The 54911-nt window shown below is 43.1% G+C and carries 60 protein-coding genes and 3 pseudogenes (1 of these 63 running past the window's edge); 37 read left to right on the top strand and 26 right to left on the bottom strand.

From position 1 onward, the window contains the following. The 4 genes in view from truA to rpmE are tightly spaced (at most 40 nt apart) and all read left to right on the top strand, a layout consistent with a single transcriptional unit that may run on beyond the window. Nucleotides 1-276, top strand: partial view of a tRNA pseudouridine(38-40) synthase TruA gene (gene truA, locus ACOCD9_RS05850; RefSeq protein ID WP_002735236.1) — the final stretch only. It extends 540 nt beyond the left edge of the window; 276 of the gene's 816 nt are visible here — the last part of the coding sequence; the start codon falls outside the window, past its left edge; its stop codon occupies nt 274-276. Nucleotides 277-316: 40 nt separating this feature from the next. Then, nucleotides 317-772, top strand: a complete 456-nt coding sequence (gene rplM, locus ACOCD9_RS05845) for a 50S ribosomal protein L13 (protein WP_002735375.1) — start codon at nt 317-319, stop codon at nt 770-772. Between the two features lie 4 nt (nt 773-776). Continuing rightward, nucleotides 777-1190, top strand: coding sequence for a 30S ribosomal protein S9 (gene rpsI / locus ACOCD9_RS05840; protein WP_002737094.1), 414 nt, complete (start codon nt 777-779; stop codon nt 1188-1190). Nucleotides 1191-1209: 19 nt separating this feature from the next. Then, nucleotides 1210-1443, top strand: coding sequence for a 50S ribosomal protein L31 (gene rpmE, locus ACOCD9_RS05835; RefSeq protein ID WP_002760058.1), 234 nt, complete (start codon nt 1210-1212; stop codon nt 1441-1443). Between the two features lie 444 nt (nt 1444-1887). Here the strand turns inward: rpmE and ACOCD9_RS05830 are convergent, their stop codons facing one another. Further along, nucleotides 1888-2055 carry a hypothetical protein gene (locus ACOCD9_RS05830; RefSeq protein WP_016514325.1) on the bottom strand — a complete coding sequence of 56 codons (168 nt, stop codon included), beginning with the start codon at nt 2053-2055 and terminating at the stop codon, nt 1888-1890. Between the two features lie 147 nt (nt 2056-2202). On the opposite strand from ACOCD9_RS05830, the gene ACOCD9_RS05825 reads away from it, so the two are divergent. Next, entirely contained in the window at nt 2203-3024 is an 822-nt protein-coding gene (locus ACOCD9_RS05825) for a sulfotransferase (protein WP_287703936.1), read from the top strand. Between the two features lie 96 nt (nt 3025-3120). Here the strand turns inward: ACOCD9_RS05825 and ACOCD9_RS05820 are convergent, their stop codons facing one another. Further along, nucleotides 3121-3321 (bottom strand): hypothetical protein, encoded by a 201-nt coding sequence (locus ACOCD9_RS05820; RefSeq protein ID WP_002735656.1) that lies wholly within the window; start codon nt 3319-3321, stop codon nt 3121-3123. A gap of 482 nt (nt 3322-3803) precedes the next feature. Between ACOCD9_RS05820 and ACOCD9_RS05815 the strand changes: the two genes are divergently transcribed. Continuing rightward, complete coding sequence (locus ACOCD9_RS05815; RefSeq protein WP_287703934.1) at nt 3804-4757, top strand: ABC transporter ATP-binding protein; 954 nt, start codon at nt 3804-3806, stop codon at nt 4755-4757. Nucleotides 4758-4773: 16 nt separating this feature from the next. Here the strand turns inward: ACOCD9_RS05815 and ACOCD9_RS05810 are convergent, their stop codons facing one another. After that, complete coding sequence (locus ACOCD9_RS05810) at nt 4774-5529, bottom strand: tetratricopeptide repeat protein (RefSeq protein WP_287703932.1); 756 nt, start codon at nt 5527-5529, stop codon at nt 4774-4776. Nucleotides 5530-5573: 44 nt separating this feature from the next. Here ACOCD9_RS05810 and nblB point away from each other — a divergent pair, with 44 nt between their 5' ends. The 4 genes from nblB (at nt 5574) to ACOCD9_RS05790 (ending at nt 8877) form a co-directional block, all read left to right on the top strand. Continuing rightward, nucleotides 5574-6239 (top strand): phycobilisome degradation protein NblB, encoded by a 666-nt coding sequence (gene nblB, locus ACOCD9_RS05805; RefSeq protein WP_287703930.1) that lies wholly within the window; start codon nt 5574-5576, stop codon nt 6237-6239. 73 nt (nt 6240-6312) lie between these two features. Further along, on the top strand, nt 6313-7404 hold the full coding sequence (locus tag ACOCD9_RS05800; protein WP_419546720.1) for a tetratricopeptide repeat protein: 1092 nt from the start codon (nt 6313-6315) through the stop codon (nt 7402-7404). Nucleotides 7405-8126: 722 nt separating this feature from the next. Continuing rightward, the gene (locus ACOCD9_RS05795) at nt 8127-8531 is read left to right on the top strand and encodes a retron system putative HNH endonuclease (RefSeq protein ID WP_419546718.1); all 405 of its coding nucleotides are present in this window, start codon (nt 8127-8129) and stop codon (nt 8529-8531) included. A gap of 196 nt (nt 8532-8727) precedes the next feature. After that, a complete protein-coding gene (locus ACOCD9_RS05790) occupies nt 8728-8877 on the top strand; it encodes a hypothetical protein (protein ID WP_004163638.1) in 150 nt (49 codons plus the stop codon). A gap of 79 nt (nt 8878-8956) precedes the next feature. Here the strand turns inward: ACOCD9_RS05790 and ACOCD9_RS05785 are convergent, their stop codons facing one another. After that, complete coding sequence (locus ACOCD9_RS05785) at nt 8957-9337, bottom strand: hypothetical protein (RefSeq protein ID WP_419546716.1); 381 nt, start codon at nt 9335-9337, stop codon at nt 8957-8959. 59 nt (nt 9338-9396) lie between these two features. Continuing rightward, the gene (locus ACOCD9_RS05780) at nt 9397-9762 is read right to left on the bottom strand and encodes a phasin family protein (RefSeq protein WP_287703922.1); all 366 of its coding nucleotides are present in this window, start codon (nt 9760-9762) and stop codon (nt 9397-9399) included. 431 nt (nt 9763-10193) lie between these two features. Between ACOCD9_RS05780 and hemB the strand changes: the two genes are divergently transcribed. After that, nucleotides 10194-11180, top strand: a complete 987-nt coding sequence (hemB, locus tag ACOCD9_RS05775; RefSeq protein WP_419546714.1) for a porphobilinogen synthase — start codon at nt 10194-10196, stop codon at nt 11178-11180. A gap of 323 nt (nt 11181-11503) precedes the next feature. Here hemB and ACOCD9_RS05770 read toward each other — a convergent pair whose 3' ends face one another. Next, complete coding sequence (locus ACOCD9_RS05770) at nt 11504-13621, bottom strand: recombinase family protein (RefSeq protein ID WP_287703918.1); 2118 nt, start codon at nt 13619-13621, stop codon at nt 11504-11506. 78 nt (nt 13622-13699) lie between these two features. Between ACOCD9_RS05770 and ACOCD9_RS05765 the strand changes: the two genes are divergently transcribed. The 3 genes from ACOCD9_RS05765 (at nt 13700) to ACOCD9_RS05755 (ending at nt 18145) form a co-directional block, all read left to right on the top strand. Beyond that, the gene (locus ACOCD9_RS05765; RefSeq protein WP_287703916.1) at nt 13700-15037 is read left to right on the top strand and encodes a proton extrusion protein PcxA; all 1338 of its coding nucleotides are present in this window, start codon (nt 13700-13702) and stop codon (nt 15035-15037) included. Between the two features lie 426 nt (nt 15038-15463). Beyond that, nucleotides 15464-17557: a protein kinase domain-containing protein gene (locus ACOCD9_RS05760; protein WP_419546712.1), complete on the top strand. Its 2094-nt coding sequence runs from the start codon at nt 15464-15466 to the stop codon at nt 17555-17557. 393 nt (nt 17558-17950) lie between these two features. Next, nucleotides 17951-18145 (top strand): type II toxin-antitoxin system VapB family antitoxin, encoded by a 195-nt coding sequence (locus tag ACOCD9_RS05755; RefSeq protein WP_419546710.1) that lies wholly within the window; start codon nt 17951-17953, stop codon nt 18143-18145. A gap of 110 nt (nt 18146-18255) precedes the next feature. Here ACOCD9_RS05755 and ACOCD9_RS05750 read toward each other — a convergent pair whose 3' ends face one another. From ACOCD9_RS05750 to ACOCD9_RS05720, 7 genes are all read right to left on the bottom strand, one after another. Next, complete coding sequence (locus ACOCD9_RS05750; protein WP_002752169.1) at nt 18256-18864, bottom strand: PIN domain-containing protein; 609 nt, start codon at nt 18862-18864, stop codon at nt 18256-18258. Next, nucleotides 18861-19340 (bottom strand): hypothetical protein, encoded by a 480-nt coding sequence (locus ACOCD9_RS05745; protein ID WP_008207308.1) that lies wholly within the window; start codon nt 19338-19340, stop codon nt 18861-18863. Before ACOCD9_RS05745 ends, ACOCD9_RS05750 begins: the two co-directional genes overlap by 4 nt. A 20-nt stretch (nt 19341-19360) precedes the next feature. Beyond that, nucleotides 19361-19714, bottom strand: coding sequence for a DUF5615 family PIN-like protein (locus ACOCD9_RS05740; RefSeq protein WP_287703911.1), 354 nt, complete (start codon nt 19712-19714; stop codon nt 19361-19363). Further along, nucleotides 19711-19947 carry a DUF433 domain-containing protein gene (locus ACOCD9_RS05735; protein ID WP_002752166.1) on the bottom strand — a complete coding sequence of 79 codons (237 nt, stop codon included), beginning with the start codon at nt 19945-19947 and terminating at the stop codon, nt 19711-19713. Before ACOCD9_RS05735 ends, ACOCD9_RS05740 begins: the two co-directional genes overlap by 4 nt. Nucleotides 19948-19954: 7 nt before the next feature. Further along, nucleotides 19955-20386 carry a type II toxin-antitoxin system VapC family toxin gene (locus tag ACOCD9_RS05730; protein ID WP_287703908.1) on the bottom strand — a complete coding sequence of 144 codons (432 nt, stop codon included), beginning with the start codon at nt 20384-20386 and terminating at the stop codon, nt 19955-19957. Between the two features lies 1 nt (nt 20387). Next, complete coding sequence (locus ACOCD9_RS05725) at nt 20388-20600, bottom strand: hypothetical protein (protein ID WP_287703906.1); 213 nt, start codon at nt 20598-20600, stop codon at nt 20388-20390. Nucleotides 20601-20941: 341 nt separating this feature from the next. Then, a complete protein-coding gene (locus tag ACOCD9_RS05720; RefSeq protein ID WP_419546707.1) occupies nt 20942-22207 on the bottom strand; it encodes an RNA-guided endonuclease InsQ/TnpB family protein in 1266 nt (421 codons plus the stop codon). 102 nt (nt 22208-22309) lie between these two features. Between ACOCD9_RS05720 and ACOCD9_RS05715 the strand changes: the two genes are divergently transcribed. Continuing rightward, nucleotides 22310-22450, top strand: a complete 141-nt coding sequence (locus ACOCD9_RS05715; RefSeq protein ID WP_071846437.1) for a DUF2191 domain-containing protein — start codon at nt 22310-22312, stop codon at nt 22448-22450. A 70-nt stretch (nt 22451-22520) separates the two neighbouring features. On the opposite strand, the gene dxs is transcribed toward ACOCD9_RS05715, so the two are convergent. From dxs to ACOCD9_RS05690, 5 genes are all read right to left on the bottom strand, one after another. Next, a complete protein-coding gene (gene dxs / locus ACOCD9_RS05710; RefSeq protein WP_287703904.1) occupies nt 22521-24431 on the bottom strand; it encodes a 1-deoxy-D-xylulose-5-phosphate synthase in 1911 nt (636 codons plus the stop codon). A gap of 73 nt (nt 24432-24504) precedes the next feature. After that, nucleotides 24505-25275: a nickel pincer cofactor biosynthesis protein LarB gene (larB, locus tag ACOCD9_RS05705; protein WP_104395804.1), complete on the bottom strand. Its 771-nt coding sequence runs from the start codon at nt 25273-25275 to the stop codon at nt 24505-24507. Between the two features lie 164 nt (nt 25276-25439). Further along, complete coding sequence (locus ACOCD9_RS05700; protein ID WP_419546704.1) at nt 25440-27188, bottom strand: ribonuclease J; 1749 nt, start codon at nt 27186-27188, stop codon at nt 25440-25442. Between the two features lie 242 nt (nt 27189-27430). Further along, nucleotides 27431-28321, bottom strand: a complete 891-nt coding sequence (gene dapA, locus ACOCD9_RS05695; RefSeq protein WP_419546702.1) for a 4-hydroxy-tetrahydrodipicolinate synthase — start codon at nt 28319-28321, stop codon at nt 27431-27433. Between the two features lie 260 nt (nt 28322-28581). Next, nucleotides 28582-29619 (bottom strand): aspartate-semialdehyde dehydrogenase, encoded by a 1038-nt coding sequence (locus ACOCD9_RS05690; RefSeq protein WP_419546700.1) that lies wholly within the window; start codon nt 29617-29619, stop codon nt 28582-28584. 324 nt (nt 29620-29943) lie between these two features. On the opposite strand from ACOCD9_RS05690, the gene tig reads away from it, so the two are divergent. The 10 genes from tig (at nt 29944) to ACOCD9_RS05640 (ending at nt 41457) form a co-directional block, all read left to right on the top strand. Beyond that, entirely contained in the window at nt 29944-31338 is a 1395-nt protein-coding gene (gene tig, locus ACOCD9_RS05685) for a trigger factor (RefSeq protein WP_419546698.1), read from the top strand. Nucleotides 31339-31743: 405 nt separating this feature from the next. Beyond that, nucleotides 31744-32445 carry an ATP-dependent Clp endopeptidase proteolytic subunit ClpP gene (gene clpP / locus ACOCD9_RS05680; RefSeq protein ID WP_002736918.1) on the top strand — a complete coding sequence of 234 codons (702 nt, stop codon included), beginning with the start codon at nt 31744-31746 and terminating at the stop codon, nt 32443-32445. Nucleotides 32446-32452: 7 nt separating this feature from the next. Then, nucleotides 32453-33787, top strand: a complete 1335-nt coding sequence (gene clpX, locus ACOCD9_RS05675; RefSeq protein ID WP_046661801.1) for an ATP-dependent protease ATP-binding subunit ClpX — start codon at nt 32453-32455, stop codon at nt 33785-33787. Nucleotides 33788-33808: 21 nt separating this feature from the next. Beyond that, complete coding sequence (locus tag ACOCD9_RS05670; RefSeq protein WP_419546695.1) at nt 33809-34018, top strand: hypothetical protein; 210 nt, start codon at nt 33809-33811, stop codon at nt 34016-34018. Further along, nucleotides 33996-34853, top strand: a complete 858-nt coding sequence (locus ACOCD9_RS05665; RefSeq protein ID WP_079206174.1) for an alpha/beta fold hydrolase — start codon at nt 33996-33998, stop codon at nt 34851-34853. The genes ACOCD9_RS05670 and ACOCD9_RS05665 overlap by 23 nt, the downstream gene beginning before the upstream one ends. 15 nt (nt 34854-34868) lie before the next feature. Next, a complete protein-coding gene (locus ACOCD9_RS05660; RefSeq protein ID WP_287703889.1) occupies nt 34869-35093 on the top strand; it encodes a peptidylprolyl isomerase in 225 nt (74 codons plus the stop codon). A 487-nt stretch (nt 35094-35580) separates the two neighbouring features. Next, nucleotides 35581-36159, top strand: a complete 579-nt coding sequence (locus ACOCD9_RS05655) for a helix-turn-helix domain-containing protein (RefSeq protein WP_002737810.1) — start codon at nt 35581-35583, stop codon at nt 36157-36159. A 57-nt stretch (nt 36160-36216) separates the two neighbouring features. Beyond that, nucleotides 36217-38931 (top strand): peptidase domain-containing ABC transporter, encoded by a 2715-nt coding sequence (locus ACOCD9_RS05650; protein WP_419546694.1) that lies wholly within the window; start codon nt 36217-36219, stop codon nt 38929-38931. A gap of 33 nt (nt 38932-38964) precedes the next feature. Next, complete coding sequence (locus tag ACOCD9_RS05645) at nt 38965-40659, top strand: HlyD family efflux transporter periplasmic adaptor subunit (RefSeq protein WP_069474254.1); 1695 nt, start codon at nt 38965-38967, stop codon at nt 40657-40659. 51 nt (nt 40660-40710) lie between these two features. Further along, nucleotides 40711-41457: a foldase protein PrsA gene (locus tag ACOCD9_RS05640; protein WP_419546692.1), complete on the top strand. Its 747-nt coding sequence runs from the start codon at nt 40711-40713 to the stop codon at nt 41455-41457. A gap of 112 nt (nt 41458-41569) precedes the next feature. On the opposite strand, the gene ACOCD9_RS05635 is transcribed toward ACOCD9_RS05640, so the two are convergent. Next, nucleotides 41570-41728 carry a hypothetical protein gene (locus ACOCD9_RS05635; protein ID WP_287703883.1) on the bottom strand — a complete coding sequence of 53 codons (159 nt, stop codon included), beginning with the start codon at nt 41726-41728 and terminating at the stop codon, nt 41570-41572. Between the two features lie 444 nt (nt 41729-42172). On the opposite strand from ACOCD9_RS05635, the gene ACOCD9_RS05630 reads away from it, so the two are divergent. After that, nucleotides 42173-42535, top strand: a complete 363-nt coding sequence (locus ACOCD9_RS05630) for a DUF6972 family protein (RefSeq protein ID WP_002738203.1) — start codon at nt 42173-42175, stop codon at nt 42533-42535. Beyond that, entirely contained in the window at nt 42495-42785 is a 291-nt protein-coding gene (locus ACOCD9_RS05625) for a hypothetical protein (protein ID WP_002737941.1), read from the top strand. Before ACOCD9_RS05630 ends, ACOCD9_RS05625 begins: the two co-directional genes overlap by 41 nt. Nucleotides 42786-42938: 153 nt before the next feature. On the opposite strand, the gene ACOCD9_RS05620 is transcribed toward ACOCD9_RS05625, so the two are convergent. Further along, entirely contained in the window at nt 42939-44042 is a 1104-nt protein-coding gene (locus ACOCD9_RS05620) for a T3SS effector HopA1 family protein (protein ID WP_419546689.1), read from the bottom strand. Between the two features lie 24 nt (nt 44043-44066). Then, nucleotides 44067-45236, bottom strand: coding sequence for a phosphotransferase (locus tag ACOCD9_RS05615; protein ID WP_287703879.1), 1170 nt, complete (start codon nt 45234-45236; stop codon nt 44067-44069). A 218-nt stretch (nt 45237-45454) separates the two neighbouring features. On the opposite strand from ACOCD9_RS05615, the pseudogene ACOCD9_RS05610 reads away from it, so the two are divergent. Continuing rightward, nucleotides 45455-45895, top strand: a pseudogene (locus ACOCD9_RS05610) (alpha/beta fold hydrolase); the annotation flags it as partial. Nucleotides 45896-45907: 12 nt separating this feature from the next. Here ACOCD9_RS05610 and ACOCD9_RS05605 read toward each other — a convergent pair. After that, nucleotides 45908-46858 (bottom strand): undecaprenyl-diphosphate phosphatase, encoded by a 951-nt coding sequence (locus ACOCD9_RS05605; RefSeq protein WP_287703877.1) that lies wholly within the window; start codon nt 46856-46858, stop codon nt 45908-45910. 213 nt (nt 46859-47071) lie between these two features. On the opposite strand from ACOCD9_RS05605, the gene ACOCD9_RS05600 reads away from it, so the two are divergent. From ACOCD9_RS05600 to dps, 5 genes and pseudogenes are all read left to right on the top strand, one after another. Then, a complete protein-coding gene (locus tag ACOCD9_RS05600; protein ID WP_288117793.1) occupies nt 47072-47803 on the top strand; it encodes a glutathione peroxidase in 732 nt (243 codons plus the stop codon). A gap of 208 nt (nt 47804-48011) precedes the next feature. Next, entirely contained in the window at nt 48012-48362 is a 351-nt protein-coding gene (locus ACOCD9_RS05595) for a hypothetical protein (protein ID WP_016514355.1), read from the top strand. Between the two features lie 93 nt (nt 48363-48455). Further along, nucleotides 48456-48662, top strand: coding sequence for a type II toxin-antitoxin system HicB family antitoxin (locus tag ACOCD9_RS05590; RefSeq protein ID WP_002739432.1), 207 nt, complete (start codon nt 48456-48458; stop codon nt 48660-48662). Between the two features lie 2 nt (nt 48663-48664). Beyond that, nucleotides 48665-48892 (top strand): annotated as a pseudogene (locus ACOCD9_RS05585) (type II toxin-antitoxin system HicA family toxin). Nucleotides 48893-49150: 258 nt separating this feature from the next. Beyond that, nucleotides 49151-49684, top strand: a complete 534-nt coding sequence (gene dps / locus ACOCD9_RS05580) for a DNA starvation/stationary phase protection protein Dps (RefSeq protein WP_419546686.1) — start codon at nt 49151-49153, stop codon at nt 49682-49684. Between the two features lie 188 nt (nt 49685-49872). On the opposite strand, the gene cobT is transcribed toward dps, so the two are convergent. Continuing rightward, nucleotides 49873-50946, bottom strand: coding sequence for a nicotinate mononucleotide-dependent phosphoribosyltransferase CobT (cobT, locus tag ACOCD9_RS05575; protein ID WP_419546684.1), 1074 nt, complete (start codon nt 50944-50946; stop codon nt 49873-49875). Between the two features lie 17 nt (nt 50947-50963). On the opposite strand from cobT, the gene ACOCD9_RS05570 reads away from it, so the two are divergent. The 4 genes and pseudogenes from ACOCD9_RS05570 to ACOCD9_RS05555 all read left to right on the top strand — a co-directional run. Next, entirely contained in the window at nt 50964-51842 is an 879-nt protein-coding gene (locus ACOCD9_RS05570) for an ABC transporter permease (protein WP_419546732.1), read from the top strand. A gap of 45 nt (nt 51843-51887) precedes the next feature. Next, a complete protein-coding gene (locus ACOCD9_RS05565; protein ID WP_419546682.1) occupies nt 51888-52250 on the top strand; it encodes a thioredoxin family protein in 363 nt (120 codons plus the stop codon). Nucleotides 52251-52266: 16 nt separating this feature from the next. Further along, nucleotides 52267-53445: an LL-diaminopimelate aminotransferase gene (locus ACOCD9_RS05560; protein WP_419546680.1), complete on the top strand. Its 1179-nt coding sequence runs from the start codon at nt 52267-52269 to the stop codon at nt 53443-53445. Between the two features lie 88 nt (nt 53446-53533). Beyond that, nucleotides 53534-53614 (top strand): annotated as a pseudogene (locus ACOCD9_RS05555) (PEP-CTERM sorting domain-containing protein); the annotation flags it as partial. Nucleotides 53615-53679: 65 nt separating this feature from the next. Here ACOCD9_RS05555 and ACOCD9_RS05550 read toward each other — a convergent pair. From ACOCD9_RS05550 to ACOCD9_RS05540, 3 genes are all read right to left on the bottom strand, one after another. Then, complete coding sequence (locus ACOCD9_RS05550) at nt 53680-53874, bottom strand: hypothetical protein (protein WP_419546678.1); 195 nt, start codon at nt 53872-53874, stop codon at nt 53680-53682. 22 nt (nt 53875-53896) lie between these two features. Then, nucleotides 53897-54100, bottom strand: a complete 204-nt coding sequence (locus ACOCD9_RS05545; protein ID WP_419546677.1) for a hypothetical protein — start codon at nt 54098-54100, stop codon at nt 53897-53899. A 22-nt stretch (nt 54101-54122) separates the two neighbouring features. Then, on the bottom strand, nt 54123-54911 hold a 789-nt coding region (locus ACOCD9_RS05540), incomplete at its 5' end, for an Rpn family recombination-promoting nuclease/putative transposase (protein WP_419546675.1).

Genomic DNA, 54911 nt, shown 5'->3' with positions numbered 1-54911 from the left:
TGCTACCGTCAAGGGCCATTTGTACAGATGGAAATCCAAGCCAATGGCTTTTTGTACGGGATGGTGCGCCTATTGGTGGGAATGTTGGTGGAGGTGGGAACTGGTGAGCGATCGCTAGAAAACTTTACCGACATCTGGGTTAATCAGCGCCGAGAATTGGTCAAATACGCCGCACCAGCTAAAGGACTATGTTTACTGCGGGTGGGTTACGCCGATTTTCCCTTTGCCGATAGCGTCTGGTTCGAGACTCAGCCTCTTTATTATTTCCGAGCATAGAGATTCAAAGTTTATTTTTGTAAACCAAGGCAAACTGACCATGAACAAAACACCTCTACCAAATTTAGAGACTCTAGAGCAGAAATGGTACGTCATCGATGCGGCCGATCAGCGTCTAGGTCGTCTGGCCACCGAAATCGCGATGATTCTACGGGGCAAAAATAAAGCCACCTTCACCCCCCATCTGGATACGGGGGATTTTGTCATTGTTATTAACGCCGAAAAAGTGACGGTAACGGGCAAAAAACGCCAACAGAAAGTTTATCGCCGCGACTCCGGCAGACCGGGTGGTATGAAGGTAGAAAGCTTCGATAAACTGCAAAAACGCATTCCCGAACGGATTATCGAACACGCTGTTAAGGGAATGCTCCCGAAAAATAGCTTAGGTCGGAAATTGTTCACGAAACTGAAAGTTTATGCCGGTGCGGAACATCCCCATCAGGCACAACAACCGGAAGTTTTAGCGATTAATACGATTCCCGCAGGAGGAAATTAAGTCAATGCAAGCCACGGACAGTAAAAATAAGGTAGTTTATTGGGGAACGGGACGACGCAAATCGGCGGTCGCTTCCGTGCGTCTCGTGCCGGGGACGGGGGCAATTACCGTTAACGGTCGCGATGGAGAAACCCATTTTAACCGCATTCCCACCTATATCCAGACGATCAAGGCTCCTCTGGAGACTTTGGGACTGGAAAACGAGTATGATATCATCGTTAAGGCCGAGGGCGGTGGTTTGACTGGCCAAGCGGACGCAGTGAAATTGGGGGTCGCTAGAGCTTTATGTCAATTAGCACCAGAAAATCGTCCTCCCCTCAAGAGTGAAGGTTATCTGACTCGGGATCCCCGGGCGAAGGAACGGAAAAAATACGGTCTTCACAAAGCGCGCAAAGCGCCTCAATACTCGAAACGTTAGGTTAATAGAGAGGTTTATTATGCCGAAAAAAATTCATCCTACTTGGTATCCGGAAGCCAAGGTGATCTGTAATGGTGAACTGGTGATGACGGTGGGTTCGACAAAACCAGAAATTCATGTGGAGGTTTGGTCGGGTAATCATCCTTTTTATACGGGAACCCAGAAGATGATCGATACGGAGGGCCGGGTTGATCGCTTCTTGCGTAAGTACAAAATGGGTGATAAGTCAAGCAAAAAGGCTGATCAGAAATAATTCTTTACTTTTGCCTTTTTGACCCGGTGGGGAGATTTTCCCGCCGGGTTTTTTGCTATCTTTAGGCTAGTAGAGTCATTATCGCTCTTCTGGAACTTTCGGAAATCCCTGACCGAATCCAGATTCTGAAACCCTTGCTTGACAACTGATCGCTAACTTTTTTTCTAATAAAAACTCTAATTTCGGGTTTCTGTTAGTTGGGACTTGCTGAAAATTACTGGAAGCCTTGCTAGAAAACGGTTTTGGGACTTTTTTCGCCCAAAAAGTGCCAGAAACAAACGTTGAGAAATCGATCCGAGGGACTCAAAACCCTTGCACTTTCCGGAGGCGATGGCAAAGGGTTCCGCTTCCAGACCTGCGAGGTCATTCTGTTATTCTGACTGTTATTCTGACTTCCCCGACCGAAGACCGACGACCGACTCCTAACCCCACCAATAAACTTTTTCAGCAAACCCTAACTAATTTTTCAGCACAGGCTCTTAATTCCTCCATTGTACCCAGTCCGGGGCGATTAACCTTTTCCCCGCTTAAAGGGGCCGTGTCAATAGCGAGTACCTTTTCCTGGAAGGGAAACTGACTCATTTTGACTAGATGGGGAATAGTGTTGATCATAAACCAGACATCGGTTCGCACTGTAAAAAACCAGAGCTAACAACTTGGTAATCCCATTTTGTATAAACCTCACTTTTGTTTGGGTCTTAAATGGGATACATTATAGGGGAATCTTAGCGACAAGTTGACATAATTCCTGATTAACCTATGACTATAGCCCTCGATCGCTTGCCCCAATCTTGGCAGGGTTTAACCCATCGTTTAACTTATAAGTATTTTCAGGCACGCATTGATATACCCAAAGACCCCTATAAAATTCTCTTTCGTCCCCAACCCTATCAGGTTTTATTTATTCTTAGCCATATGCGATCGGGTTCGTCTTTATTGACCCATATCCTCAATTCTAATCCTGAAATTATCGGTTTTGGCGAAACTCATCTGGTTTATGAGAGTGAACAGGATTTTAAAACTTTAATGTTTAAACTCTACTGGCGTTTGAAAGATTTAAACATGAATCATAAATATATTTTAGATAAAGTTCTTCACGATGAGAAGTTTTTATATCATAGTTTTTTGCAATCTGATGCGGTTAAGACCATATTTTTACTACGAGAACCGAAGCGCACTTTAGCTAGTATTCTAGATATTAAACCCCATCACAATGAGCAGCAAGCCCTGGGTTATTATACTGGTCGTTTAGCCACCTTAGAAAGTTATGCTCGATTAATTAACAGCAAAGAAAAGAGTTTATTTATCACCCACGATCAAGTATTAAACCAAAGTCAATTGGTGTTTAATAGTTTACAGAGTCATCTCGATACTAAAACGGGATTTTCTGAAGAATATCGAGTTTTAAACACTACTGGCAGCCGTGGTATAGGAGATTCTTCCGAGAATATCAAAGCGGGTAAAATTATCAAACAAGCCAGAAAATTAGATATAGAAATTTCCGACGATGTTTTAACCCAAGCCCAAAAAGCCTACGATCAATGCTACGAAACCCTTAGCCATTATTGTCATTGTATCTAAGCTGAATTGGGGATGAGCAATAGCCTTGATTCTCTCCTCCGAGTCCCAAGAAAACCCCCCTAATTCAACTCTAAGTTAATCATTTAAAAGGTCTGATTAGCCTTCAATATTAGCAATTGTAAAGCCCATCTGACACTCGTAGAGATTGGGCTGTTGGCTGCCCCCTTTGCCCAAGGAGTGACCACAGCCTAGTTTACCCTCTCGCCACCGGGGTTGCCCCTGCTGGTTGGCTAAAAGACAGCCCTGACACACAGAACCCGTATCGAGAATGTGTTCGTCGGTTAAAATCACTAACATGACGTTCACCCCCATTGATCTCCGATCACTTTTGTCTCTATTGTAAGAGGTTTTTTCTGAGATGTAGTGGCGCGCTATACATTCCGCTACTTTTTGGCTTTTTTTCGCCTAGACTCTTCTTATACAAGGTATTTACCGATCAATTATTAATGGTCAGAAGATGAGGCGGCTCTTCTAGGTTCTGTGTGAGGATGTTATAATATCAATACAGAATAGGAGGTGGGTTATGTGGATAAATTTTGATCAACTCCTCGATTTACCAAATGTAACAGTGGTCAATTATCAAAAAATTGATGAGACAATTTAAGCTGTTTGCTTGCTTTAATTGATCACAAAAAGTAACAAAGGCTCAAACAATTTGACCACAATTGACAACAACCGTGAAAACCCTGACGCGCATTACCTTTAATCTGGAAGTCATGGGAGATAAACTCTCTATTCGTGATTAGCGAGTCACCCTCAGAACCTAACTAAAAAACTTTATGAACCCACCAGAATTAGCCATTGCCACCGTTTGTTTAACCAAACAATTTGACCGCCATGGGGCTGTTAATCAAGTGGATTTACAGATTGAAGCGGGGGAAGTTTACGGGTTAATCGGTCCAAATGGAGCGGGAAAAACCACTTTAATTAGGATGTTAGCGGCAGCGGAAGAACCGACAACGGGAGAAATATATCTGCACGGAGAACGTCTTTTAAGAGATGAGATTAATCCCCGTCTGAAAAGAAATTTAGGTTATCTACCCGATAATTTTCCTCTCTACGATGACCTAAATGTCTGGAATTATCTGGATTATTTTGCCCGTCTTTATCATATCCCGCGCTCCCAACGTCATCGCCGCATTTATGAGGTTCTAGAACTGGTACAATTAACCAATAAAAGCCATAATTCGATCGCTACTTTGTCCAGGGGGATGAAACAACGTTTAAGTTTAGCACGAACGATTATCCATGAACCTTTAATTTTACTTCTCGATGAACCAGTTTCTGGATTAGACCCGATCGCTCGCCTACAATTTCGTGAGATTATTAAAGTCTTACAATCGGCGGGTATGACTATTTTAATTTCCTCCCATGTCCTTAGTGATTTAGCGGAACTTTGTAGTTCTGTGGGTATAATGGAATTAGGTTATCTAGTGGAAAGCACCTCTTTAGAGGAATTAAATCAACGTCTAGCCGGCCAATACTTGCAGATCACGACTCTAGGCAATTTAGAAGCCTTAGAAACCGCTCTTAAACAATGTGTTTTTGTGGAAAGTTGGCAAAGAATTATTAATACTAATACTCTCCGGGTTAAATTTACGGGAACCCTAGAAGATAGTGCTGAATTGTTGAAATCTTTAGTGGTTTCTGGTCTGAATTTAAGCGAATTCTATACTTGCCGCGAAGATTTAGAAACTATTTTCCTAAAACTGGGACATCGACAGGCATCTTGAGGGGAAATAATAATTTTTAAATCTCGGATAGTAACTTTTCGACTAATTTAATTTGCTCCTGACTAAAACCCGCTTCCTTCAGGTGTGCCAGAAACCATTTTTGTCGATAACGACCGTCTAGATACCTAGCCTTTTTATAGGTATCCCGAGCCTTTTTACTATCACCTTGGTCTAAATAAATCATTGCCAAAGCCACAAGAGGATGGGGATTATTCGGCTCTAGTTTAACTGCTTTTTCAGCGTTAGTAATAGCTGAATTAAAATCTTTTAAGCGATGATAGGCGAGGGATAAATTATAGTAGGCGATTTCATTATCGGGTTTTAAATTAGCGGCTTTAGTATGAGTGACTACGGCTTTTTCAAGATGACCACCGACAAGATAAACAATACCCAAAGCATTATAGGCAGCCACATGATCGGGAGCAATTTTAATCGTTTCTTCGAGGGTTGTTTGTGCCGCTAAAGGTTGTTTAGCTAGGTGTTGTGTCCATCCTAAAATTACTCTCCCGTCTAGATGATTGGGGTTTAACTGTAGCGATTTTTTTAAAGCCTCAATACTTTTGATAAAATCTCCCTGTTGACGATACTGTAATCCCAATTGACGATAACGATTAGCAGCTTTAATGTCTGATGGGGAAATAATCGGACTGGGAGAAGGAGAAACGATTATTTTAGCCGTCGGTTCTTTTTTAATAGGAGAGGGGGGACTACAGCCCCAAAAAACCGGGGAACTAAAGATGATCAAAATAGTCAGGAGTCGATAACTATTCATGGGACAATTAATACCAGTCCAATTGTTAAGGGTGTCATCAAATTATGAATTATTCCCCTGAATCCGTGCAACGGCTGCTCGATTCCGATGATTATGGCGATCGCTTATCGGGAGTTAATCAACTGCGTTATTTAGCCCCAGAAATCGCCTTCGAGATGTTACAGCCTGTAATTAACGATAGTAACGCTAGGGTGCGTTATTCGGCGGTAAGTCAGCTAGATATCCTGGGTCATCAGAATCCTGATCTGGCCTTAACTATTCTACGCGATCGCTTGTTGCATGATCCCGAAGCAGACGTGAAAGCGGCCGCGGCCGATGCGATCGGGGGGTTAAAATTAACGGCAGCCTACGATGATCTGGTGGCCGTCTATCAACAATCCAGCGACTGGTTAATTCAATTTAGCATTGTGGCCGCTTTGGGCGAATTGGGGGAACCCCGGGGCTTTGAACTGCTCGAAATCGCCCTAAACTCCGATAATGAATTGGTAAAAACGGCCGCTGTTAGTGCTTTCGGGGAACTAGGCGACCCTCGCGCCGTCTCTTTACTTGTTCCCTTGGCTAATGATGATGACTGGCAACTGCGCTATCGTCTTGCTCAAGCTTTAGGCCGCTTAGGGGGGGAAGAGGCGATCGCTGTTTTGACCCAGTTAACCAGCGATAAAAGCGCCCAAGTCGCCCAAGAGGCCCGCAATAATCTCGTCCAAGGGTGATGCAGAATAGTTGATTTTTGTCAATAGCATTTACAATAAACTTTAATTAAGAATCGTTAACAAAGGTAAAGCGATGAAACAATTTACCCGTTTAATCTTGCTCATCGGTCTCCTCGCGGGGGGCTGTTTCTCTCCCTCAATTGCGATCGCTGATAATCCGGCGGGGGCAATCGTGAGCAAGAATTCACAAGTTAACGAACTACTGCGTCAAGCGCGGCAATTGGTCAAAAATGGCAATTATGGGGAAGCTATAGCCGTTTACGAGCAGGCTGCCGCCCTTGATGGCAATAATGCCAAAATTTTCTCTGGGATCGGCTTTTTACAAACGCGGCAAGGGAATTATAACGCCGCCGCCCAAGCATACCAAAAAGCTTTAAGTCTCGATCCGAGCAATCCTGACTTTTTCCATGCTCTCGGTTATAGTTTGGCTAATATCGGCGATTATGACAATGCAGCCACCGCTTACTACTACGCTATCCAAATAGAACCGAAAAACGTCCAACACTACCTCGGTTTAGGGGTGGTATTATTACGGCAAAAAAACTATGCTAAAGCGGGCGAAGTTTACCAATGGGTTTTAGCTCTCGATCCCAATAATCAGCAAGCTCACGAAATCATGGGTAAGGCCTTGATTGAACAGAATAAAAGCAGCGAAGCCCTCGATTTTCTCCAGAAATCCCTGCAAAGATTCCCTAACAATAGTGAAATAAGATTGCAACTGGCCAGCCTTTTGCTCAAACAGGGCGATTTAAATGGTGGAACCCAGATTTTAAAAGAAATAGAACGACAAAATGCAGGAAATTTTTTAATTCAGCTAAAAATAGGGATTTTACTCGAAAAACAAGAGCGTTTTGACGAAGCTCTCCCCTTTTATCGTCGGGCTGTTTTCCTGCAGCCCCAATCTTTGGAAGCACAAGCGGGAATCGGTCGCATCCATCTGGCCAGAAAAGATTATCTTGCAGCAATTATCGCCTATCAAGATTTGGCCGAAATCGCCCCCAATAACGCCGATGTCTATCTTAATCTCGGTCGGGCCTACGCGGGCCGAGGACGAAAAAGAGAGGCGGAGGAGGCTTTTAAGCAAGCGCGAGCGGTTTATGTGCTGAAAAATAATCAATCTGGCCTGGAGGAAGTGGATGTCCTGCTGAAGAAGTTGCTTGAGTGAACCCCAGATCAGTGATCAGCTTCTCAAGGCAACAGGCAAAAGGCAAAAAGCTCTTTTCTTCCAACTCTAACGCAGTCTTAAGGAGTGATTGGCTTCCTTGAGTTTGGTGGGTAAAATGTACTCCATTGATGCAGTCCTGCCAGCGAGCGACTGGAACGAACTACAAAGACACGAAGGACACAAAGATTGATCGCTTCTATATGGGGCTGGCTGAATAATGGTAAAACCCTTTTAAAATAAGGCTTTTGACCTGTTAAAATCCGATGTTCATGCTGCGAAAATAGGATTGGGACTTTCAAAAACCTGGCATTATCCTTATTGTAGTACAAAAATTAGCACAAAAAGGGGCAACAAAGCCTGAAACTGCTGCCTCCTGCCCTCTGCCTGACCCCAGCCTAGTACTTTTTCAGCAAACCCTAATTAGGGGTCTCAAGACCCCCCTGGCGTATTTTTCTCAAGTCCCTAGAGGGGGACAGCCAATGTGATACCATTTTTCTTTATTCGTGGCAGGTATCCTACTCCCCTCTCCCTTTCTAGGAGACGGGTTGGAGGTGAGGGCAATTAACCATCTCTGCCATTACTTTAGAAAAATGGTATGACAGTTGAGGGTGCGGAATGTGGGTTATACCATTTCTCTAAATGAAAACTACACATCGAATTTAAGTCATCCTTTTTAAGGGGGATTTAGGGGGATTAAACTTCTGTAGTCAGACTTTGGAGAATTGGTATTAGATTATGCCAATTTGCTATGTTCCTGTCAGGCAAATCTTAGGACTGGTGAACCTCGGCACTGTGGTAATCTAAAAGATAACTGGTTTGATGAAAATCTCTTAATCTCTCCACTTAATCCCGATTGTGAGTCTCACTTTGCTTTTAATAATGATGGTACAATTAAACCCGCACAAGAAGATGATCAAAAAGCAATTAATACTATCGAAAAGTTGGGATTAAACCTCAATAAACTCAAGGCACTTCGTAAGGCAGCCATCGATCCTTTTTTGGATGAGGAGATAGATAATGCTCAATTACAAGTCTTTGTCAATGGATATTTATGCTTAGATGATCAACAAAGATACAAACCTTTCTGGACAACAATCAAATATTTGTTCAGCGATTTAATTGAATAATTTTTCCTTGACAAAAATACAAGAATTATTATAAAAGTTTAGATAAACCAGAAAAAATATAAAGTCTTATGAAGATTATTCAAGAATTATCTCAAAAGTCAACAATTGATGAGATTCTGGTCAGATAATTGGGGTGGAGGGGTGAATCAACCTGATCCGAAAAAGAGATTGTTGTCGAGAGTTGGAGAGAAAAGCAATGAATATCAAGGATACATTACACAATTTTGTCCAGTACCTAACAGAGGCTTTTGCTCGCATTTTTAGCCCCAGCAATGATGAATATCCCGATGTGGGGATGCAGCCTTTTGATTCTGAACCTTACCATGCTCCCAAGGGTAATTCTTAACTAAAAATGATGGGTAATTGCTTTGAGATAAAAGCTATGGGTAGGGATAATAACCCTACCTGATTTTATAGAAAAATAATTAATCCTCTGCTTGCCAATCGGGACAACTATCACTATCCCAACCGTAGGGATGGAAACCGCAGACGAGAAGATTGCCTCCGTAGATATAGCCGTGATAATTACGGCAACCGATACAAGCAGGATGGGTGTTAGGATCGGGGTTAACCTTAGGAGTGAGGGTAAAATCCGAGGGTTCATCTGATTCCGAAAATAGGGACTCATCGAGGTTAAAAAATTCTTCTAATTCCTGGGGTAAAACCTCTTGAATAAACTGTTCCAGATCGATGATAATTTCCTCATTAATTTCTTCGATAGTTTGGGCTACTTCTTGGAAAAAAGTTTCAATTCCCAGTGCGACAGTTTCGATCACTTCCCAAAAATCTTTCTGCCAATCGTCCATGTTTATACTTGCATCCCTTGTCTAGTAATAATTAATTATTTGTCGCTAAAATATAGGTTTTAATCCTGTTGCAGTTTCCGTAATTCCTCCTGAAGACGTTCCACCTGTTGCCGCAATTCATCTACTTTTGGATTGGCTGCCTTGGTGTCTTCCTCATCTTCAATGATTTCTATCCGTCGGGGTTCATGGGGAATATTAGATTCGTTAGCTGTCACCGCTTGCTGTTGTGCCTGTTTTACCAACTCATCGACGTATTTCCTCGCTTCTTCTGCGTTTATTTCGCCACGAGCAATCATCTCATCGGCTAATTTTTGGGCTTGATTTCTTAATTCTTGTAAATTTACTTCAGCTTTTTCGGCGGCATAAGCGGCAATGCCTACGCCCAAATAAACTGCTTTTTTGACTAAATCACCTAAGTTGGCCATAGCAAAAATCCTGAATTGATCGCTCTTACCTACTAGAATAAACGATCCTTCTCCCAAATGGAGATGGGTTTTGGGAGTCAGTGAACAGTGAACAGTAATCGGTGAACGCTTGCACCTCTATCCAAGAGAGCCATCAGTGAACTGAAAACTGATGAGGTAAAGTTTTGTAAAGAGAGGAGGTGGTGGCGACAGCAAAATTGATCGCTATAAAGATTAAATTTTAGTCAAATTGCTGATTTTTCGCCCTCAAAACGACGATAGAGGTTTATTAGGTCAAAAATGACCTAAATAGTTTGATTAAGCTCAAAATAACTAAATATTGCCTATAGCTGCCGGCAGCCAGCTGCCGGCGGAATCGATTTGTGTTCATCCTCAGCAAAGATTTAAACTAAAGAATCGAGACAAGATTCCCGATTTAATCACAAAAAACTATGTTTCCTATTCATCGCCCCCGTCGTCTGCGTCAAACCCCTCAAATGCGCCGTCTGGTGAGTGAAACCGTCTTGACAGCCAATGACTTTATCTATCCTCTTTTCGCCACAACGGGGGAAGGTATTGCCCAGGAAGTGAAATCGATGCCGGGGGTGTACCAATTATCAATCGATAAAATTGTTGACGAAGCCAAGGAAGTGCGTGATTTAGGAATCCCAGCGATTATTTTATTCGGGCTGCCGGAAAGTAAAGACACAGAGGCGACGGGAGCATGGCACGATCATGGTATTGTGCAAAAAGCGGCCACAGCAATTAAAGAGGCAGTTCCCGATCTACTCATTGTCGCTGATACTTGTTTGTGTGAATATACCAACCACGGTCATTGTGGTTATCTGCAAACGGGAGATTTAACCGGCAGGGTGTTAAACGATCCCACTCTGGAATTATTGCAAAAAACCGCCGTTTCTCAGGTAAAAGCGGGAGTGGATATCATTGCACCTTCGGGAATGATGGATGGTTTTGTGCGGGCAATTCGTCAAGGATTGGATGAGGCGGGTTATAGTGATACACCGATTCTTTCCTATACGGCTAAATATGCCTCTGCCTATTATGGTCCGTTTCGGGATGCGGCTGATTCTACCCCCCAATTCGGCGATCGCAGAACCTACCAAATGGATCCGGGTAATGCCAGGGAAGCCTTAAAAGAGGTGGAATTAGACGTATTAGAGGGAGCAGATATGTTAATGGTAAAACCTGCCCTATCTTACATGGATATTATCTGGAGAATCAAGGAAATGACTAATTTACCCGTGGCTGCCTACAATGTGTCGGGGGAATATTCAATGATTAAAGCGGCGGCGTTAAATGGCTGGATTGACGAAAAACGGGTGACTTTAGAGACTTTAACCAGCTTTAAACGGGCGGGTGCCGATATTATCTTAACCTACCACGCTAAGGATGCCGTGCGCTGGTTAGCAGAGGGTTAAATCGGAAAGGTGACAATTTTTGGCTAACCGATCAGGATAAGGGGGGGTGAGATTGTTACTATTAATTCTAGGGATTACCTGAAAGGGATTAAGTAGTTAGGTATTAAAAACTGTCAGATCCCCCCGCCTATCGTCACCCCCCTTATCAAGGGGGGCAGGGGGGATCAAAGACAAAATCTATCTTCAATTTAATTATAACTACTTACTTAATTCCCACATAATCCTCTAGATTTATGCAACCCAGACCAAGTTCTCTCTACTATCCATCGCCAGGCTGCATTGGTGATGGTGAGATAGGAAGTTTTCCTTAATAGCAACTTAGGTTATACTTCATCTTGATGAGAAACGCTGTAATTATATTCTTTTGCCGCTTGTACTAAGGATAAAAGTTGTCCAGTTTGATCGGTTCCCGATACACTTAAATCACTGTGACAGAGGATAACTTTTTCGCTTACCCTTGCCAATAAATCCCTTAAAACTCTCTGTAAACGGGCCTGATTTTCCTCTAATTCTGCTTCTGTTGTCCAGCGTTGATAGGGACTTTCTCGCCAAAAAATTGGCGCAGCAAAAAGAGTAGCAGCACCTGCTTGTTCCCAGAGTGGAGAAGAACAATCTAGCCAAAAATGCCAACGATGACTAGAACGAAAAGAACGATATTGAAAGATATTGCCTAGGGTAACTGCTGAGGAAGATTTAATAAATTGTCGCACAGGATAGGGATTAGCGGTAATTGTACCACGGCGCAAAAGTTGGATAAACTGATTAATAGTTTCGCTGGGACTTTGAAAAGAGGGTTCACTCTCACGCAAACGGCGATCAATCTCCCAAAAATGTTGGGCAGTTTCCATTAATTCTCGCAAAGCTGCCAAGTGATCGAAGGGCAAATTTTCCCCATCGTTTAATAATTGTTCGATCGCTTGATTTAAGACAAAAATCGGGAAAAGTTTGGCTTCTTGCTGCCGTTTTTTCATCCCTTCGATCCAGCGACAAATTCTTTCGTAGGCAGTACAAGCTTTTTGTCCTAAGCGATCCCAACGGGGAAAAGTTTCGATCGCTAATAAACGGGGATTTTCCAGATCCACTTGATAACAATGATCGGCAATTAATCCAGCGCGAACCGGATCGATATCGGGAATTAAATTTTGTTCTTCATCCCAGCGATAACGGCTAAAAATCACCAGCATTTCCGCTATGGCCTCTTGGGGGGCTAAACGCCCCAAATTTTCATAAACAAGGGCGAAAAGGGTCAATAATGCCCGAATCAGAGGACAACTGATCAGGGGTCGTTGTTCGTTGAGGGGTTGAACGGCTATCCCGGCACCAGTTAAAATTTCCATCAGGCTATAACGGGCGATTTCGTCTAAACCGGGGGCAATAATGGCGATTTCTTCGGCTTTTACTGCTCCTTGCTTGACTGCTTGAATAATAGCTGTGGCTGTCTTCCGTAACAATTCAGCGCGAGAGGTGGTTTGTAGGGAGATGAATTGATCGGGAAGATTGCCAAGATAGTTACCGTCGCTGATTAAGGAGAGAATCGTCTCGCTAAACTGAGCCGCTAACCCGTTATTGGTAGATAATGGCATAATTTGACAGCGTGCCGCTAATTTTTGTAGATAATCGGGATCGGCAGTTAATCCTAAGCGAATTTTTCCCTGGGGATTGTAGGTAAAAACGCTAAAACAATCATGATCGAGGAAAAAACTGAGTAAATCCTTGGCAATAGCCGGATAATCGTCCACATCGTCCGCAAAAACTCCCCGGAAGCGTTTTAATAGTTGCTGTTGATAGCGACTATCAGGGAATAAATAGCGCCAATAGAGTTCGTAGATGATACCATAACTTAATAAACCACGTTCTAGAGACCAATCACGCCATTGAATGATTAATTCTCCCACTTTTTCCGGTGTTTCCTGCTCATTAATCGCTAAAACTCGTTTTAGATCTGTTTCTGATAATCCTTCGGCTAATCTTTCGGGTATCTTTTCTGCGGGAACACCACTAGCACCGGCTAATTGTAACAAATCGAGAACTTGACGGACGAAACGATATTCATTTATGCTAGTAAGCTGGAAGAATTCGGCGATTGCTGGTTGCCAGAGACGGGTGGCGAGTTCCTGCTCCGTTTCTGGGCGTAATCGGCGGGGAAATTGCGCTTTTAGCCCCAAAAACTCGAAAATTAACGGCCAAAACAGGATGACTTCATCGGTGAGAAAACCTAAAGGGGTTTTACAGAGAATCGGATAGCTACCCCTAACAGCAATGGCTAATCGATCGGCTAATTCCCGTTTATTATCATCGTTGGCAGCGAAAACTAAGATCGATCGAGGAAGGGGGGATGATTTTGAGCGATCGCGAGACACCCAGCGCCGAAATTCCCCGACTAAAGTGGTGGTTTTTCCCGATCGCGTGCCACCTTCGATCCAAATTGGTATGATTGACATCGTTTTTTCTCGATTGTATTTGTTAAGATGACTGATCGGTACTCTAGCTTTTCTCCCTTGTGGAAGTAATTGTTTCCTATGAATCTTAATCGGATTTTGCAAGGTGTTAATCAATGGTTATTACAAACTCCTGAACGTTCTTTAGATGAGGCGTATCATGCAGCTTTGAAGATTAAGGAGATAGAAGACAAGCATTTTCAAGGGCGAAAAGTGGCGAATGGGTTCTCGAATTATGGCAGCAGCACTAATTCCTATTTTATCGCAGAAGTTAAAGGTTATCTGCAAAAAATTAAAGTCAGATTGACGGAGTTTAAAGCTAGTCGCTCGATCGTGAATACCTTCGGTCCCAATCAACCGACAATTAATAATGGGGTGATTACTGTCACCACAGATGTTTGTCTGAAAAAACTTCAGTTTATCGATAGTGTTATCGGAAAATATCAAGATAATTATTGGCAAGAAGATCTGCAAGATGTTCCCAAAAGTCTCCAGAACCGAAATTTTGAGCAGGAAACAGCCAAAAATAAAACTTCCAGGAATCGCTCTTTTTTAGCGGCGGGTAGTCTTGAAGATGAGGAAATAATCAAAAGTAATAAATCCCAAAAAGCTACGGAAAAACCGGGGGTTTTACCCCGTTCTTTTGTCAACACTTTTAATCGCATTAAACAGGAAATCGATCCGCAAGCGGAGGAATCGGAGGAGGCAGTTTTAAAGAAATTTCGCAATTCTCGTTATAAAACAGCCATTTCCCTCAAGTTTATTTTACTGTTAATTATTGTTCCTTTATTAACCCAGCAATTAACCAAAACTTTCCTAATTACCCCCTTGATTAATAAATATTTCCAACAACAGGAACAGTTTATTTTTATCAATCAGGATTTAGAAGAAGAGGCTTTTTCGGAATTGAGAAGATTTGAGGAAGCTTTACATTTTCGAGGTATGATTGGTTTAAGTCCCAAATTATCTAACGAAGAAATCGAGGGAGAAATTACTAAAAAAGCGGCGGTACTAAGTGAAGAATTTCGCCAACGAGGTCTAAATGCGATTGCTAATATTTTCGCCGATATTTGTTCCTTGATTGCCTTTGGGTTTGTTATCGCTTTTAGTCGTCGAGAAATCGAGATTGTCAAGTCTTTTCTGGATGGCATTCTCTATAATCTTAGCGATTCAGCTAAAGCTTTTTTAATTATTCTCTTTACCGATATATTTGTCGGTTTCCACTCTCCCCACGGTTGGGAAGTGATCCTAGAAGGGTTAAGTCGTCATTTCGGTTTACCGGAAAATCGCGAGTTTAATTTTCTCTTTATTGCCACTTTTCCCGTTATCTTGGATACAGTCTTAAAATATTGGATTTTCCGTTATCTCAATCGCATTTCTCCCTCGGCAGTGGCTACCTATCGTAATATGAATGAATAGGGTAAAATCAGGGAGAAACTTGATAATTTACCCTTCTAATTTGGGGGGATAATTTGGCTGCATCTCACATTTGCAGAAATACCGACAATCAGCAATTATCAGTGACTCTTAAATTATTACAGATATATCAGCAGCTGTTTGTATGCATCCCACCGAAAAACTAATGCGCGGGGTGTTTTTCAGCTATTTATTCCGAGAAATCGACTAAAAACGTTGCCAGATAAGAATTTAAGAGAATAACATTGGAGAGAGTGAAAGGTCCCTAGGGAGCGTTGATTCATGAATCAACCTACAAAGCACGACGTTTTGAAAAATGCAATATCTCTCTTCAATTTAATCATAACTACTTACTTATGATAAAATGCTGTCAAGGTCAGGGAGGGAAAACTTGCAATTATTCACCCGATAAAATAACTGATAGCCGAGATGAAACCCTGTTACTGTATTAATCCCAATTGTTATCAACCAGACCATCCGAGTAATAATAACTCGAATACTCGTTACTGTCAAAGTTGCGGCTCTGAGTTGTTGTTAAATGGTAAATATAGGGTAAGTCGGTTATTGAGTGATACGACCGGTTTTGGCGTTGTTTATGAGGCTTTTGAAGGTTTTACAGCCAAAATCCTCAAGGTATTACAAGAAAAATGGAATAATGAACCGAAGGCAGTGGAATTATTTAAACGGGAATATGACGTTTTATTAGAGTTGAGTCGTCAAAATGTCACCGGTGTTCCTCGCGCAGATACCTATTTTCAATATTCCACAAGGGAAGGGAAAATATTACACTGTTTAGTTATGGAAAAAGTGGAGGGAATTAATTTAGAACAGTGGCTAAAGCAGTATGATAAGTTAAGTCAAAAACGAGCCTTAAAATGGCTGAGAGAAATTACTTTAATTCTCGATAAAATTCATCAACAGAATTGGCTGCATCGAGATATTAAACCCCCTAATATCATGCTGCGGAATAGTGGCGAGTTGGTGTTAATTGATTTTGGCACAGCAAGGGAAGAAACCCAAACCTATCATCAAAAGGTAAAAGGTCAACAGGTAACAGGTATTACCTCAGCCGGATATACCCCCAATGAACAACAACATGGCCAAGCAGTGATTCAATCAGATTTTCATGCTTTAGGACGAACTTTTGTGCATTTATTAACCGGAAAACATCCTTTAGAAATTTATGATCCGATTAATGATGTTTTACCTTGGCGAGAAGAAACGGAAAATATTCACCCGTTATTGTTGGATTTTATTGATGAGTTGATGGGAAGATTACCCAAGAATAGACCGGCTAATACTAGGGTTATTTTACAGCGTTTGGATGAGATTGAAAGGCAATTAAAGTTACCTCCTATAACTCCTAATAGACCATCTCCACCAGCAGCAAATCCGCAGCCTGTTGTAACTCAAAAACAACCGCCAGTTATTCCTAAGATTAATCCTTCTCCGCCAGTTTCACCTGTGGCTGTACCCAAAAAAACACCAGCACAACCGGTTAAAAATAATAATCTGAGAAATGGATTAATAGCTATTGGTGGAGTTTTGTTATTAGGAGTAGGAATAACGCAAGGTTATGGTTATTTTAAATATAAGCAGTTTCCCGCCAGTCTTCAATTATTGATCTCTAATTTTCCTAGTGTTAGCTTTCTCGATAAAACCCTTGCAACTGGTCATTCTGTTAAGTCAGTAGTATATAGTCCCGATGGACGCTATTTAGCTAGTGGGAGTCGTGACACAACTATCAAAATTTGGGAGGTAGCAACGGGAAAACAATTGCGTACTCTTACTGGTTATTACCCCGTTAATTCAGTAGTATATAGTCCCGATGGACGCTATTTAGCTGGTGGGAGTTGGAACGATACTATCAAAATTTGGGAGGTGGCAACGGGAAAACAATTGCGTACCCTTACTGGTCATTCTGATAGTGTTTGGTCAGTGGTATATAGTCCCGATGGCCGCTATTTAGCTAGTGGGAGTTATGACAAAACTATCAAAATTTGGGAGGTAGCAACGGGAAAAGGATTGCGTATCCTTACTGGTCATTCTAGTGAGGTTTTGTCAGTGGTATATAGTCCCGATGGCCGCTATTTAGCTAGTGGTAGTTGGGACAATACTATCAAAATTTGGGAGGTGGCAACTGAAAGAGAATTGCGTACCCTTACTGGTCATTCTAGCGGGGTTTTGTCAGTGGTATATAGTCCCGATGGCCGCTATTTAGCTAGTGGGAATGGTGACAAAACTATCAAAATTTGGGAAGTAGCAACGGGACAAGAATTGCGTACTCTTACTGGTCATTCTAACGGGGTTACTTCAGTAGTATATAGTCCCGATGGCCGCTATTTAGCTAGTGGGAGTTGGGACAAAACTATCAAAATTTGGGAGGTAGCAACGGGAAAACAATTGCGTACCCTTAACGGTCATTCTGACTGGGTTGAGTCAGTGGTATATAGTCCCGATGGCCGCTATTTAGCTAGTGGGAGTTGGGACAAAACTATCAAAATTTGGCGAGTGGGACAGTAAACTTGTGTTTGGGGTGACAGCAATAACTTTTGTCTATCAAAAATGAGCGACACTTGCGGGAAACTGCACCGATGTCTTTAAAAATGTTGGGTTTTGGCTCAAATTATTGAATCGAGCAGTTTTCTCCTAAATAGGGTATGCGGCAAAAAGTACGGGCGAAGCATTCGGATAGAAAATCTACAGTTTCACCGATAGGTTATTGTCCGAATGCTTCGCCCCTACAGGACGCGGGCCGATAAAGACGCAAGATTTTGAACGACGATTCTCTCACAATCTTGCACCTGTTTTGCGAGAAAAGCCACAAAATCTCTACCTTGCTTACATCTCACATTTATTCAGCAAACCCTATATAATGTGTATATTAACAATCTACTATACACAACTAGGGATAGGATGATGACTAACATTATCATTGATGACCAACTCATGGCTGATGCTCTTAAAGCTACTGGTTTAAAGACTAAACAAGAAGTTGTTGAATTGGGTCTTAAGACTTTGATTCGGCTCAAACAACAGGAGAAAATTAAAGCCTTTAAAGGTAAGCTTAAATGGGAAGGAAGCCTTGATGAAATGAGGCACAATCAATGATTCTTACGATGTCGTTAAAGAATGTTGGGTTTCGCTCAAATTATTGAATCGAGCAGTTTTCTCCTAAGTATTAAAGCACTCAACTCAACCAAAAAGATTGATCTCAGCTACTAGGACGATAACTGCGACTGAAGAAAACTGTAACCACGATCAAATCGGGGAATCATCCTACAGTTGAATTGATTCAGTTCTTCAACAATGTCAGGACTATCAAAGTCTTTTGAGTTTCGATTCAAAAAACACGCCTGCTGTGGCTGATAACGTCGTAAATGATGAAGTACCGAGGCATAGACAAGAGCATCTTGTGGCGTTAAATCATATATCTTTTCATAAGATGCTGCTTCGATTAAAATATCAGCAGTAAGTGCCACAATTTCTCCTACCTTGAGGAGGCGTTCTCGATATTTATTAAAACGATGTCGTTCTTCTTCATTGCTTTGCACCATTAAACTAGCAATATCTTGAATACTCTTGATCCGACTTGCATAAGAAGCTGTGCGTGAAAGTTGACGTAACTCAGTATCTAGTAACTGTTGAAGTTCCCGACGACTCTTTGCTTGACGAGTCAGTTTTTCGTGAGGTTCAGCTAGACTATATGCTGGAATAATTAGTTTGGCTTGTCCTGTTTCACAAAGTTGCAGAATCTGCTCACAGCTTAGACACTGCTCTTGCTCGAAGGTTAGCTCTAAAACAAAATTTGTTTCAACATAGATATTCACGCCGCTGCCTCACGCTGAAATTTTCCTCCAGCTAAAGCAGCATACAACCCTGAATCAATCAACCAACGCTGAGAATCATCGAGAGCTTCAGGCGGCTTTTCAGAATAAATAATCTCTCCCAACCAAGAAGCAACAATTAGTTCAAGACTTTGCCTACTAATTTGGTCATTCGTTACCCCTGCTCGTTGAAAATAAGGCTGAAGAATGGGACTGGCATCAATCATATAACTAGGTTCACTCTGCTCCTGAAAAGCCCCAACATTACTCCATAAGTAAAATCTGTCAGGAAAGACCAGCAAAAAATAGGGAGCCTTGGCAAAAGTACCGTGTGCCAGAATATTGCGTCGGAGTTTTGCCGCCCATTCTTGGGATACGTTGGTTTTGCACTTGACCTCAACCACAAGAGCGAGTTGACCATTGCGGTTATTAACTGCTAAATCCCAGCCAGAAGCCATAAGATGAACTGATGAAACCATACACAGCACTCCGGGTAAAATTATTGATGAACGATGATTGAGTTGCGACTCATTTCTATTAAGGAATGTTGAGTAAAAAGTGCTTTTATTTGGGTTAGATTATTCTGAAATAATGCTTCTAATTCGACATTCGTAATATTACCAGTAGTCACTAGCAGAAGCTTATAAGGTTCTTGATTAATCAAAAATGAATCAAGAAAATCTCTGTCTTCGGTAATGACAATTCGATTTTGTTGAATTGAAAGAGCGTTAATTTCTGCATCTGTCGTGGCATTTTGTTGGGGTAAATCTTTAGTATGAATTGTACCATGACCAGCAGCTTGCAAAAAACGAGCTAAACGAACTGGCAATTGGGCATCGACTAAAAAGTTCATGGTGCAATTTGGTAGATGCTTTTTACCTGAGTTAATCGAGTGGCAAACAATAACGCCGCTAGAATATCCTCCCGTTCTAAATCATCGTAGTCGGCTAAAATGTCTTCGATACTCATGCCAGAACTAAGTAATTCTAGGATAAATTCAACAGGATAACGCAATCCTCGAAGGCAAGGTTTGCCATGACAGATATTTAAATCGAGGGTGATTCGCTGCAAAAGTTGGTTTTCCATAGGTAATTCAGTTGCTTGTAATCGTCCAATCTTCTGCTCTTAAACCGGCAATTTGCCCAAAATCTGAGAGATTTCTCGTCAGCAGGATAGCCTGATTAACCATTGAGATAGCAGCAATCTTCAAATCCATCGAACCCAAACGAGGGTAAGTTACCCGAAGTTCTTGAAAAACTTGACCTGCCTTTTCATCAAAGCCGACAATGGGAATCGTGCGATAATTAGCGAGGTGCTTTTCTAGCCTTCGATAGGCAACAACTTGGGTTTCAATCGAATTTGCCTTGGCTATGTAACTGAGCCATCCCCGCATTTGTTCTTCGTAGGTGATAATTGTGGTGGCAACTTCGCTGCTCGTAATAGCAGCCAGTTTTTTCAGCAATTGTTGTGCCGGTTGACACCCGCGATCGAGAATGCTAATATGATCGGTGTCAAGGAGATACATTTCAGGGTTCGGATGCTTCCTCGGCTAATGGTTTTAGAGACTGGCGGTACTCTTGACCAAACTGCATTGCCTCTTCGTAAACCGGATCTTCAGCAAAAGTGCCGACAATTTTTTCCCACCAGGGAGTTTCGCTGACAGTAGGTAGCAAACGCTTAAGCAGTGCTACTTCAGCTTCTAAAGCTGCTAGTCTTATCTCTAGATCAGTGCTTAACATGGTTGACATATCCTCCCATTCTGCTCTTGCTCAAAGGTTAGCTCTAAAACAAAATTTGTTTCAACGCCAGAAGCCATACGATGAACTGATGAAACCATACACAGCACTCCGGGTAAAATTACCGATGAACGATTGTACACAATTCTGTCTTTAAGTCAAGTGGCTTTACAAAACTTTAAGCAATTTCTTGACAAAATTTAACCTTTTTTCTCATTTTTGAACCCTCAAAAATTAATTATGCAAGAGGTTTAATCTACTATACACAACTAGGGATACTACGAGAACTAACACTGTCATTGTTGACATCCTCGCCGCCGTAAACGGACGGTGATTCCCAAACCTCACGATTTAGGCTTCGGCCGTGAGCTCAGCGTTCGACCGAGCTCACGCCGAGGTCCGAACGGTTTCTGCTTCTTTCCCGTTCGGCTGACGCTCACGGCGGAAGCCTTGCGGGGTTCCGCACCTGCCTTAACAGATTTACTCTGTTCTGGTCTTATGGTCGCTCTACAGACTGACACCGCAAGCCCTGCGGCCAAAATATTTTTACTGGCGTTAATATCTCGGTCATGGTGTGTCCCACAGTTCGGACAGTCCCACTCTCGAACATTTAACGGCAGCTCTTTCACAATATACCCACAATTACTGCACCGTTTAGAACTGGGAAACCATCTATCTATTTCGATGTAATTTCTGCCGTACCAACGGCATTTATAGGCTAATTGTCGAATGATTTCTCCCCAGCTTACATCAGATATTGCCTGAGATAATTTCGGGTTTTTGACCATATTCTTGACGGCTAAGTTCTCAACCACAATCGTTTGGTTTTCACGGACTAATTGAGTGGTTAGCTTATGTAAATGGTCTTTTCTACTATCGGTGATTTGAGCGTGAATCCTAGCTACTTTGATTCTTGCTTTTTCCAGATTTTTTGACCCTTTCTGTTTTCTAGACAGATTTTTTTGGGCTTTTCGCAGTCTCCGATAATGCTTTTTAAAATGCTTAGGATTAGATACTTTATCGCCATTGCTAGTAATCACGAGGCTACTAATTCCTAAGTCAATTCCGATGGCTTTATCTGTTACTGGTAGAGGCTTAATCGTTGGGTCATCAAATCTTATTGAAATATGCCAACGTCCAGAAGGATGTAATCTGACTGTTACTGTACTTGGGTCACAGCTTTCTGGTATTTGTCTTGACCATCGAATAGGTAAAGGTTCTGTGCATTTGGCTAAATAGATTTGTTTGTCTTTAAATTTAAAGGCTGATTTGGTAAATTCGGCACTTCCTCCCTGATGTTTTTTCTTAAAGTTAGGATACTTAGTACGACCAGCAAAGAAGTTAGTAAAAGCTGTTTGTAAATGTCTTAACCCTTGTTGTAAAGGTACACAGCTTACCTCATTGAGAAAGTCTAATTCTTCTTGCTTTTTCCAATCGGTTAGCATTGAAGAAGTTTGAGCGTAGCCTACTCTTTCTTGCTTTTCGTACCAAGCTTGTGTTCGTTCGTGGAGAGCTTTGTTGTAAACTAATCTTACACAGCCCAAAGTGCGCCGCAATAGCGACTCTTGTTCTGGTGTCGGGTAAAATCGGTAAGAATAGGCTTTTTCCATACCTCACATTTTAGCATATATTTCGTAAACGATGCTCATATTTAACAGTAAAGCCGTCGTTCTACGACGGGGTTTCAGACCCAAATTTTCGATGACCAACTCATGGCTGATGCTCTTAAAGCTACTGGACTCTCCTATTCTTTGTGTGATAAATTTAACTTCTATAGTAGTGATCGATCTTTGTGTCCTTTGTGTCTCTGTGGTTCGTTCCCCTCACTATTTATTGCCGGCAGTCTTCATTGACTATCTAGAGCAAAAAAAAACCAGTCTTCCCTAATTTTTCGGGAAAACTGGCCAAGCTAATCTTGAGATTTTAACCGACGTTAGCGGTTTGTTTTTGGCTAAAAAATGCCGCTAAAACCTGTTGGGCAATCTGGGGACTGGTTAAACCCAAATCAGCGAAGGATTCCTCTGGTTTTGCGTGGTCCACTAATTTATCGGGAACCCCGAAACGCTTGACTGGAACTAGAATATTAGCATCCTGTAAAGCTTCCAAAACCGCAGAACCAAAACCACCCATCAAACAACCTTCTTCTAAAGTCACCACCTTACCAAGACGTTGAGCAAGGGGAAAGATAAGTTCTGTATCAAGGGGCTTGACAAAACGAGCATTAACCACTGTGGCTTCGATGCCGTGTTCGCTGAGGATTTCGGCCACCTGTAGGGAAGTGTTGACCATAGTGCCGTATCCTAACAGGAGAATATCATCGCCACTGCGGAGAATTTCGCCCTTACCGATGGGTAAAGCTTCCCAACCCTCTTCCATCAGGGGAACCCCTAAACCGTTGCCCCGGGGGTAACGCATGGCAATGGGGCCGCTGGTATGATTAATCCCCGTTACGACCATTCTTTGCAGTTCCGCCTCATCTTTGGGGGCCATAATGGTCATATTGGGGATACAACGCAGGTAGGCGATATCGTACATACCTTGGTGGGTCGGTCCATCGGCCCCGACAATACCGGCCCGGTCCATGCAGAAGAAAACCGGTAGATTTTGAATGCAGATATCGTGAATAATCTGATCAAAAGCCCGCTGCAGGAAAGTAGAGTAAATGGTGACAACCGGGCGCATTCCTTCGCAAGCAAGACCACCAGCGAGAGTAACCGCGTGTTGTTCGGCAATTCCCACATCGATATACTGTTTCGGTAGTTTTGCCTGAAATTTATCTAATCCCGTCCCAGTGGCCATAGCGGCGGTGATACCGATAATGCGCGGGTCATTTTCCGCTAATTTAGTGAGAGTATGCCCGAAAACTTTAGAATAAGCCGGAGGTTTCGGTTTACTGGAGGGAATCGGTTTACCCGTGGCTAAATTAAAGGGATTTTGGGCATGATAACCCACTTGATCTTTTTCGGCCCATTCGTAGCCTTTGCCTTTAACGGTGGCAACGTGGACGAAAACCGGTCCGTGGACCTTATGGGCCTGTTTAAAAGTGGCGATTAATTCGGGAATATTATGACCATCAATCGGGCCAAAATATTTAAAGCCCAATTCCTCAATCACTGCGCCAACCTTGGGAACTGCTAACCGTTTCATTCCTTCTTTGACTCGTTCCATTTCGGGAGTGAGGGAGTCACCGAAGAAGGGTAGATTTTTAAATTGTTCTTCGAGATTATCGGCGATAAACTGGACGGGTTCGCTCAGACGCACTTTATTGAGATAGCGGGAAATTGCCCCGACGTTGGGGGAAATGGACATCTCGTTATCGTTGAGGATAACCATGATGTTGGTGTTCGGTAAATGTCCAGCATGGTTAATCGCTTCTAGGGCCATACCCCCGGTTAAAGCGCCATCCCCGATGATCGATACTACCTTGAAATCTTCTCCCTTGGCATCCCGGGCTAAAGCCATTCCTAACCCCGCAGAAATGCTCGTGGAGGCGTGTCCAGCCCCAAAATGGTCAAATTTGCTCTCGCAACGTTTTAGATAGCCCGCAACGCCGTTTTTTTGGCGCAGGGTGTGAAAATCGTTATAGCGACCGGTGAGGAGTTTATGCGGATAAGCTTGGTGTCCCACGTCCCAAAGGACTTTATCTCGATCGAGATCGAGGGTTTGGTAAAGGGCGATCGTTAGTTCTACGACTCCTAACCCCGGTCCCAAATGTCCACCGGTAGCGGCGATCGTCTGGAGGTGTTTTTCGCGAATCTGACGGGCAATATCTTCTAATTGACGGAGTGATAAACCATGTAACTGGTTGGGATGAGTAATTTCACTTAGGTGCATATCGGCTTCTTTTTCAAAGTAGTTTATCCCTATACCAACTGTATAGGATTTTCAGCCTGAGATGAGGGAAAATCTAGGCTAATCTGGCCGCCGTGCGTAAAATTTGGCCGGCTAACATGGCAGCCCCAAAACCATTATCTATATTAACCACACCGATGCCGACCGCGCAGGAATTGAGCATAGTTAACAAAGGAGCAATACCACCGAAACTGGTTCCGTAACCGATACTGGTGGGAACGGCGATCACCGGGCGATCAACTAATCCTGCTACCACACTTGGTAAGGCTCCTTCCATTCCCGCAACAACAATTAACACATCGGCGGCATCCAATAGATGGCGATGATTCAAGAGTCGATGAATTCCCGCTACCCCCACATCCCAGAGACGCTGCACGGAAAAACCGCATAATTGAGCAGTAACCGCCGCCTCCTCCGCTACGGGAATATCGGCAGTTCCCGCCGTTAGGATGGAAATTATCCCTTTTGGGGGATTTTCTGGAGCGGCTGCGGCAATGGCACAGATGCGGGCTAAGGGATAATAAACTAAGTCTGTTACCTGTTCCTGTAGCTGGGCTGCTATCTCTGCTTCAATGCGGGTGGCCATAACCACGGGACTATTTTGACGCAATACACCGATAATTTGGGCGATTTGAGCGGTGGTTTTACCCGGTCCCCAGATAACCTCCGGAAATCCCGTTCTTAATTGACGATGATGGTCAATTTTAGCAAAGTCTTCCACCGGTTCAAAGGCCAGATGTTTAAGTTTATCTAAGGCTGTCTCCGGGTTAATTTCTCCCCTGGCAACGGCGGTCAGCAGCGATCGCAAATCGGCAGCATGGAACATGATCAGTTATCAATGGGAAGTGGGGGTGTGGGGTGTGGGGTGTAGGGTGTGGGGTGTAGGGTGTGGGGAAGTGGGGAAGTGGGGAAATTGAACTAAAACCCCAAAACCCCAACCCCCAAGACCTGTCTTCTGTCTCCTGTCTCCTGTCTCCCGTCTCACTGCTATTAGGAGGCCATGGTGGCTGCGGGACGACGGCGGCGATAAGTACGATTGTTCGCTGGTTCCGTTGCCGCCGCTTGCAGGAGGAAAATCACTAGAGGTTGACTCTGTAACTCCCGTTTGATTAAACGTTGCAAAGTCGTCTCGATTTCGGCCCGCAAACGGTCCCAATCCGGGGACCCCGTGGCGGTTTTAAATTCACCGATGCGATCGCTTAAACAGCGTTCGATCGCCCGAATAATTAACTGATTCAGCAGCGAGATTTCCACTTTTGTCACCACACCGCGCAAATTAATCTCTGGAGGTGCGCTTAATTGTCCCTCAGCGTTAACGAAGGCGGCGATCGTAATCACACCATCTTCGGCTAATTGTTGTCTTTCCTGCATAATGTGTTCGTGGACCACACCTGCTTGATCAACTAACTCGATTCCCGAAGGCACTGGTGCGCCGATGGCAATGCGATCGCCAGTTAACTCGATCGTGTCACCATTTTTGACAATCACCATATTTTCGGCGGGAATCCCCATACTTTGGGCCATCTGAGCGTGTTTGACCAGCATTCGGTGTTCTCCATGCACTGGCACAAAAAACTTCGGCCGGGTCAAAGATAGCATCAATTTATGGTCTTCTTGGGAACCATGGCCGGAAACGTGAATTCCCTTATCGCGTCCGTAAACCACGTTAGCACCCTGCATCATCAGGCGATCAATTGTATTGACTACAGCGATGGTATTACCCGGAATCGGATTAGCGGAAAAGACAATCGTATCTCCCTGACGCACGCGAATATGAGGATGTTCACCCTTAGAAATCCGCGTCATGGCCGCTAAAAGTTCCCCCTGGGAGCCTGTGGTTAAAATAACGATTTTTTCATCGGCTAAATTGCGGGTCGCTTTCAAGGGTTCAAACAGATCATCGGGACATTTTATATACCCCAAATTGCGCGCATGAGCGATGACATTTAACATCGATCGACCCACTACCACCACTTTCCGGTTAAATTTCTGGGCCAATTTCAACACCAGATTAATCCGATGCACCGAGGAAGCAAAGGTAGTGATCATAATCCGTCCCGTTGCTTGGTTAAAAACCCGCTCTAAACCGGGATAAACGGAAGCTTCCGAGGGAGTATAACCGGGTACTTCCGCGTTAGTGGAATCACTCAATAAACATAGCACCCCTTTCTCGCCATGTTCGGCAATTTTTTGCAGATCAAAGAATTCCCCATCCACAGGAGTATGGTCAATTTTAAAATCTCCCGTGTGAATAACTACCCCTAAAGGAGTGTGAATTGCTACACAAAAACTATCGGCGATCGAGTGGGTATTGCGGATATATTCCACCATGAAAGATTTACCTAAACGCACCATTTGCCGAGGAACTACGGTTTCTAATTTGGTACGATTTGCTAATCCTGCTTCTTCCAATTTATCCCGCAATAAAGCCATGGCTAGACGCGGACCGTAGATAATTGGTACATCAAATTGTTTGAGATGGTAGGGAATGCCACCGATATGATCTTCGTGACCGTGGGTGACGATCATACCCTTAATTTTATGGCGATTTTCCCTTAGATAAGTCATATCGGGAAGCACTACATTGACCCCGTGCATATCATCGGAAGGAAAAGCTAAACCGGCATCGAGGAGAATAATCTCATCATCGTATTCAAAAACACAGGTGTTTTTGCCGATTTCGTGTAATCCTCCTAGGGGAATGATCTTTAGTTTTGCTTGGGTTTTATCTTGACTCATTAGGTATCCTTTGATGGTAAGTTATGGTGATTTTTCAGGTGGTTTTTTTGGACGGGAAATCTCAAAAAATGAATAGTTAGAATAAGTCGAACTAGGGAAATAACACCTAGCTAAATTCACTTAGTATCAATACTTTCTAGCAGTTCTAAACTATATTTCTTTTCTTCTAGTTAAGCTATTAATATTATAACCTACTTTCTCGAAAAATCCCAGTTTAGTGGGCAAGAATTTCTAGTATTTTTCTAGATTAAAGCCAATTCTTGCATAATTTTTGCTAATCCTTCTTCTAGTTCGGGACTTAAGGAACATAAAGGAAGTCTTAGACCCCCCACTTCCCAACCGACTAGATTTAAGGCCGCTTTAATTGGAATTGGATTAGTGGCACAGAATAAACCTTTAAACAGGGGAAATAATTTCAAATTAATCTCGATCGATTTGGCCGCATCTCCAGTTAAGAAAGCTTGAATCATCCCTTGGATTTCTTCTCCCACCAGATGACTAGCAACACTGACCACTCCCACCGCACCACAGGTCATCAGGGGTAAGGTGAGAAAATCATCGCCGGAATAAATAGCGAAATTTTCAGGAGTATGACAGTAAATCTTGCAGGTTTGTTCTAAATTACCACTAGCTTCTTTTACCGCCACAATATTATCAACTGCTGCCAGTTTAATAATCGTTTCTGGGGTCATATTTTGACCCGTACGACCAGGGATATTATAAAGCATTACCGGCAGATCGGGACAAGCTTTGGCAATGGCACAAAAATGCTCATATAAACCCTCTTGGGGAGGTTTATTGTAGTAGGGAACCACTTGTAAAGAGCCATCTAAACCCAGTTTAGCAGCCTGTTGGGTCGCTTCGATCGCTTCGGAAGTGGAATTAGAACCCGTCCCCGCAATCACTTTTCCCCGACCATTAACCGCTTTTTTGACAATACTAAATAGTTCGTATTCTTCCTGCCAACTTAGGGTGGGTGATTCTCCCGTCGTCCCACAGACCACTATACCATCGCTACCGTGGGTAACTAGATAATCGGCCAATCTTTCCACCAGGGCATAATTAACTTGACCCTCGACGGTGAAGGGTGTCACCATCGCCGTAATTACTCGTCCAAAATATGTTTCACTCATTGATTAGTTATCAGTTATCAATTATCAGCTTCTGAAGGCAACAGGCAAAAGAAAGAATCTGGCAATCCTCCTACCTAAAAAGAAGGGTAGAAACTAAGTACATCGAAGCTTTTAGCTTAACAAATTAGGTTTTAGATTCGGCCTTTGTTATCAGTTTGCGAGCGATCAGCAATCAGCTTTCAGACTTTACTTATCCGGTTAATTAGCTATTTTTCTAATTATTATCGCCTTGATTTAGCTGAAGGCTGATCGCTTAATTATCAAACTGTTGCTAATCTTGAACCGACGAGATTTTTCTTGACTAAAAGTTCGGCAATTTGTACGGCATTTAAAGCCGCACCCTTGCGAATTTGATCGCCGCATAGCCACAATTCTAGACCGTTAGGATGGGATATATCTTGACGAATGCGTCCCACTAATACTTCATCGCGACCGGTGGCATCAATTGGCATGGGAAAATAATTAGCGTCCCAATCTTCCACTAATCTTACCCCCGGAGCGGACTGAAGAATTTCTCTAGCCTTCACCACAGAAAAAGGCCGACTAAATTCTAGGTTAACCGATTCCGAATGGGCCCGCAGCACGGGAACCCTCACACAGGTGGCGCTAACCCGCAGCTCTGGACAAGCAAAAATCTTGCGGGTTTCGTTGACCATTTTCATTTCTTCCTCGCAGTACCCCTGACCATTAATCGGGGTATTGTGGGGAAAAAGATTAAAAGCGAGGGGATAGGGGAAGGAATTAGTGGGAGGTTGCCGATTATCAAGAATTGCTTGCGCTTGCTGTTTTACCTCCTCCATGGCTCGCGCTCCAGCACCACTAGCGGACTGATAAGTAGAAACTACTACTCGCTCGATCGCCTGTACTTGGTGGAGAGGCCAGATCGCCACTCCTAAAAGAATTGTCGTACAGTTGGGATTAGCGATAATGCCCCGGTGATTGTCCACACTGTCGGGATTGATTTCCGGGACAACTAAAGGCACTTCGGGATTCATGCGAAAAGCACTGGAGTTATCGATAATCGTCGCACCCGACTCGACAATAGTTTTCGCCCAAGCTTTCGAGGTGGACCCCCCCGCAGAAGCGAGAACTATATCCACGTCCTGAAAAGATCGCTCGTTTACCGCTTCGATGAGGAGACTTTCGCCCCGAAAATCGAGGGTTTTTCCAGCAGAACGCTCAGAAGCCAGTAATTTTAGACTAGCGAGAGGGAAATGACGACTAGCTAATAACTCTAGTAATTCCGTTCCCACGGCCCCGGTGGCCCCTAAAATAGCGACCCGTACTTTTTGACTCAAATTGTGTGACCTCCTGACGAGTTGGGTGATGATAATGATCCGAAGAAATCGTTAAAGTAAAAAATCTTTTTTGTCCACCGAGTTATTCTCAAGCTTGGATTGATCGGCTTTTGATCAGCAAAATTTTCTGATTGGGCTTAACTGCCCCAAGGACGGAATAAATTAAATATACCCCATTGACCGCTAAAATAAAAAGATTGTGACAGCTTGGGGAACAACTGCAGCTATTCCCCTAGAATATCATGAGCGGGACGGATCCACCGCAGGCGTAAACACCGCTCACCCTATTATAAACGTTCCTTGTCGTAAGAGCTAGAAAAATCAATGAAAGTTATTCAGGAAAAGCTTCCTGCCAGTCAGATAGGTTTAGAAATTGAAATTCCCGCCGAAACCACGAAAAACACCCACGAGAAAGTGGTAAATAATTTAGCGAAGTCGGCCAATATACCCGGTTTTCGCCCCGGTAAGGTTCCCCGTCAGATTCTTCTGCAAAGATTGGGAACTAAAGCGGTAAAAGCGGCAGTAATTGAGGAATTAATCGAAAATTGCCTCGAATCTGCCCTAAAACAGGAGGGGATCGAGTCCCTGGGTAATCCCCAGCTATTGTCTCAGTTTGAGGATTTGATCGCTGCCTATGAACCGGGTAAAGCTTTGACTTTTTCAGTTTCCGTGGATGTGGCCCCGACAATTATTCTCGGAGATTACGAAAATCTGAGCGTTACTGCCGAAGAAACCGTTTATGATCCCGAATCCGTGGAAAATTGGTTTAAAGAGCGTCAAGAACAGTTAGCGACATTGGTTCCCGTGGAAGATCGCGGGGCGCAGCTGGGAGATGTGGCGATCGTTGATTATCGGGGAAAATCCGCCGAAACTGGCGAGGATATCCCAGATATTGACGGCGAAGATCTGCGGGTGGATATGGAAGCAGGACGCTTTATCGAGGGGATGGTGGAAGGAATTGTCGGCATGAAACCGGAAGAAGTCAAAGAGATGACTTTAACTTTCCCAGAAGATTATCCCAAAGAAGATGTGGCGGCAAAAGCGGTAATTTTTACCATTACGATGAAAGAGTTAAAGGCAAAGGAATTACCGGAGCTTGACGACGATTTTGCCCAAGAAGTCAGCGATCAGGAGACAATCGCCGAATTAAGAGCAAGTTTAGAGAAACGTTTCCAAGAACAAGCGGAGAAGGAAACCAAAGACAGCATTTATGAGTCCTTAACTGAGGAATTGGTCAAAGGTGCGACTTTAGATTTACCGGAGACGCTGATCGAAAAGGAAGTGACGCATATTTTGACCCAAAGCTTCATGGAATTTCAACAAATGGGGCTAGATGTCAACCAGTTGTTTACAAAAGATAATATTCCCAAAATGCGGGAAAGCACCCGTCCCGATGCGATCGAAAGTCTGAAACAGACTCTCGTGGTGCAGGAATTGGCTAAAGTCGCCGGCATTGAAGTCAGTCCCGAAGCGGTAACGGAAAAAATCGCTAATATCATGGCCCAATTGTCCGATCGCGACATAGATATGCAGCGTCTGGAACAGGTGATCACCGAAGAAATCCTGGCGGAAAACACCCTGGCATGGCTGAAGGAAAAAGCTACTATCACCCTCGTCCCCAAAGGTTCCCTAGAGGAAGAAACAAGCGAGGATGAGGAAACAGAAGAAACCTTCGCATTCACCGAAGTGGAAGTGTTGGCAGCTGAGGAAGAACCGTAAGGAGTTAGCAGTCGTGTTGGGTGTTGGGGTGTTGGGGTATTGGTTGAATTCCCCCATCCCCCCATTCCCCCATTCCCTGATAACTGATCAGTGATCACTGACAACTCGACCGAATCTAAAACCTAATTTATTAAGCTAAAAGCTTTGATCTACTTAGTTTCTAACCTTATTTTTAGGTAAGACAATTGCCAGATTCTTTCTTTTGCCTTTTGCCTTTTGCCTTTTGCCTTCACAAGCTGATCACTGATAACTGATCACCGATAACTGATGACTGATTCCTGCCAACCGGGGGAAACTTAGGGCATAATAGATGGACAGAAGTGCTAAAGATGCTTAACATTTGCCAGTAAAAGCTCCACAGCCAAGCAAAACCCCTAAGATTGTGATAGCGGAACCGAAAAAATTATGCTCGAATCGAGATCACCTGACTACCCAATTACCAGTAATTGTCGCCCTGCTATCTACGCCAACACGGGGAGAAACTCCCTAGCTAACGTTTTACCCGTGGTAATCGAACAGTCTGGCATGGGTGAACGGGCTTTTGATATCTATTCTCGACTCCTGCGCGAGAGAATTGTCTTTTTGGGAACCCCCGTCGATGATCAGGTCGCTGATTCGATCGTCGCCCAACTCCTCTACTTGGAAGCAGAAGATCCCGAAAAGGATATCCAACTTTATATCAACTCCCCCGGTGGTTCCGTTTATGCCGGACTAGCTATCTACGACACCATGCAACAAATTCGCCCCGACGTGGCGACAATTTGTTTCGGTTTAGCCGCTAGTATGGGAGCATTCCTGCTTTGTGGTGGCGCGGCAGGTAAACGGATGTCCCTACCCAGTAGCCGGATCATGATTCACCAACCCCTCGGCGGCGCCCAAGGTCAAGCTAGTGATATCGCCATCCAAGCCAAAGAGATCCTCTATATTAAACAGAGACTCAATACCATGCTGGCTCACCACACCGGTCAACCCTACGATCGCATCGCCAACGACACCGAACGGGACTTTTTCATGTCCGCCGTCGAAGCCAAAGAATATGGGTTAATCGATCTGGTGATTTCCCGTCCCGAACTGCCCGATCCTACCGTTCCCGTTACTTCCCTGTAAATAAACTATGTCTAAATACGACTCCCACCTCAAGTGTTCATTTTGCGGCAAATCCCAGGAACAAGTGCGAAAATTAATCGCCGGGCCGGGGGTCTATATTTGTGACGAGTGTGTGGAACTGTGTAACGAAATTCTCGATGAGGAATTGATGGAACCGCCCAGTCCGGTCGCCCCAGTGGAGGAACGTCCCAACAAACGGCGATCGGGCCAAAACAAAACCACTTGGGAACAAATTCCCAAACCCAGAGAGATTAAAAAATACCTCGATGACTACGTTATCGGTCAAAATGAGGCGAAAAAAGTGCTTTCTGTGGCCGTTTATAACCATTACAAACGCCTCAAAGATATCCAAACCCAAAAAGCCGGTGGCGGTAGTCCAGAAGATAGCATCGAACTGCAAAAATCTAATATTCTGTTAATCGGTCCCACAGGATCGGGAAAAACCCTTCTAGCTCAAACTCTGGCTAAAATCCTCGATGTACCTTTTGCCGTCGCCGATGCCACCACTTTAACCGAGGCCGGTTATGTGGGGGAAGATGTGGAAAATATTCTCTTGCGTCTGTTACAAGTGGCAGATTTAGACGTGGAAGAAGCGCAGCGGGGCATTATCTACATCGATGAAATCGATAAAATTGCCCGCAAGAGCGAAAATACCTCGATTACCCGAGATGTGTCGGGAGAAGGGGTACAGCAAGCTTTACTGAAAATGTTAGAGGGAACGATCGCCAATGTTCCCCCCCAAGGCGGCCGCAAACACCCCTATCAGGATTGTATTCAGATTGACACCAGCAATATCCTGTTTATCTGCGGTGGGGCGTTTGTCGGTTTAGATAAGGTGATCGATCAGCGTCTCGGTAAAAAATCCATGGGCTTTATTCAACCGGGAGATGGCCAAGCTAGTAAGGATAAGGTAGCGGCAGGGTTATTAAAACAAATGACTCCCGATGATTTAGTCAAATTTGGCATGATTCCAGAGTTTGTCGGTCGGATTCCCGTCCTAGCGGCGCTTTCACCCCTAGATGAGGAAGCTTTAATCGCTATCCTGACGCAACCCCGCAACGCTTTGGTGAAACAGTATCAAAAACTGTTGAAGATGGACAATGTACAGTTAGAGTTTAAATCTGATGCCGTCCTAGCGATCGCCCAAGAGGCCTATCGTCGCAAAACCGGGGCCCGGGCCCTACGGGGTATTGTCGAGGAATTAATGCTCGATGTCATGTACGAATTGCCCTCGCGCAAAGACGTGAAACGCTGTTTAATCACCCGCGAAATGGTGGAAAAACGTTCCACGGCAGAGCTATTGGTTCATCCTTCCTCTCTACCCAGTCAAGAATCCGCTTAAGGGGAAAGATCGAGGTTAACCATGCTGAACACCGTTCCCGCGATCATCAAAGAAGGCCGGATCGAACTCCTCGAATACGTGCCGATTCCAGAGGGTACTAGGGTTTTAGTCACCCTCATCCCGGAGGAGACAAACTCGGATTTCTGGCAAAAAGTCAGCGAAACTGCACTGGCTAAGATTTGGGATAATCTGGAAGACGACATCTATCATGAAAACTCAAATAATCGATAAAACAATCACTGTTCGCGGTGTTCCCCACTATTACGAGTGGATTCGACAGTCGGAATCTGCCCAGAAAAAGCCGGTGATGGTGTTTATTCATGGTTGGGGAGGATCGGGACGCTATTGGCGATCAACAGCTGCGGCAATTTGCGATCGCTTTGATTGTTTATTGTACGATATGCGGGGTTTTGGTCGGTCTAAATTGCCGGAAAAATCATCCGATCTTTCCTACGATTTAGAAGAATATGCCCTTGATTTGGCCTTGTTTTTAGATAGTTTGGAAATTGAAAAAGTCTATCTCAATAGTCACTCTATGGGGGCATCGGTGGCGACTTTTTTTATTACTATGTACCCCGAAAGAGTGGTCAAAGCAGTTTTAACCTGTAATGGCATTTTTGAGTATAATAAAGCGGCTTTTGCTGCCTTCCATAAATTCGGTAAGTATGTGGTACAGTTTCGTTATGATTGGTTTTTAAAAGTACCTTTTGCCGATCGATTATTTATGGCGAGATTTTTGCATCGATCGATCCCAAAATCAGAAAGAATTGCTTTTTTAGAAGATTTTTTAGCGGCAGATTACGAGGCCGCCCTAGGCACAATTTATACATCTGTGAGTAAAAAGGCAGTGGAAATTATGCCTGGTAAATTTGCTGAGATTAAGGTACCAACTCTTTTAGTATCAGGGGAAAAAGATATTATTATCCCTGCCAAAATGGGCAAAATGGCGGCGGATTTGAATAATAATATCCAGTATGTGGAGATGGCTAATACTGCTCACTTTCCCATGTTAGAAGATGCCCCTACTTATCTAAAAAAATTGCAAGATTTTTTAGAAATTAATTAGGGTTTGCTAGGGGAAATGAGTTTCTATGATGTGACTGACAAGTATATTCAGGATAAAGAGTTACGCCGTCAGGGTGGATATTTGGGGGTACAGCGTCGCCAGGATTTAAAACCAGAAATATCTGCTGCTGTGTTTGCTACGAAACCTCCTCAGTTGCTTAAACCTATTGTGAAAGCTAAAGGGATAAGCTTGATTTTAGTGGAGGAAATTATACAGCGGAATTGGATGATAAGTACCTAAGCAAAATTAATTACACATATCTAACTACCTCTTACCTTCTGGGCTCTTCTCAAATTTGTGTGATAATTTTTGCTTATGTAAGGTTAAATGCTTACTGGTCAGGACTTTTAGGACTATTTTGAAAGAAGAAACTATCAGTATAGACCTCGTTTCCACACAGAAACCAGAAGAGCCATAAATGAACAACACTATGTTAAGGAATGTAAAAGAGGCGGTTTTCGCTGCTGCATACAGCTTTCTACCCTATTTACAAAACTTTATACAGCAGCGAAAACTTATGTCCGACTACTTAAACCAGAAGTATCTGGTATAATGCTCAAAAAGCATGGGCGACATACACCGTGCTAACTGCCCACCATCTGTTCTACGAGTACGAGGTAATACCCGTGTCTAATTGATTTATACCGCAAATACGCAACGCCAAATTTTGTTTTGCAAAGATGTCGCAGATTGTCCAAAATCCTCTAATGCCAATGAGTATCAGCTTATGAAATCATCTCAAACTGGTATTAATTTTCCCAATAACTCTGGTCGATTTCTCAGTGCTTTTCAGAGAAAACACTTAGAAAAAAGCCTAGAAAAAGGGTTGTCTAAGCGCCATTTTCAACGAATTCAAATTATGCTGCTGGCAGATGAGGGTAAAACCCAAACCCAAATTTGCCAAGAGTTGGGCTGTTCCCATAGTACAGCACGCCATTGGATAACCCTCGCCAAGTCTGGTCAGGCTCACCAGTGGAATAGTGGCCCAATTGGCAGACCTCAAACTGTAGACGAGGAATGCTTGCAGCGTTTGAGGAAGTTAGTCAGTCAAAGCCCTAGAGAAGTTAAAGTCCCTCACCGTGATTTTAGTTATTCGGCTTCCCGATGGACTGCTAAGAAACTCAGCGAGCACCTGAGCGCAGAATTAGGAATTAAAATCAGCGATCGCCATATCAACAGACTACTCAAACAAATGGGTTTATCTACCAGACCAAAATCGAATAACCTTGAAAAAAATGAGCCGAAAAAATCCAGTAAAAGCGGCATTGTGATTAGGGACATTCCAGAGGAGGTGGCATTTTCTTAATCATCATGAAAAATCTATTAAGTGCTATTAAGTGTTTGCAACACTATCGAGGGAGAAATGACTACCAAAGAATATATATCTGGTCTAATCGGTCAATTTTTATCAGAAGAGGATTTAGCCAGTTTAGTTGAGTCGGCTGAATTTTCAAAACCTAACCCCGGTTTGTTGTTGGAAAGTATCTCAGCATCCGATGGCTTATATATTTTGGTCGCTGGCAAAGTAAGACTGGTTAACAGTAGCCTGGACTTAATTAGCACCCTGCATCCGGCTCAACTATTTGGGGAATGTACTTTGTTTCCTGAAGCCGGTTTTTTAGATTATGCTGTCAGGGTTTCGCCTCAAGCAGAGCTATGTTATATTCCTGGTAAAGTTTTGCGCTCTATCATTCATAAAAATTCCCGATTTAAGGAGTATTTGTACAATTTAGCTACCGCTAAAGATAATGAACAAAAAAGTAAATTTTCCATAAATACTCAACTAGATTTATCCGTAAAGGACGACCAGGAACTAATTGCGGGAATTAGCACAATCAAAGATGAAATATATCTAAAAACCCACAAGCAAAAAGTTAACAAGGCTTATTTCCCTAGCCCCACTCAGCGCGTTACTCATCTATGGCAGCATATTACTAGACGCTATCCTTTTTTTGAGCAACAAAGTGGTTCTGACTGTGGTGCTGCTTGTTTAGTAATGGTTGCCCGTTATTGGGGCAAAAAGTTTAGTGTCAACCGCATTCGAGATATTGCTAATGTAGATGCCAATGGGGCTTCTTTGCGAGGACTATCCGCTGCGGCGGAAAGTATCGGATTTTCCACTAGACCAGTTAAAGCCAGTATTGACCAACTGGCTAAACAAAAATTACCCGCAATCGCTCACTGGGAAGGTAATCATTATATTGTCGTTTATGAAATCACTCGCAATCAAGTCATTGTTGCTGACCCTGCTATTGGTCAACGGAGTTTAACATATCCAGAATTTAAAACAGGTTGGCAGGGTTATACACTACTCCTACAACCGACAGCTTTAATCAAGGAACTCAAAAATCATACTACCCCATTTTGGCAATTTTTTAATTTAGCCAGTCCTCACGGTCAAGTATTACTAGAAGTATTTATTGCTTCCTTAGTCATTCAAATTTTCGGATTAGTTACCCCACTATTTACTCAGTTACTCCTCGACCGGGTAGTTGTTCAAGGCAGTACATTAACCTTAACGGCTGTGGGATTAGGGTTAGTCATTTTTGGTTTATTTCGGGTTGCTTTGACCGGATTACGACAATATCTCCTCGACCACACTGCCAACAAAGTAAATTTAGCCATGATTGTGGGATTTATTACCCACACTTTCCGATTACCCCTGCGTTTTTTTGAGTTTCGCTATGTGGGGGATATCATGGCCAGGGTGCAGGAAAACCGCAAGATTGAGAGATTTCTAACGGGTGAAGCCCTATCTATTGTATTAGATTTACTCACGGTCTTTATCTATGTGGGACTTATGTTCTGGTATAGCTGGAAAATGGCTTTACTGGCATTAGTCATTGTGCCACCTTTTTTCCTGCTTGCTATCATTGCTACTCCTTTCCTACAAAAGATATCCAGAGAAATATTTGCGGCCTTAGCGGAAGAAAGTGGTTATTTAATCCAATCTTTGACTGGTGTACGCACGGTCAAATCTCTGGCAATTGAGCAAGTAGTGCGCTGGCGTTGGGAGGAGTTTCTCAACAAGTCAATTCGCAAAAACTTTTCTGGGCAGATTATTAGCAACCGACTCCAAGTATTTAGCTTAACCATTGAATCTTTAGTGACCACTGGGCTGCTTTGGTTTGGCGCTTGGTTAGTGATTCAAGGAGAATTAACCATCGGGCAGTTGGTGGCTTTTAATATGTTAATTGGCAATGTAATAAACCCTTTTCAGCGGTTAACGGTTCTATGGAATGAGTTACAGGAGGTAATTATTGCAGTGGAGCGAATTAATGATGTGATTGATACCGAACCAGAGGAAGATTTGCAATCTCACGCTCGTTATTATTTAACAGATTTACGAGGAGATATTATTTTTGACAAGGTGACATTTCGTTACCACCCAGAAAGCGAAACTAATGTTTTAGAGAATCTCAGCTTTGAAATCAAAGCCGGACAGACTGTAGCTTTAGTGGGGCGTTCTGGTTCAGGAAAAACTACTATTTCTAAGCTAGTTTTGGGGCTATATACCCCTACAGATGGGAAGATTTTCATTGATGGTCATGACATAACTAGCATTTCTTTATCTTCTTTGCGTCAAAGGGTTGGTGTTGTTGACCAGGATACTTTTTTATTTGGTGGCACAATTCGGGACAACTTGACCCTAGCGCGACCTTCTGCAACTCAGGCGGAAATTATCGAAGCCGCTCAATTAGCAGGTGCTGACGAGTTTATTCAAAAGTTACCGATGAGTTATGAAACCCAGATTGGTGAAGGTGGAGGGTTATTGTCTGGTGGTCAACGGCAAAGATTAGCCATCGCTAGGGCGTTATTAGGCAATCCTCGTCTATTGATTTTTGATGAGGCAACTTCCCACTTAGATGTGGAGTCGGAGCGAATTATTCAGACTAATTTGAATAGAATTCTTAAGGGACGTACTACATTAATTATTGCCCATCGCTTATCTACCGTTAGAAATGCTCATATAATTTTAGTTTTAGATAGAGGAGTATTAATAGAGCAAGGAAATCACGAGCAGTTAATGGCAAAAAAAGGGCATTACTACTATTTAAATCACCAGCAACTTAACTAATGTTCATAAATCTGAGCAAGATTTTCATAAATTATGACCCAGTTTAATGAGATTAACCAAGCAGACTTAAATGGTCGTAAAAGCGACCAAAATCTACCAGGAAGTAACCTAAATTCTTCGGCGGATTGGTCTTTTGCCACAAAGGAACTGTTGGATGCGTTACCTCAGCGGTGGACGCGAGGACTGCTCTATTTTTTAATCGTTTTTGTGGCGATCGCTTTGCCCTGGGGAATGTTGTCTCGGGTAGATGAAACGGGTAGTGCTAGGGGACGGTTAGAACCGCAAGGTGGCACAATCAAGCAAAAGCTAAATTTAACCTATACATCTGCGGCTCTTAATTCCCAAACGGCTAAAGTTGAAATGCTAAATATTGAAGAAGGAGACATGGTAAAAGCTGGGGATATTTTAATGGAACTGGACAGTCTCCCTATTCGTGAGCGAATTACCCAACTGCAAATTCAACTACAAAGTCAAAATAATCGGCTGAATGCACTAAAGCAACAAAAAAATCAGCTAGAAACCGAACTGCGTACCCAAGAACGGCAAAATCAGTCCCAACAATTAGAGAAACTATCTCAGGTAGAACAAGCTCGACAAACCTTTCAGTCTCTTAAGACAACATACAATTTGCAAGAACAGGAAAAACTGACTCAAATTGCTCAAGCGGAGCAAAATCTGGCAGCACTCAGAAGAACCTTAAATTTACAAAGAGAAGAGAAACTGACTCAAGTTGCCCAAGCCAAACAACAGTTAGAGGATAGCAACACCGCTTATAATTTAGCAGAATTGCGCTTACAAAAAGCCTTGAGGGAAGTCGAACGTTACCAGAATCTTTTCCATAATGGAGTGATAGCGGAAGTTCGGGTCGTTGAACAGGAAAATATCGCCGATGAAAGACAAAGTATTTGGAAGCAAAGTCAAGCAGATATTGAGCAAGCCAGACTGCGATTAGAAGAGCAGAAAAGCAGTTATGAGAGAATTGTTAATCAAGGGAAGGCGGATATTGAGCAAGCAGAGTTACGATTAATCGAACAAAAGAGGATTTATCAGAGAATTGTTAATCAAGGGGAAGCGGACATTGAGCAAGCGAAGTTGCGTTTAGCCGAGCAAGAGAATAGTGTTCAAACCCTTACTCATGCGGGGGAAATTGCTCTGTCTAAAATTCAAGAACAGCTAAAAAGTTTGGATAGCCAAATCAGTAGTCTTAAATCTGAGGTGACGCAAACAAAGAAAGAAATTGATTCTTTGAAGTTTGAGTTAGAGAAACGGATTGTTAGAGCCCAAGAAGGAGGCACTATTTTTAGTTTGCCGATTACTGGGGTGGGAGATGTGGTACAACAAGGAGGAATGATTGTAGAAATAGCGCCCCAAAAAGCGGATATTTTATTGAAAGCAGAAATGGCCACTACACAAAGTGGTTCATTACAGAAAGGAATGGCGGTTAAGATGAAGTTTGATGCTTATCCTTTTCAGGACTATGGCGTAGTTGATGGAAGTTTAATTAAAATTTCCCCAACCACCAAAATGCAAGAAACATCTCAGGGACGAGTAGCAATTTATGAACTAGAAATTCATTTAAATCAAACTTGTATTCCTAGTGCTAATGACTGTATTCCATTACGTCCGGGAGATACAGCTACCGCTGAGGTGGTGGTGCGTCAGCGTCGCGTTATTGATTTTATTCTTGACCCATTCAAGAAGTTACAAAAAGGAGGTTTAGAATTGTAAAAACTTTTTGGCAATCTCTCGATGTTGTAGTTTTTTCAGGAAAAATTAATCATGTCACAATCTGTTGCCATTACTGCTGAAGATATTCTGAAACAAGTTAAGCTGTCTTTAAAAACTTCTGAACTCATAGAAGCAATTATTACCCGTAAAATGATCGCCAATACGGCAGAAGAGGTAGGAATCAAGCTAGAAGCTGAGGATCTTCAAGAGATGGCAGACAAATACCGAAAAATGTATAAACTTCTTAGTGAAGAGGATACCTGGGCTTGGATGAAAAAAAATCATCTGTCTTTAGATGATTTTGAAGAATTTGTGTACTATCAAGGTCTTGCCAGCAAACTAGCTGTTCATCTTTTTGCGGATAAAATTGAGCCATATTTTTATGAGCATCAATTAGATTATGCTGGGGTAGTGATGTATGAAGTGGTGTTAGAGGATGAAGATTTAGCGATGGAATTATTTTATTCTATTCAGGAAGGGGAAATGAGTTTCTATGATGTGGCTCACAAGTATATTGAGGATAAAGAGTTACGCCGAAAAGGAGGATATCGAGGAATATTATATCGTAAAGATTTGAAGCCAGAGATTTCGGCTGCTGTTTTTGCGGCGACACCACCAGAGGTTCTTAAACCGATTGTGACTTCTAAGGGAGTGCATCTAATTTTAGTCGAAGAGATTATTGAAAGGAAGCTAGACAACTGGCTTCGCAATAAAATTGCTGGAGATTTATTTAACGATTGGGTTAGTAACTCTCTGATTGATTTCCAAGCTAATAAAAATATTGAGATTTGCAATTAAGTTTTTTTAAAAAACATCAAATAAACCGAGATAATAAAACTATCTCGGTTTCATTTTTTGGGAACCTCGAAAAATCATAACAAAAGCAATTAATCAAAGTCTCCTATTCTATTCACTTCTCGACGCAAACCAAAGTCCACGTAATTATGACACGCCAACCTCCTAATGTATCAAGCATTTCCGAATCGGTCAATTCATGCATATAACTTTCAGAATCCGAGAACAAATCTGCACCAGCAGGACGTAAGTCAGAAATAGTAATATTAGCCATTTTCGTTTCCTCTTGGAATAAGTTTTACTTTGAGGTAGTCAGATTAATTATGCTCTTCCTTTCCCTATGACTCTTATTATTGCCTAACTCTCAAATAATGACAAGGGGTTGAGCAACTTTAAGGTTCATCTAACTAGCACAATTATGTCTCAATTTTACCGACCAAAACACCGTAATTTCACGTAGATTATGACCGCAAATTCCCATTATTTCGTATCACCGAGCTTTGTTTTTGAGACAGAACTAACACAATTATGTCTTTTTTATATCTCTCTCCCCTGGGTTCGGGTGGTGGCGGGTCAAAAAAATAGCCCTATGCCCTAATGAGACTAAACTTTAGCGATGGGCCGATTGCTACTTTATTTTAAGATAGGCGATAAGCCTGACGGCATAGCGACCCTTACCGCTTTTTGTTATAGTAAGATGGCTAGTTAAACAAATCACATGAGTGGTATTAACAGAGAAATATATCTAGAAAACCGAACCAGTCTGATTGACAAACATTTACCCGAAACCGAAAAATCCCAAAGAGAACTGGAAATCGAAGGAATCGTCTATTTGTTTAACAATCGCCAGACAATGGAGAGAGTGGCAGAGGAAATTAAGCAAAGAGGAGAGAGAACGGGAGCAGCAGATTCAGAAGACAAATACGAACGCTATGGATTATTTTTTGCCGAACCAATTGGGTATATCCTAAAATTAGATGGAACGAGAATCCCTCTCCACTATGGAGAAATAAAAATAAAAAAAAGCACAGGAAAATATCATGTCATACCTCGTACCAGACCGCGCACCACAAAATCCTGAAAACGCAAAAACGCAAATTACGCCAACAGAAAAAACACAATGGGAATTTGCCGAAATCTGGGTAGATCCTTGGCTTTCACCCCCCTATATTCTGATGTTAGTTAAAGAACAATCCGGTAAATTCTCGATTCAAAATCCCGCACAAAACTATCAATCTATCTTTACCAGCGATACTTACGAAGAAAGTCTTATGTGGTTACTGGAAGATGAATATGAGCGAGTCACAGGTCGCTTTTGCCAACCAGAGTAAAAGCAAGGCGATAAGCCTATTTTACCCGAAAAAGAAACCCGGTTTCTGAGTCTCCGAGTTCTGCGCCAAGAAAGAAACCGGGGTTTTTTCTATGCTTTACCCAGAATAACTCAGGAAAATAGTAAAAACCCGGTTTCTGATTTTCTCTTAGCATCAGCTTGCCAACTCTAATCCCTGATAAACATCCTCAGAATCAGCATTCAAATAAGGACGCTGCCAATCAATCCCCAACCCAGAAAACTGCTCAGAAATAGCAGTAATGCGACCCACCGCAGAATTGTCCTCCTGTTGCCAAGCCATCAACAACCCATTGGCTATAATCTGACAGCGATTCATCCCAAAACTTTCCTCACTGCCAAACTTTTTGTCCGGTTCCTCCGCTAACCCCAATCCCGGTGCTAACTCCAGAGTAAATAAAGGTATTTCAGGCTTAAAAACAGACTGATTCTGCTGATAAACATTAGCCACAACCTGCCTCACCAACTCATAATCTGTTTTGCCAAAATAAAGCACCCCAGCATCATATCGTTGATAATCAACTGGATTATATAAAGCCTTAAAACTAAAAGGAATCCCCCTCTCATTTAACCTTTCAGTCAACCCAGTCATCACAGCCACCGCGCCTTCGGGAGTAACATTAAAATAGAGCCGCACCATCGCTTCCTCTCTCTGTAAACCGGCATTACCCACCGCCATATAAAAGCCATTTTGCACCAAATTCTTAGGCATCAAAATTGACACAACATCCCCCACAGCCGCCGCTTTTTCAGACTCTTGAAGATGCTTGTCCCGTTGGATATGTAACCGCAAACCGCCCTTAGTTACAGCCAAACTGCCATCGGTTTCTTCTCTCAAAACCGACCAACCCGAATCAAAATAACCCTCACCCTTATTCGCTTCCTCTAACTGCCCATAAAAATCCATAGATACGCCAGCAAAACTATTATTCTCCAAATCTAATTGCTGACCCTTATTCTCAGAACCTAATGCTTGCGATGCCTGCATTGACCCATTATAATAAATGCCATAAAGAAAACTCCGCAACTGTAAGCTCATATATTTATCCTGTATTTCCTTCGGTAAAGCCTGAATCCTAGACAACATCTCAGCAGGCAGTTCCCAGGGTTGATAATCAGGATGACGAATCGAAAAATTAGCGGAAATTTCGACATTTTCAGCAATATCTAACAAAACTTCCTTTAACCGACCTCTAACCTCAGGGGCTAAATGATGAGATTGAGAATTAAGTAATGACATAATTTTTCAAGATACTCAACGATATTAAACTTTGCCAACAACAGAAGAATTAATCTGATTTAACTGAGTAGCAGTAGCCCCAAAAATCGTGGGCATTGACGATTCAGGACGAGATAACAAAGCCTTGGCTACCTGAAGCATAGCAATCCCCGTATTATTAAAGGTTTTTTGATACTGAATCATTGCCAAAATCCCAATAATTAAAGAAAAACCGGCCAACTGTACCACTTGCTTTAAGAAATCAGGACGATATTCTAAGATTTCTGGGAAAGTTTCTAAATAAGCTAAAGTTAACCCACCGATAGATGGCTGCAGTAATTCTAGGGGAGTAGTGGCTAGTCGCAAAGATTCTTCAATACTGAGAGAATTACTAATCACCAAGCTACCCAACCAAATTTGTAGATAACTAGCGATCGCCATTCCCAAATCAAATGCTGGATCTCCCCAATCAGACCTTTCCCAATCAATCAACCGGATCCCATTTCCATTAATATCTTCCCAGTTTCGATTCAGAAGAATATTATTGAGCTTGATGTCATTGTGAGTCAGACAAACAGGAGAAATAGTTTCACTGGCTCGATGAACTGCTTCTCCTAAGCTATCATATCGTTGATAAAGTGCAAAAAATTTCAATCCATCCATCGGAGCCATACCAAAAATTTCAGGACCGATCCTTTCCAAACTCTCTAATAATAGCGGAGATACTTTCGGTTTTCCAGCAAACTCTTCTTTGACAAAAAATTCCCGATAAATACTCTGATTCCAGGTATCACGGTGAATTGTCGCCAAACAACTGCCGATTTGAGTAGCAACCTGAGCTGGAAAGAGATTCTCTTTAGAATAAAACTCTGCTAAATCCTGATAATTATCCAGATAAGTAGAAACTAAAATTGAGTTATCAGCATCGTGGAGCAGTAATTCTGGCAGAAAACTACGCCAATGGTCAATTTCAGGAAAGTTCTCTAGAAATTTGGGGATTCGCCATTCCCCAAAAAACTCACCCACCGTTTCCTTTTCTAAATTAATAAATTGTTCTTGTTTAACCAGTAACTTTCGCCCCTCTGGTAAAGTCACTAATAAGTTAAAATTTTTAGCCTGAATCTGCTCTACTCCCGGATTTTCTTGTGAGCGATCGCAGATTTTTTGGTCGATTAAATAGTCATAAACATTTTGAGAACTTAACACAAATTTCATAATTACAATTATTCTCAAATATCGCTGATCTGTTTTTATTGATTTTAATTATAATTGATGATAGCCTTATTGCCAAGCTATTCATCTGCATTAAAAAAACATAATTAACACAATTATGTCTAAACTTAAACTAATCGCGCCAGTCAACCTACCTGTTAGATTGGTTTAGGGCTAATTGCGATCGCTCCATAGACAAAGAAACCGGGTTTCTCCACAGGGACAAGGCGGCTTTTGCTGCCTTTCATAAATTCGGTAAGTATGTGGTACAGTTTCGTTATGATTGGTTTTTAAAAGTACCTTTTGCCGATCAATTATTTATGGCGAGATTTTTGCATCGATCGATCCCAAAATCAGAAAGAATTGCTTTTTTAGAAGATTTTTTAGCGGCGGATTATGAGGCAGCCCTAGGCACAATTTATACATCTGTGAGTAAAAAAGCAGTGGAAATTATGCCAGGTAAATTTGCCGAGATTAAAATACCAACTCTTTTAGTATCAGGGGAAAAAGACATTATTATCCCTGCCAAAATGGGCAAAATGGCGGCGGATTTGAATAATAATATCCAGTATGTGGAGATGGCTAATACCGCTCACTTTCCCATGTTAGAAGATGCCCCCACTTATCTAAAAAAATTGCAAGATTTTTTAGAAATTAATTAGAATGCCAAAAGGTCAGGAAAAACGCCCCCAGGCTACACCAATCAGGATAGTAACCCCGAAAAAGAGACGATACCAGACAAAAACCCAGGTACTCTGTTTTTTGAGATAATCTAATAACCAAGCGATCGAAAGATAGGAAAATATCCCCGAGGAAATTACCCCAATAGCGAGGGGAATTAATTCACTGGTGTTAATCTGGTCGAGAACGCCTTTAAATTCTACTAAACCGGCTAAAGTTATCGCCGGAATCCCCAGCAGAAAGGAAAATCGCGCTGCTACGGCCCTTTCTAAACCCATGAATAACCCGGCAGTTAAGGTGGACCCAGAACGAGATACCCCCGGTATTAGGGCTAAAGCTTGGGCTAATCCCATTAAAACCCCGTCTTTTTGTCGCAAAGTCTCAAAACTGCGTTTATGTTTCCCGATTTTTTCGGCCGTACCTAAGAGTAAAGCCATGACTATGGAGGCACAGGCGATCGCTGTCATGCTTCTCAGGGGGGAGTTATCTAAATCGGGAATGAAAAGTTTCATTAACAAACCGAAGAAAACGATCGGAATTGTGCCTAGGATAATCCCCACGGCTAAACGAAAATCCTGGGAACGATAATCGGAACTAGCCACCGCTTTCACCATTCCCGTGGATATTTGCCTTAAATCCTGCCAAAAATAGGACAATACCGCCGCAATACTGCCCAATTGAATCACTGCTGTATAGGTGACACCAGGATCTCCCCAACCCAAAAAGACGGGAATCGCTTTTAAATGAGCGGTACTGCTAATCGGCAAAAATTCCGTCACTCCCTGCACAAATCCCAAAAAAATCGCCTGTAACCAGTTAATTTTTGCCAGAGGTATGGTGCTAGTGGTTGATTGGGCAATGACGGCGGGTGTAATCGCCAAAATCACCGTTATTATCGCTAGTCCTAGCCATTTATAGCTTTTTTTCAGGAAGGAAAACATCATTTTTCAGTAAAAAAAGGGTTGGGTGTTGGGTGTTGGGTGTGGGGGGGGGTTAGGGAAATTAACTAATCAATATTACTGCCTTTTGTCTATTTCCCATTCTCCTATCTCCTGATTTAAGTATAAATACTTGTTGACAACTCATAGTCGTTATGATTACACTTAATTTAGACAAACTCGAAATGAGTACGACTTAGCAATTAGGAGTTGACGATTATGCTACCAAACCGAGAAGGGCAGAGAGTTCCCGATGTCACCTTTCCTGTACGTCAAAATAATCAATGGGTGAACATCACCAGCGAGGAATTATTCAAAGGAAAAACCGTTGTTCTTTTTGCCTTACCCGGGGCATTCACTCCCACCTGTTCCACCTCCCATTTACCCGGATATAACGAATTAGCCCCAGTTTTTCGGGAAAATGGCGTAGATACTATTGTTTGCTTGTCGGTGAATGATACCTTTGTCATGAACGAGTGGGCAAAAGACCAAGAATGTGATAATATCCTTTTGATTCCCGACGGTAACGGCGAATTTAGCGCAGGAATGGGGATGTTAGTCGATAAAGCTGACTTAGGTTTCGGTAAACGTTCTTGGCGCTATTCGATGCTAGTCAAAGATGGTGTTATCGAGAAAATGTTCATTGAACCGGAAGAACCGGGAGATCCTTTCAAAGTCTCCGATGCAGAAACGATGTTAAACTACATCAACCCAGAAGCCAAAAAACCGCCTTTAGTCTCTCTTTTCTCGAAAGTGGGCTGTCCCTACTGCCTCCGGGCCAAGAAAATGTTAGAAGAAAAAGGGCTACAATACGAAGAAATTATCCTCGGACGCGATGCCACCAGTCGTTCTCTGCGGGCCATGAGTGGCAATACCACCACCCCGCAAGTCTTCATTAACGGGCAATTAATTGGCGGTTCGGAAGAATTAGCGGCTCATTTAGGAGCATAATTAATCAGTCAGACCTCAAGTTATCTTTCCATTGCAACTGGAGAGATATCTGTGAGAGGTTTTGCCCGGGCAAGTTAGAGCTTTTTTGTTGGGTGTGATTGTAGTCTGATGTATTTCGTTAATCATTTATAGCGTTTCTCAGTCTTATAAAGTACACCATCTGTTGCCTGTTCCCTAACTAAAACCAGAAACTTTGTGCCTCACAAGTATGAGAATTGCTTATTTTGTGAAAGCCCGTGACTTCATAAAGCCAAATGAAAAGGTAGTCGTTATCTTTACAGAGGGAAAACACTTTGTTCTCCACGATGACAACACTGGTTCAACGGGTCAGTGGAAGATCGATCCCAATCGTGAAGTTGACCGTATTATTCTTTATCATCGTGATGATGAGAATAATGCGAATAATTTGTACATAGCGAACCATGCTGGTGCAGAGCCAGCAGACAGGGAAGGTCGATACGACATTCGATTAACTCATGTTCAGTACATAGGGGCAACATCCGTAAATTGGGTTGAGTTTGCTGAAGGTGGGCAAAACCCAATTCGGTATCTTCCTTGATGTAGCTTTGATTACTGAAGGTTCTTGTCATCCACTAATAGGTAGGTGAGAACACGAGGTAAACTATAAGCGGGGGGATTGTGGCGAAAACTTATGAAGTTGACTGTAACACTTGACCGTGACGAAGATGGAGTTTGGGTTGTAGAATGCCCCAGCATTCCGGGTTGTGTCAGCCAAGGTAAAACGAGAGCAGAAGCTCTTGAAAATATCAGAGATGCAATTATCGCCTGCCTTCAAGTTCGTGCAGAACGTGGGCTACCGCTAACGATTGAAACTCACCAAGTAGAGGTAATGGCATAATCATGTCCTCTGCTCTTCCTGTTCTCAGCGGACGTGAGATAGTCCGAGTATTTGAGACCTTCGGCTGGCAAGTTGCGCGTTAAAGTGCCAGCCATATTATCATGGTTAAGGAGGGCGAACAGGTAACACTCTCTGTTCCTGATCATCGTGAAGTGGCAAAGGGTACGCTTCGTAGTCTTATTCGTACTGCTGGAATTACGGTACAAGAATTTGTTTCTGGCATGAGATGAGCGATAAGAGAGGTCTGACAATTCGAGTGCAGCAGACGGACGAAGGCTGCTGATGCTCAGTTCAAGGTTGTCTGATGCCGCTGATTCGAGCCGTTACTTGTACTGAGCGCATTGGAAGTATCAGTTATCAGCTACTTGTTTTCCGAATTAATTGGCCGTTTTTCAGTTTATTATCAACGTCCAATAGGATCAAAATCAGTCCCTTATGCACCCACAAAAATTATCGAGTATTCTGTTAACTGATCAAGGAGAAAGATTATGGTAGCCACTCCAGTCAAAACCAAAACCACGGGACAATACTACGCCACCCGCATCGATTTAGCATTAGATATCCGCAAAGCTGTGGTTGAAATCTTAAGCCAAACCCTTGCCGCTAGTTTAGACCTAAAAACTCAGGTTAAACAAGCCCACTGGAATGTAAAAGGTTTAAATTTCTACCAATTGCACAACCTCTTCGATGAAATGTCCACGGAATTAGAAGGCTATGGGGACATGGTAGCAGAACGGATTACCGCTTTAGGTGGAACCGCTTTGGGAACAGCGCGCATCGCCGCCGCTAACTCGATTCTACCGGAATATCCGGCTGATATCGTCGATGGTAGTGAACATATCGTTGCTTTAGCCGAACGTTATGCCTTATACGCTTCCCATCTTCGTTCTGCTATTGATACCACTGGCAATCAAGGGGATGCCGACACAGCGGATCTCTATACGGAAATCTCCCGGGACATCGATAAACGTCTCTGGTTCCTAGAAGCGCATCTGATTAAATCGGAAGATGTTATCGGTTAATTTATAGATGAATTTGGGGTGTGTTAACGTAGCTTAATACACCTTAAATTCTCGTAATCGGTAAACGTAGCCAATCACTTATAGTCATTTCAATTAAAATTGAGAATATCAATCCCAGAGTTCATAAGGGTTTTGAAGGATTTTGTCGGTCTAGACTGTATCAGACTTATCTGAAATGACTATAACTACTATAGTTGAAACCCGATTAAATTTTCGATCGCCTTGACCAAATCTTGATTAGTCCAATTCTGGTACAGATAAGCAGCGATCGCACATCCTCCCGCACCGACTCCTTCCTTGACGAAACCCTGTTCATAAGCTTGCAAAACCGGGTATTTAGAGTCGGAAAAGTTTAATTGTGTGGCTAATAGGGGTATTTTTCCGATCAGGCTGGCTAATCCCACCGTATCCCCTGTTTTATCTTCCGTTACCCAGCGAGTTGTGCCGACGATGATATTTTCCCAGTTAACCGGATAGGCATATTTAGTCACTAGAGCTTGAATTAGGGCAGAAACCGCCAACATTTGGGTTCCTCCGGCGAGGAGTACCCCACCCTGGCGACTGGCGGCGATCGCCATGCCAGCGACGAAAATCTGCTGAGGATCGCCTAGGGCGGCGATTACCTCAAAAGGATCAAAAATTTCTTTTCGGGCTAATCCCTGCTCAACTATTGCCCATTTCTGAGCATGATTGCACTGGGGATGGCTACTGTTAACTTTGCCGTTGGCTTGATAACCCAATCCGGTGAGGATGGCGAGGGCGGTGGTGGTGCCACCGACCACACACTCGCCGATAATTAGATAACTAGACTGGCGGGCTAGTTTTTCGCCCCAGGTTAGTCCTTGGGCGAACAGGCGTTTTACTATGGGGAGATCTAGGGCGCGGCCGGTGGAGAGACAACGGGCCGGTTGTCCCCCCAGTTCGATATAATCGACGGCCGGGGGCAAGGGTAAACCGGCGTTAAAAACGAGGACGGGAATGGCTAATTTTTCCACCACGGCGCGGGTAATATAGGCGGGGGAGGCTCCCACCGTTAGGGGGGGTAAGGGATAACGGGGATGGGGTGAAACTCCTTTAACGATAAATTCGGCATCGGCGATCGCTGTGTATTTTCTATCTTCCGGGGTGGCGCCGGCGGTGGAGATTCCGGGGATTAATCCTGTCTCGGTAAACCCCAAAACTAGGGCAAATATCGGAGAAGATTTTTGATGGCGCTGTAACCAATTTTGCCCCCGTTCGATTTCCGTGTAAATTTTAATCATCTGTGATTTTCTTGATTATGTCTCCCCTGTCTTCTGCAATTATCGATACTTGGCGACGTTTTTACCGAGATCCCCTGGCAACAATAGGAGCGATCGCATTAATTATAATTATTCTTGCCGTCCTATTCGGTCCGATTTTTTATCGGGTCCCCATCGATACCATTGATTTTAGTCAAACCACTGCTCCCCCTAGTTTAAAACATCTTTTCGGCACTAATGATCTGGGACAGGATCAATTGGCGAGGATTTTGGTGGGGGGTCGAATTTCCCTGGCGGTGGGGATTGCTGCTATGATAGTCGCGATGATTCTGGGAACGGCGATCGGGGCTATTTCCGGGTTTTACGGGGGCGCGATCGATGGTTTGTTGATGCGATTAACGGATTTATTCCTATCTTTGCCCCAATTGCCCCTACTTTTACTGATTGTCTATCTATTTCGCGATAGCATCAAAAAAATCGCCGGACCGGAAACGGGTATTTTTATCCTTGTGGTTTTAGTAATCGGGGGTTTAAATTGGATGTCGGTGGCGCGATTGGTGCGGGGAAATTTCTTAAAATTACGAGAGATGGAGTTTATCTCGGCTGCGATTGCTTTGGGAGCCACTCCTTTCCGTTTAATCTGGGTGCATTTATTACCTAATGTTTTGGGAATGATTATCGTGGCGGCTACTTTAGCGGTGGGTAATGCGATTATTACCGAGTCAACCCTGAGTTTTTTGGGTTTGGGTTTCCCCCCCGATGTGCCGACTTGGGGACAAATGTTATTTAAAGCTAAAGATTACTTGACAACTGCCCCCCACTTGGTCATTTTTCCCGCTCTGGCTATCGTGATCACGGTGTTAAGTATTAATTTTATCGGTGATGGTTTACGCGATGTCTTTGATCCTAATGTTTAAGGAACTGTGGAAGTGGATAATTGCCGAAAATTACCCAGAACCTCTATGATAATCAGTAGCGATGGTGAGGAAATAAATACTGTGAGTAGCGTAACTGTCATTAGCGATCAGAAGTTTAACCAAGAGGTTTTTGAGGTCGAAAAACCCGTTTTAGTCTATTTTTGGGCGAGTTGGTGCGGTCCGTGCCGTCTGGTATCCCCCTCGATCGATTGGGTGGCGAAAACCTACGGCGAACGGCTAAAAGTAGTTAAACTAGAAATAGACCCTAACCCCAACTCGGTGGCTAAATGTGATGTTAAAGGTGTTCCCGCTTTACGCATCTTTAAAGATAACGAAATTATTGCCACTCATGAAGGGGCGATCGGCAAACAACAATTACAATCTTTTATCGATACCTATGTCAGCTAATTAGGTATCTGTGGTTATGAATAATTTAACCCTAGCACACCGCTTACAGGCACTCCAATCCAACGTTTTTGCCGATATGGATCGGGCAAAAGCTGCCAGTAGAGAAGCGGGTAATACCATTATCGATCTTTCGCTCGGTTCCTCCGATCTTGGGGCTGCTCCCCACGTTATCGATGCTATAGAGCGATCTCTCCACGATCCTCACACCCACGGCTATTTACTCCATAATGGGACCAGAGACTTCCGAATAACTGCCGCTAACTGGTATAGCGATCGCTTTGGTGTTCCCATCGATGCGGAAACGGAGGTTTTACCCCTAATTGGTTCTCAGGAAGGCACGGCCCATCTACCTTTGGCCATTCTCAACCCCGGGGATTTTGCCCTGCTCCTCGATCCAGGTTATCCCTCCCATTTGGGCGGTGTTGCCCTTGCTGGCGGTCAAATGTACGGAATGCCAATTTTGGCAAAAAATGACTTTCTGCCGGTTTTAGAGGACATTCCTGACCTAGTGCTGGCACAATCGAAGCTGATGGTCTTGAGTTATCCCCATAATCCCACTACAGCGATCGCACCTTTGGCATTTTTCCAAAAAGCGGTTAATTTTTGCCGTCAGCATAATTTAGTTTTAATCCACGATTTTCCCTATCTAGACATCTTTTTTGCGGGAACATCGCCCCCCCCGTCAATTTTACAGGCCGATCGAGCTAAAACTAATTCGATCGAGTTTTTTACCTTTTCCAAGTCCTATAATATGGGCGGTTTTCGCATCGGTTTCGCCATTGGCAACCCGCAGTTAATTATGGCTTTGCGACAGATTAAAGCCATGGTTGATTTTAATCAGTATTTGGGCATTCTCAACGGTGCGATCGCTGCTTTAACCGGTAATCAAGATTCAGTCAAGGAAACCGTCGCTATCTTCCAAAAACGTCGGGATGTGTTTATTAATGCCCTAAATCGCATCGGTTGGCCGGTTGCCACTCCGGCCGCCACTATGTACGTTTGGGCGAAAATTCCCCCCAGTTGGCCGGGTAATTCCGTCGATTTTTGTCGGCAATTGGTAGCCCAAACTGGTGTCGCTGTTTCCCCCGGTTCCGGTTTTGGTAAGGGTGGTGAGGGTTATGTGCGTTTTGCCTTAGTTCACGATCCCGATATTCTAGAGGCTGCCGTGGAGAAAATTGCGGCTTTTTTGGCATAAAACCGATATTCTAAGCAGTGGTTATGCTGCAATGGATAACTTTCGCCTTGTTGCTGCTGATATTCCGGGTGATATTGGTAATATGTCCACTCCCGAACCTTCTAGTATTATCGGACTAGGCATACTAGGGAGCGGTTTAGTGGTGCGTCGCCTCGCTAAACGTCGTTAACCGCGCTTGGGGTGGGGGGATGAGCCAAAATTTTGCCAATTCGCCACCCTTTGCGGTTAAAAGCTTTAATTGTGCTGCTGTCTTTGTAATTCCTCGATCGCGTCGGGGGATAAATCAGTAAATCGGGCGATTTCTGAGATAGGAAAACCAGCAGATAGCATTTTTAGGGCAATTTGTCGAGCTTTTTCTTCTTTACCCTCCTCTTTGCCTTCCTCTTTGCCTTCCTCTAAAATATCTTGATAAATGACGGATTCTCTCATAATGTCACTGCGAAGGATTTTTTTAATCGTCTCTCGATTGTAATTCCTCGATAGTTGCGGGGGATAAATCGGTAAATCGGGCAATTTCTGCGATAGGAAAGCCAGCAGATAGCATTTTCAGGGCAATTTGTCGAGCTTTTTCTTCTTTACCTTCCTCTTTGCCTTCCTCTTTGCCTTCCTCTCTGCCTTCCTCTAAAATATCTTGATAGATGACGGATTCTCTCATAATGTCACTCCGAAGGATTTTTTTAATCGTCTCTCGATTGTAATTCCTCGATAGTTGCGGGGGATAAATCGGTAAATCGGGCGATTTCTGGGATAGGAAAACCAGCAGATAGCATTTTTAGGGCAATTTGTCGGGCTTTTTCTTCTTTACCTTCTTGTCGTCCTTCTTGCAGTCCTTCTTGTCGTCCTTCTTGTCGTCCTTTTTCCTCGCCTTCCTCTAAAATATCTTGATAGATGACGGATTCTCTCATAATGTCACTCCGAAGAATATTTTTAATCGTCTCTCGATTTAATACTAACCCGGCGAGAATACTGGTAGCGGCAGCGAGATTGCTTTGCACCTGTTTTTCGGAGATAGTTTCTAAAGAACGGGACACCAGACTTAACAGCTGTTCGGGATCATCGGTATTGCTGAGGACGGCAAAGGGTAATAAACCGGGATGATGGAAAAATTGTGGTGTATTTTCTTCCCAAAGACGGATGACTTGGAAGGAATGAAAGGTTTCCCCCAGACGGAAAGTATTTTCTTGCACTAGGGGGGAATCACTGCGTCGCAGATAAATTACCACTTGACGCATTTGTTTTTGGGGATGACGACGATAGACGCGAATGCGATAATCGAGCATTCGGAAAGGAATCTTAGAGTCGGGGTCGGTTTGAAATTCAGTATGGAGAATCAATTCCTCTGACTGCAAAAAAATCAGAGAATCGGCACGAATGGGGTCTAATTGTAATTCCGTCGGGTCGAGGACGGTTAAGGAGAGGGGAGAACCCAATAACCAAGTGGCTAGATCATCGGAGAAGTTTTCGGC

Source organism: Microcystis sp., assembly GCF_048564745.1.
Lineage (GTDB): Bacteria > Cyanobacteriota > Cyanobacteriia > Cyanobacteriales > Microcystaceae > Microcystis > Microcystis ichthyoblabe_A.
Note: the sequence above shows the minus strand (reverse complement) of the source record. Positions and strands in the feature narration are given on the sequence as shown.

What these genes read in the sequence shown, in the direction of transcription:
- rplM (WP_002735375.1), top strand. Translation starts at nt 317, where the DNA reads ATGAACAAAACACCTCTACCAAATTTAGAGACTCTAGAGCAGAAATGG.
- rpsI (WP_002737094.1), top strand. Translation starts at nt 777, where the DNA reads ATGCAAGCCACGGACAGTAAAAATAAGGTAGTTTATTGGGGAACGGGA.
- rpmE (WP_002760058.1), top strand. Translation starts at nt 1,210, where the DNA reads ATGCCGAAAAAAATTCATCCTACTTGGTATCCGGAAGCCAAGGTGATC.
- ACOCD9_RS05830 (WP_016514325.1), bottom strand. Translation starts at nt 2,055, where the DNA reads ATGATCAACACTATTCCCCATCTAGTCAAAATGAGTCAGTTTCCCTTC.
- ACOCD9_RS05825 (WP_287703936.1), top strand. Translation starts at nt 2,203, where the DNA reads ATGACTATAGCCCTCGATCGCTTGCCCCAATCTTGGCAGGGTTTAACC.
- ACOCD9_RS05820 (WP_002735656.1), bottom strand. Translation starts at nt 3,321, where the DNA reads ATGTTAGTGATTTTAACCGACGAACACATTCTCGATACGGGTTCTGTG.
- ACOCD9_RS05815 (WP_287703934.1), top strand. Translation starts at nt 3,804, where the DNA reads ATGAACCCACCAGAATTAGCCATTGCCACCGTTTGTTTAACCAAACAA.
- ACOCD9_RS05810 (WP_287703932.1), bottom strand. Translation starts at nt 5,529, where the DNA reads ATGAATAGTTATCGACTCCTGACTATTTTGATCATCTTTAGTTCCCCG.
- nblB (WP_287703930.1), top strand. Translation starts at nt 5,574, where the DNA reads ATGAATTATTCCCCTGAATCCGTGCAACGGCTGCTCGATTCCGATGAT.
- ACOCD9_RS05800 (WP_419546720.1), top strand. Translation starts at nt 6,313, where the DNA reads ATGAAACAATTTACCCGTTTAATCTTGCTCATCGGTCTCCTCGCGGGG.
- ACOCD9_RS05790 (WP_004163638.1), top strand. Translation starts at nt 8,728, where the DNA reads ATGAATATCAAGGATACATTACACAATTTTGTCCAGTACCTAACAGAG.
- ACOCD9_RS05785 (WP_419546716.1), bottom strand. Translation starts at nt 9,337, where the DNA reads ATGGACGATTGGCAGAAAGATTTTTGGGAAGTGATCGAAACTGTCGCA.
- ACOCD9_RS05780 (WP_287703922.1), bottom strand. Translation starts at nt 9,762, where the DNA reads ATGGCCAACTTAGGTGATTTAGTCAAAAAAGCAGTTTATTTGGGCGTA.
- hemB (WP_419546714.1), top strand. Translation starts at nt 10,194, where the DNA reads ATGTTTCCTATTCATCGCCCCCGTCGTCTGCGTCAAACCCCTCAAATG.
- ACOCD9_RS05770 (WP_287703918.1), bottom strand. Translation starts at nt 13,621, where the DNA reads ATGTCAATCATACCAATTTGGATCGAAGGTGGCACGCGATCGGGAAAA.
- ACOCD9_RS05765 (WP_287703916.1), top strand. Translation starts at nt 13,700, where the DNA reads ATGAATCTTAATCGGATTTTGCAAGGTGTTAATCAATGGTTATTACAA.
- ACOCD9_RS05760 (WP_419546712.1), top strand. Translation starts at nt 15,464, where the DNA reads ATGAAACCCTGTTACTGTATTAATCCCAATTGTTATCAACCAGACCAT.
- ACOCD9_RS05755 (WP_419546710.1), top strand. Translation starts at nt 17,951, where the DNA reads ATGATGACTAACATTATCATTGATGACCAACTCATGGCTGATGCTCTT.
- ACOCD9_RS05745 (WP_008207308.1), bottom strand. Translation starts at nt 19,340, where the DNA reads ATGGTTTCATCAGTTCATCTTATGGCTTCTGGCTGGGATTTAGCAGTT.
- ACOCD9_RS05740 (WP_287703911.1), bottom strand. Translation starts at nt 19,714, where the DNA reads ATGAACTTTTTAGTCGATGCCCAATTGCCAGTTCGTTTAGCTCGTTTT.
- ACOCD9_RS05735 (WP_002752166.1), bottom strand. Translation starts at nt 19,947, where the DNA reads ATGGAAAACCAACTTTTGCAGCGAATCACCCTCGATTTAAATATCTGT.
- ACOCD9_RS05730 (WP_287703908.1), bottom strand. Translation starts at nt 20,386, where the DNA reads ATGTATCTCCTTGACACCGATCATATTAGCATTCTCGATCGCGGGTGT.
- ACOCD9_RS05725 (WP_287703906.1), bottom strand. Translation starts at nt 20,600, where the DNA reads ATGTTAAGCACTGATCTAGAGATAAGACTAGCAGCTTTAGAAGCTGAA.
- ACOCD9_RS05720 (WP_419546707.1), bottom strand. Translation starts at nt 22,207, where the DNA reads ATGGAAAAAGCCTATTCTTACCGATTTTACCCGACACCAGAACAAGAG.
- ACOCD9_RS05715 (WP_071846437.1), top strand. Translation starts at nt 22,310, where the DNA reads ATGGCTGATGCTCTTAAAGCTACTGGACTCTCCTATTCTTTGTGTGAT.
- dxs (WP_287703904.1), bottom strand. Translation starts at nt 24,431, where the DNA reads ATGCACCTAAGTGAAATTACTCATCCCAACCAGTTACATGGTTTATCA.
- larB (WP_104395804.1), bottom strand. Translation starts at nt 25,275, where the DNA reads ATGTTCCATGCTGCCGATTTGCGATCGCTGCTGACCGCCGTTGCCAGG.
- ACOCD9_RS05700 (WP_419546704.1), bottom strand. Translation starts at nt 27,188, where the DNA reads ATGAGTCAAGATAAAACCCAAGCAAAACTAAAGATCATTCCCCTAGGA.
- dapA (WP_419546702.1), bottom strand. Translation starts at nt 28,321, where the DNA reads ATGAGTGAAACATATTTTGGACGAGTAATTACGGCGATGGTGACACCC.
- tig (WP_419546698.1), top strand. Translation starts at nt 29,944, where the DNA reads ATGAAAGTTATTCAGGAAAAGCTTCCTGCCAGTCAGATAGGTTTAGAA.
- clpP (WP_002736918.1), top strand. Translation starts at nt 31,744, where the DNA reads ATGCTCGAATCGAGATCACCTGACTACCCAATTACCAGTAATTGTCGC.
- clpX (WP_046661801.1), top strand. Translation starts at nt 32,453, where the DNA reads ATGTCTAAATACGACTCCCACCTCAAGTGTTCATTTTGCGGCAAATCC.
- ACOCD9_RS05670 (WP_419546695.1), top strand. Translation starts at nt 33,809, where the DNA reads ATGCTGAACACCGTTCCCGCGATCATCAAAGAAGGCCGGATCGAACTC.
- ACOCD9_RS05665 (WP_079206174.1), top strand. Translation starts at nt 33,996, where the DNA reads ATGAAAACTCAAATAATCGATAAAACAATCACTGTTCGCGGTGTTCCC.
- ACOCD9_RS05660 (WP_287703889.1), top strand. Translation starts at nt 34,869, where the DNA reads ATGAGTTTCTATGATGTGACTGACAAGTATATTCAGGATAAAGAGTTA.
- ACOCD9_RS05655 (WP_002737810.1), top strand. Translation starts at nt 35,581, where the DNA reads ATGAAATCATCTCAAACTGGTATTAATTTTCCCAATAACTCTGGTCGA.
- ACOCD9_RS05650 (WP_419546694.1), top strand. Translation starts at nt 36,217, where the DNA reads ATGACTACCAAAGAATATATATCTGGTCTAATCGGTCAATTTTTATCA.
- ACOCD9_RS05645 (WP_069474254.1), top strand. Translation starts at nt 38,965, where the DNA reads ATGACCCAGTTTAATGAGATTAACCAAGCAGACTTAAATGGTCGTAAA.
- ACOCD9_RS05640 (WP_419546692.1), top strand. Translation starts at nt 40,711, where the DNA reads ATGTCACAATCTGTTGCCATTACTGCTGAAGATATTCTGAAACAAGTT.
- ACOCD9_RS05635 (WP_287703883.1), bottom strand. Translation starts at nt 41,728, where the DNA reads ATGGCTAATATTACTATTTCTGACTTACGTCCTGCTGGTGCAGATTTG.
- ACOCD9_RS05630 (WP_002738203.1), top strand. Translation starts at nt 42,173, where the DNA reads ATGAGTGGTATTAACAGAGAAATATATCTAGAAAACCGAACCAGTCTG.
- ACOCD9_RS05625 (WP_002737941.1), top strand. Translation starts at nt 42,495, where the DNA reads ATGTCATACCTCGTACCAGACCGCGCACCACAAAATCCTGAAAACGCA.
- ACOCD9_RS05620 (WP_419546689.1), bottom strand. Translation starts at nt 44,042, where the DNA reads ATGTCATTACTTAATTCTCAATCTCATCATTTAGCCCCTGAGGTTAGA.
- ACOCD9_RS05615 (WP_287703879.1), bottom strand. Translation starts at nt 45,236, where the DNA reads ATGAAATTTGTGTTAAGTTCTCAAAATGTTTATGACTATTTAATCGAC.
- ACOCD9_RS05605 (WP_287703877.1), bottom strand. Translation starts at nt 46,858, where the DNA reads ATGATGTTTTCCTTCCTGAAAAAAAGCTATAAATGGCTAGGACTAGCG.
- ACOCD9_RS05600 (WP_288117793.1), top strand. Translation starts at nt 47,072, where the DNA reads ATGCTACCAAACCGAGAAGGGCAGAGAGTTCCCGATGTCACCTTTCCT.
- ACOCD9_RS05595 (WP_016514355.1), top strand. Translation starts at nt 48,012, where the DNA reads ATGAGAATTGCTTATTTTGTGAAAGCCCGTGACTTCATAAAGCCAAAT.
- ACOCD9_RS05590 (WP_002739432.1), top strand. Translation starts at nt 48,456, where the DNA reads ATGAAGTTGACTGTAACACTTGACCGTGACGAAGATGGAGTTTGGGTT.
- dps (WP_419546686.1), top strand. Translation starts at nt 49,151, where the DNA reads ATGGTAGCCACTCCAGTCAAAACCAAAACCACGGGACAATACTACGCC.
- cobT (WP_419546684.1), bottom strand. Translation starts at nt 50,946, where the DNA reads ATGATTAAAATTTACACGGAAATCGAACGGGGGCAAAATTGGTTACAG.
- ACOCD9_RS05570 (WP_419546732.1), top strand. Translation starts at nt 50,964, where the DNA reads ATGTCTCCCCTGTCTTCTGCAATTATCGATACTTGGCGACGTTTTTAC.
- ACOCD9_RS05565 (WP_419546682.1), top strand. Translation starts at nt 51,888, where the DNA reads ATGATAATCAGTAGCGATGGTGAGGAAATAAATACTGTGAGTAGCGTA.
- ACOCD9_RS05560 (WP_419546680.1), top strand. Translation starts at nt 52,267, where the DNA reads ATGAATAATTTAACCCTAGCACACCGCTTACAGGCACTCCAATCCAAC.
- ACOCD9_RS05550 (WP_419546678.1), bottom strand. Translation starts at nt 53,874, where the DNA reads ATGAGAGAATCCGTCATTTATCAAGATATTTTAGAGGAAGGCAAAGAG.
- ACOCD9_RS05545 (WP_419546677.1), bottom strand. Translation starts at nt 54,100, where the DNA reads ATGAGAGAATCCGTCATCTATCAAGATATTTTAGAGGAAGGCAGAGAG.